This window comes from Adhaeribacter aerolatus, from assembly GCF_007991635.1.
GTDB lineage: Bacteria > Bacteroidota > Bacteroidia > Cytophagales > Hymenobacteraceae > Adhaeribacter > Adhaeribacter aerolatus.
The window spans coordinates 115,343-170,954 of record NZ_BJYS01000015.1 but is presented as its reverse complement, the minus strand read 5'-3'; the positions used below and the strand labels follow the sequence as shown (position 1 = coordinate 170,954).

General features: G+C 44.2%; 30 protein-coding genes and 1 pseudogene. 16 read left to right on the top strand and 15 right to left on the bottom strand.

Features of this window, described 5'->3' with window-relative positions:
* From AAE02nite_RS11260 to AAE02nite_RS11240, 5 genes are all read right to left on the bottom strand, one after another.
* The coding region (locus tag AAE02nite_RS11260) for a hypothetical protein (RefSeq protein WP_146897829.1) at nucleotides 1–704 on the bottom strand (704 nt) is incomplete at its 3' end.
* 210 nt (nucleotides 705–914) lie between these two features.
* Nucleotides 915–2,186 (bottom strand): serine hydrolase domain-containing protein, encoded by a 1,272-nt coding sequence (locus AAE02nite_RS11255; RefSeq protein WP_146897828.1) that lies wholly within the window; start codon nucleotides 2,184–2,186, stop codon nucleotides 915–917.
* 361 nt (nucleotides 2,187–2,547) lie between these two features.
* Complete coding sequence (locus tag AAE02nite_RS11250) at nucleotides 2,548–2,853, bottom strand: type II toxin-antitoxin system RelE/ParE family toxin (RefSeq protein WP_146897827.1); 306 nt, start codon at nucleotides 2,851–2,853, stop codon at nucleotides 2,548–2,550.
* Entirely contained in the window at nucleotides 2,835–3,071 is a 237-nt protein-coding gene (locus tag AAE02nite_RS11245) for a hypothetical protein (RefSeq protein WP_146897826.1), read from the bottom strand. The genes AAE02nite_RS11250 and AAE02nite_RS11245 overlap by 19 nt, the downstream gene beginning before the upstream one ends.
* 74 nt (nucleotides 3,072–3,145) lie before the next feature.
* On the bottom strand, nucleotides 3,146–4,417 hold the full coding sequence (locus AAE02nite_RS11240) for a serine hydrolase domain-containing protein (protein ID WP_146897825.1): 1,272 nt from the start codon (nucleotides 4,415–4,417) through the stop codon (nucleotides 3,146–3,148).
* A 457-nt stretch (nucleotides 4,418–4,874) separates the two neighbouring features.
* Here AAE02nite_RS11240 and AAE02nite_RS11235 point away from each other — a divergent pair, with 457 nt between their 5' ends.
* The 7 genes from AAE02nite_RS11235 (at nucleotide 4,875) to AAE02nite_RS11205 (ending at nucleotide 19,213) form a co-directional block, all read left to right on the top strand.
* Nucleotides 4,875–7,280: an ABC transporter permease gene (locus AAE02nite_RS11235; protein ID WP_146897824.1), complete on the top strand. Its 2,406-nt coding sequence runs from the start codon at nucleotides 4,875–4,877 to the stop codon at nucleotides 7,278–7,280.
* Nucleotides 7,281–7,401: 121 nt separating this feature from the next.
* Nucleotides 7,402–8,181: a toast rack family protein gene (locus AAE02nite_RS11230; protein WP_146897823.1), complete on the top strand. Its 780-nt coding sequence runs from the start codon at nucleotides 7,402–7,404 to the stop codon at nucleotides 8,179–8,181.
* Between the two features lie 289 nt (nucleotides 8,182–8,470).
* A complete protein-coding gene (locus tag AAE02nite_RS11225) occupies nucleotides 8,471–10,903 on the top strand; it encodes an ABC transporter permease (RefSeq protein WP_146897822.1) in 2,433 nt (810 codons plus the stop codon).
* A 46-nt stretch (nucleotides 10,904–10,949) separates the two neighbouring features.
* The gene (locus tag AAE02nite_RS11220; RefSeq protein WP_146897821.1) at nucleotides 10,950–13,343 is read left to right on the top strand and encodes an ABC transporter permease; all 2,394 of its coding nucleotides are present in this window, start codon (nucleotides 10,950–10,952) and stop codon (nucleotides 13,341–13,343) included.
* A gap of 90 nt (nucleotides 13,344–13,433) precedes the next feature.
* Nucleotides 13,434–14,264, top strand: a complete 831-nt coding sequence (locus AAE02nite_RS11215) for a pentapeptide repeat-containing protein (protein ID WP_146897820.1) — start codon at nucleotides 13,434–13,436, stop codon at nucleotides 14,262–14,264.
* A 197-nt stretch (nucleotides 14,265–14,461) separates the two neighbouring features.
* Entirely contained in the window at nucleotides 14,462–16,894 is a 2,433-nt protein-coding gene (locus tag AAE02nite_RS11210) for an ABC transporter permease (protein WP_146897819.1), read from the top strand.
* Nucleotides 16,895–17,230: 336 nt separating this feature from the next.
* On the top strand, nucleotides 17,231–19,213 hold the full coding sequence (locus tag AAE02nite_RS11205) for a tetratricopeptide repeat-containing sensor histidine kinase (RefSeq protein ID WP_170252581.1): 1,983 nt from the start codon (nucleotides 17,231–17,233) through the stop codon (nucleotides 19,211–19,213).
* Between the two features lie 284 nt (nucleotides 19,214–19,497).
* Here the strand turns inward: AAE02nite_RS11205 and AAE02nite_RS11200 are convergent, their stop codons facing one another.
* Together AAE02nite_RS11200 and AAE02nite_RS11195 are read right to left on the bottom strand one after the other, a co-directional pair.
* A complete protein-coding gene (locus AAE02nite_RS11200; RefSeq protein ID WP_218033477.1) occupies nucleotides 19,498–20,514 on the bottom strand; it encodes a UbiA prenyltransferase family protein in 1,017 nt (338 codons plus the stop codon).
* Complete coding sequence (locus AAE02nite_RS11195; protein ID WP_146897817.1) at nucleotides 20,489–21,214, bottom strand: HAD family hydrolase; 726 nt, start codon at nucleotides 21,212–21,214, stop codon at nucleotides 20,489–20,491. The genes AAE02nite_RS11200 and AAE02nite_RS11195 overlap by 26 nt, the downstream gene beginning before the upstream one ends.
* A gap of 689 nt (nucleotides 21,215–21,903) precedes the next feature.
* Between AAE02nite_RS11195 and AAE02nite_RS11190 the strand changes: the two genes are divergently transcribed.
* Nucleotides 21,904–23,589, top strand: a complete 1,686-nt coding sequence (locus AAE02nite_RS11190) for a glycosyltransferase family 39 protein (RefSeq protein WP_146897816.1) — start codon at nucleotides 21,904–21,906, stop codon at nucleotides 23,587–23,589.
* A 215-nt stretch (nucleotides 23,590–23,804) separates the two neighbouring features.
* Here AAE02nite_RS11190 and AAE02nite_RS11185 read toward each other — a convergent pair whose 3' ends face one another.
* From AAE02nite_RS11185 to AAE02nite_RS11170, 4 genes are all read right to left on the bottom strand, one after another.
* Nucleotides 23,805–25,523 (bottom strand): PKD-like domain-containing protein, encoded by a 1,719-nt coding sequence (locus AAE02nite_RS11185; protein ID WP_170252580.1) that lies wholly within the window; start codon nucleotides 25,521–25,523, stop codon nucleotides 23,805–23,807.
* A 615-nt stretch (nucleotides 25,524–26,138) separates the two neighbouring features.
* Nucleotides 26,139–30,512, bottom strand: a complete 4,374-nt coding sequence (locus AAE02nite_RS11180) for a DUF8696 domain-containing protein (protein ID WP_146897814.1) — start codon at nucleotides 30,510–30,512, stop codon at nucleotides 26,139–26,141.
* An 851-nt stretch (nucleotides 30,513–31,363) separates the two neighbouring features.
* Complete coding sequence (locus tag AAE02nite_RS11175) at nucleotides 31,364–37,675, bottom strand: DUF8696 domain-containing protein (protein WP_146897813.1); 6,312 nt, start codon at nucleotides 37,673–37,675, stop codon at nucleotides 31,364–31,366.
* A 1,179-nt stretch (nucleotides 37,676–38,854) separates the two neighbouring features.
* Nucleotides 38,855–39,688 (bottom strand): DUF481 domain-containing protein, encoded by an 834-nt coding sequence (locus AAE02nite_RS11170; RefSeq protein ID WP_146897812.1) that lies wholly within the window; start codon nucleotides 39,686–39,688, stop codon nucleotides 38,855–38,857.
* Between the two features lie 278 nt (nucleotides 39,689–39,966).
* On the opposite strand from AAE02nite_RS11170, the gene AAE02nite_RS11165 reads away from it, so the two are divergent.
* Nucleotides 39,967–41,232, top strand: a complete 1,266-nt coding sequence (locus tag AAE02nite_RS11165; protein ID WP_371863464.1) for a sugar MFS transporter — start codon at nucleotides 39,967–39,969, stop codon at nucleotides 41,230–41,232.
* 54 nt (nucleotides 41,233–41,286) lie between these two features.
* On the opposite strand, the pseudogene AAE02nite_RS11160 reads toward AAE02nite_RS11165, so the two are convergent.
* A pseudogene (locus AAE02nite_RS11160) lies at nucleotides 41,287–42,291 on the bottom strand (IS701 family transposase).
* Between the two features lie 737 nt (nucleotides 42,292–43,028).
* On the opposite strand from AAE02nite_RS11160, the gene AAE02nite_RS11155 reads away from it, so the two are divergent.
* The 4 genes from AAE02nite_RS11155 to AAE02nite_RS11140 all read left to right on the top strand — a co-directional run bounded on the left by AAE02nite_RS11155 (nucleotide 43,029) and on the right by AAE02nite_RS11140 (nucleotide 47,361).
* Nucleotides 43,029–43,955 carry a nucleotidyltransferase family protein gene (locus AAE02nite_RS11155; RefSeq protein WP_246150970.1) on the top strand — a complete coding sequence of 309 codons (927 nt, stop codon included), beginning with the start codon at nucleotides 43,029–43,031 and terminating at the stop codon, nucleotides 43,953–43,955.
* A 1-nt stretch (nucleotide 43,956) separates the two neighbouring features.
* Nucleotides 43,957–45,102, top strand: a complete 1,146-nt coding sequence (locus AAE02nite_RS11150; protein WP_146897810.1) for a phosphotransferase enzyme family protein — start codon at nucleotides 43,957–43,959, stop codon at nucleotides 45,100–45,102.
* Between the two features lie 2 nt (nucleotides 45,103–45,104).
* On the top strand, nucleotides 45,105–45,767 hold the full coding sequence (locus AAE02nite_RS11145) for a carbohydrate-binding family 9-like protein (RefSeq protein ID WP_146897809.1): 663 nt from the start codon (nucleotides 45,105–45,107) through the stop codon (nucleotides 45,765–45,767).
* Nucleotides 45,768–45,939: 172 nt separating this feature from the next.
* Nucleotides 45,940–47,361, top strand: a complete 1,422-nt coding sequence (locus tag AAE02nite_RS11140) for a Gfo/Idh/MocA family protein (RefSeq protein WP_146897808.1) — start codon at nucleotides 45,940–45,942, stop codon at nucleotides 47,359–47,361.
* Nucleotides 47,362–47,501: 140 nt separating this feature from the next.
* Here the strand turns inward: AAE02nite_RS11140 and AAE02nite_RS11135 are convergent, their stop codons facing one another.
* From AAE02nite_RS11135 to proB, 3 genes are all read right to left on the bottom strand, one after another.
* Nucleotides 47,502–47,912: a GtrA family protein gene (locus AAE02nite_RS11135; protein WP_146897807.1), complete on the bottom strand. Its 411-nt coding sequence runs from the start codon at nucleotides 47,910–47,912 to the stop codon at nucleotides 47,502–47,504.
* An 88-nt stretch (nucleotides 47,913–48,000) separates the two neighbouring features.
* Complete coding sequence (locus tag AAE02nite_RS11130) at nucleotides 48,001–49,251, bottom strand: glutamate-5-semialdehyde dehydrogenase (protein WP_146897806.1); 1,251 nt, start codon at nucleotides 49,249–49,251, stop codon at nucleotides 48,001–48,003.
* Nucleotides 49,252–49,253: 2 nt separating this feature from the next.
* Nucleotides 49,254–50,342: a glutamate 5-kinase gene (gene proB, locus AAE02nite_RS11125; RefSeq protein ID WP_146897805.1), complete on the bottom strand. Its 1,089-nt coding sequence runs from the start codon at nucleotides 50,340–50,342 to the stop codon at nucleotides 49,254–49,256.
* Nucleotides 50,343–50,476: 134 nt separating this feature from the next.
* On the opposite strand from proB, the gene AAE02nite_RS11120 reads away from it, so the two are divergent.
* The 3 genes from AAE02nite_RS11120 (at nucleotide 50,477) to ggt (ending at nucleotide 55,284) form a co-directional block, all read left to right on the top strand.
* Entirely contained in the window at nucleotides 50,477–50,929 is a 453-nt protein-coding gene (locus AAE02nite_RS11120) for an MEKHLA domain-containing protein (RefSeq protein WP_146897804.1), read from the top strand.
* A 204-nt stretch (nucleotides 50,930–51,133) separates the two neighbouring features.
* The gene (gene pbpC / locus AAE02nite_RS11115; protein ID WP_146897803.1) at nucleotides 51,134–53,500 is read left to right on the top strand and encodes a penicillin-binding protein 1C; all 2,367 of its coding nucleotides are present in this window, start codon (nucleotides 51,134–51,136) and stop codon (nucleotides 53,498–53,500) included.
* Nucleotides 53,501–53,568: 68 nt separating this feature from the next.
* Nucleotides 53,569–55,284 carry a gamma-glutamyltransferase gene (ggt, locus tag AAE02nite_RS11110; protein WP_371863463.1) on the top strand — a complete coding sequence of 572 codons (1,716 nt, stop codon included), beginning with the start codon at nucleotides 53,569–53,571 and terminating at the stop codon, nucleotides 55,282–55,284.
* The last annotated feature ends 328 nt before the right edge of the window (nucleotides 55,285–55,612 follow it).

The window sequence follows — 55,612 nt, the reverse complement described above, 5'->3', positions numbered from 1 at the left end:
ACAGTTAGATTCCCATTAACATGTACAGCAGTCAATTTGACATCATCATTATAGATGCCGTCATTGAATGTAATTCCATTATTGCACTTTCCCGACCATATTAAAGTGTCTTTTTTAATTTCAACTCCATTAAAAGATATACTATCGACATATAAGTTTTCAATTTTTAATCTACAATTGATTTTAGCATTAGATATATAGATAGGACCATTAATTGAAACAACCTGGGTTAGGCTAAATCTCTTTTCAATTAAAGAATCCTCAATTTTAATGCCAGTGTTTGATATTTCAAGAGATTGGACATCTAAGCCATTAATCTTTGAATCTTTACTGATCTCAATTCCCCTTTCAAGAAAATTATCGCGAAGTATGAATCTTGGAATTTCACAGCTTTCAAAACTTAAGCTATAAAATGTATCATCCTGTCTATTTAAATAACCTTCTGCTTTTGTACCTTTAAGAAGAAAGAAATCTTTAAAGCTACAATTCTGAAATGATATGCCTTTACCTAAATTTATATTTTCAATCAGGAAATTACCTTCAAAATTTACATTTTTAAATATTATAAAATCACAATTATATGTTGTGTCTTTTTTTATTTCAACATGACCATTAACAATTACATCAGTTATTTCTACTATATCTATCTTAGCTAAATTGTGAAGTCTTTGATTTAACTCAAATGGGGTTAGGGTTTGTTGCACTTTTATTCCTTAAGGTTATTTCTGAAAGTTTCCGCCATGTCAGGTGTTATTACCAGGCATTTGCTTAAACGAATGATTTTTTTCTTCTCTTTGACAAGTGTTTTTATTTTGAATAATGCTGTTGACCTAGAACCTTCGGGTAAGATAAAGTTAACAAAATACTGCTATGTCAGATGATAAAACCTGACACATCAGGAACCTGATTTTAATTTACTTGGGAGAATATTCTCCATATACCGCATCACGGAAGCGCTTGTGTAATTGGCCGTAAAAGGGCATTACCTGCACAAACAACACGGCGGTAACTTCATTAACCGGATCTACCCAAAATAAAGTGCTGGCGGCACCATCCCAGAAAAACTCACCCACTACCCCATTGTTTTCTTCTTTGGTAAAGGGCGGGCGAAGCCGCACCGCGAAATCAACGCCAAAGCCAACCTGGCCTTTGCTGGGCAGCCACATGCGCTCGGTAATACTTTCGGCTAAATGGTTGGTAGCCATTAACTTTATTGTTTCTGGTTTTAAAATAGTGGCTTTACCTGACTTGCCTTTATTTACCAGCATGCGGGCAAATTTCATGTAATCATCTAGCGTAGAGGTGAGGCCAAACCCGCCTGTCTTTAATGGCCAGTTTTTAATGTTATAGGTGTTCTCATCATCGGGTACGCGCGTTAACAGCCCGTCAGCACTACGGCGGTACATACCGGCGAACTTCTGCCGGTCTTTTTCCGGAACCACGTACCGGGTGTTGGTCATGCCCAACGGGTTGAAGATGTTTTCCTGCAAATATTGGTCAAATGGTTTGCCGGAGATACGCTCTACCAAATAGGCCTGCACGTCTACCGAAGGTCCGTAAGCCCATTGCTCGCCTGGATGAAACTGGAGTGGCAGGCTGGCTAATTTTTTTGCCATTTCGCTCAGGGTGTTTCCCGGATTCATTACATCGGCCTTCTTTACTAAATCGCTGAGCCCGGGAAGGTCGGTACTCGTAGCAAAGCCTGCGGTATGACGGGTAATATCGCGGATGGTAATAGGGCGTTTGGCCGGTTCCAATATTAAGTTGCCCGTAGCATCAACCCCTTTATACACTTTCATATCGGCAAATTCAGGCAGGTATTTTGCCAGCGGATCATCCAACTGGAAAGCACCTTTCTCATAAAGTTGCATCAGAGCTACTCCAGTCACCGGCTTGGTCATGGAATAAATGCGCACAATCGTATTCCGGTCCATCGCAATTTTTGCTTCGCGGTCGGCATAACCAAAAGCATTATAATAAACCTCTTTGTTTTTCTCAAAGATCAACGCCGATACCCCCACTATTTTGCCGGAATCAACAAAGCTCTTCAGGGTAGCATCAATGCGGGCTTTTACCGGTTTATCAATAATAATGGGAGGCTTCCGGGTTTTATCCTTCATGCCAAGTGGTTGAAAGGAAGTAGCCAAAAAGAATATGGACAATAATGCCAGAAGGGTTTTGTTCATTAGGGTATTTCTGTAAGGTTCAGGTTGGAAGTTATTGTTTTTTGTTTCTAATTAATAAAAATAAAGCTTAGTACAAATTGTTATCAAAACAATTTGTACTAAGCTTTATTTTATAAACCTAACCTGTTTTTGAAAGACCCCTACTTATTACAGGCTGTAATAATTTTCATTCCGTAAAATCAAGAGGAATGGCGTCGGCTGTGTTTGCGCCTGGCGGCTATCGTTGATTTTCGTTTTGGCTATTAATGGTTTTACAGCCTCGAGGTAGAGAATCACCCGTACCTTTCGCATATAGTTTAGCAGGGAACAGGCCAAAGGAAATTAGCGGAAGGAATAAATTCTAATTGTTGTGTAGTTTCTATTAAGTTAAGTATTTTTTTAACTCATCAGGATTTCTTCTAGTGTCCCAAATAACAAGAATTAAGATTTCTTCTTCTTTGATTTCGTAGAAAATAGAGAATGTTCCTTTTACTAACACCCGGATATCAGCATCAGAGGTTTGTCTGCCTAGAAAGAAATTATCTTGAAGTTTTTCTATTATTTGAAAGATCTCATTCGCAAGTTTTCTGCTATAATCACTAGACTCATCTCTTTCATTATAAAACTGGAGAGTTGCTTTAAAATCTAGGCGAGCTTCTTTCGTCCAGACTATGCGCTTTTTAGCCATGCATCAATTTCTTGCTTTATGTCTTCCTGGGAGAAAGTCTCACCATTAGCGTATTGTTGTCGGGCTTTGTTAACTTTTTCCTGCTCAAATTGATTCAGTTGATATTTATCGTTTTCAATTTTAGCATCAGTTAAGACTTTCAAGGCATTCAAAAAAGCTTCATCATTAATGTCATGAATCCGTTGAATCAATATATTTTTTAAGCTATTAACTTCCATTTCTTCAAAATTATTACCTGTTCAAGTTTACTAGATTTCTGCTATTTAAGTTAGAAATTCTAACTTCGGAAAATTTATGATGAATGGCGCCGGCTGTGTTTGCGCCTGGCAGCTACCGATGATTTTTTAGTTCTCTTCGCCTTGGCAATCTTCTTAGATGCTCGTTTGATTTTCTTTTCGGCGACTAATGGTTTAACGGTTTCGGGGTACAGAATAGCCTGCACGTTTTGCATATACACCAAACTGCCGTTGGTTACATTGCTTAGCACAATAATGGCGCTGTGGTCTTTGCGGTTGCGCATGAAATAATTGTTAAACCCGTGCCACAAGCCGCCGTGGTATTCCACTGGTTCGGAATCGGCGAGTTTGCGGAGCCGCCAGCCAAAACCGTAGTCCTCTTTTGTAGTTTCTTTGGCCGCTCCTACAAAAGCTTCTTCCAGGGTTTTCCGCTTTACCAGTTTTTCGGTGTACAAAGCCTGGTCCCATTTATACAAATCTTCTACCGTGGAGTAGATACCTTTATCGCCCTGCACGCCATCTAAAAAATCGATTTCGCGTTTGCGGCGGCGGGCCGTGTGTCCGGGCGGAATTTCAGAATTCTTATCCGTTAGTACCCAACTGTTTTGCATGCCCAAAGGCTGGAATATTTTCTTTTCCATAAAGTGCTCGAAAGGCATACCCGATGCTTTGGCAACAATGGCGGCCAGCAGCATATAGCCCGTATTGCTATAGTTAAAGCGTTTGTCGGGTTGGTAGTAAATGGCAGGCTTGTGTTCGGTCATCAGCCGGATTACTTCATCGTTGCTGATAAAAGCCTGGCGGTCTTTCCAATATTTTTCGGTAAAATAAGTGTAGTTGGGCAAGCCCGAACGGTGCGTAAGTAAGTGCCGGACAGTGATGCACTCGTAGGGAAAATCCGGGAAAAAGCGCTGCACTTCGTCTTCGTATTTCAGCCGACCTTCTTCCTGCAGCATCATAATGGCCATGGCGGTAAATTGCTTACTTACCGAGGCTAACTGAAAAGGCTTTTGCGTGGTTAAGGTGTCTTTTTTCTGAAAATCGGCGTAGCCAAATGCGCCTTTGTATAATATTTGGTTGTATTGCGTTACCAGCACCGTACCGTTAAATCCTCGCTTCTTATGTAAATCCCGGAACAAAGAATCTAACTGGCGCTCTTGTTTTTTGGCCCGCTCGGGGTTTACCAACGCCACTATCTTATCGAACTGCTCTTCCTCTTCTGCCGTTGCCGCACCGTTATTTTTATCGGAGGTTGATTCGGAACAGGAAATTAAGCAGCAGAAGCCCACAACCCACAAAAACCTAAGCGATGAAAAGAGTACTTTCATGAACGCCACAAATTAATTTTAAGCCAAAACCAGATATCTAACATACAGAAAATTACTAAACCCTGCTCATCTTTTTTCAGGTTTTTGGTTACTCTGTTTTCTTTTGCCCGCCGGCAACCTGCCCGGAACGCGGACTTTAAAAACGGCGGCAAGCGATTAATATTTAAATTTATACCAGATAAAATTATAGGTTAAAGACTTATTGGGGCTACTGTCCGGATTAAAGTAGCCGGTTGAGGGTGTTACAAAACCGGACAAAAAAGTGTATCAAAACCGAACGGTTTCTGCCTGGTGTTTTCTGTGTATTTAAATAAATAATTGATTAACAATAATATAACGTTGTGGCATTTTTATTATTGAAAGAATTGAAGAGCTAAATTAAATTACGGTTACTTCTAAATTCCCGGTTAGATTTCCTGATTCTGCTTAAACCACACCAGACCTATTTGCTGCTACTATGCTGAAAAACTATCTGAAAATTGCGTTTAGAAACCTGCTCCGGCACAAAGGCTATACTTTTATTAACATGGCGGGTTTGGCAGTGGGCATTGCCTGCTGCACGTTTATTTTGCTGTATGTGCAGGACGAGCTTTCTTTTGAAAAGCACCACCGTAACGCATCAAATATTTACCGGCTCACCATTACCATCGATAACAACGGCACCGTTGAAAAAGCCGGTATTACCTCGCCGCCCATTGCGCCGCAGCTAATGCAAGATTACCCGGAAGTAAAACAATTTGTGCGGCTTAGCAGCACCGGCGGCCACGAACTGGTAAAGTACGGCGAAAAGGCTTTTTACGAAACCGGCGGCTTTTTTGCCGATTCTACCTTGTTCCAGGTGTTTGATTTTCCGCTGGTAGCTGGCAATGCTGCTACCGCGCTAAACGAGCCTAATTCTATTGTGCTGAGTCAGGATTTAGTTAAAAAGTATTTCGGCAACGAAAACCCAATGGGTAAAATGGTAGAGCTGGAAACCCAAACGCCCCACACTTTAAAAGTAACCGGCGTGTTAGCCGAAGTGCCCCGCACCACCCAGGTACGGCCCGATTTTATTGTGCCTATGAGCCTGGTAGGCAGAGATTTTCTGAGTCAGTGGTTTGCCTACGGGTTTACTTCTTATATTCTGGTAAACAGTAATTTTAATGCGGCGGCATTTGATAAAAAGCTGGCGGCCTTTACCAAAAAATACCAGCCCAACCAGCCCGGCAATCCGCCACCACCCGCCCTGCATATTCAGCCGCTGCTCGATATACATTTAGAACCGGAGTACGGTGGCCAGTTGGCACCCGTAAGCGACAAAAATAATATTTACCTGTTTTCGGCGCTGGCTTTATTCATTATTCTGCTGGCCTGTATTAATTTTATGAATTTGGCCACGGCCCGGTCGCAGAACCGATCCAAAGAAGTAGGTGTGCGCAAAGTAATTGGCGCTACCCGTTCGCAGCTTATCCGTCAGTTTTTATCCGAATCCATGGTGCTTTCAGGTTTTGCCTTGCTATTGGCAATGCTGATGGTGCGTTTGGCTTTGCCATTGTTTAACCAACTTTCGGGTAAATATATTCAGCTAAACTACCTGCAAAATCCGGAAATGTGGCTGGGAATGCTGGGGCTAACTTTGTTTGCCGGTTTAGTAGCGGGTATTTATCCGGCATTTTATTTGTCGGGTTTCCGGCCAGTGCAGGTGCTTAAAGGCCGGCAAACCGGTGCGGTTAGTGGGGTAGCTTTGCGGCAGGGCTTGGTTATTTTGCAGTTCGCCATTTCCATCGGCATGATTGTGGGCACCGCCGTGGTGTATAACCAGATGCAGTACGTGCAAAACAAGCGCCTGGGCTTTAACCAGGAACAAATGCTGATTGTGAATATTCCGGGCAACCAGCCGATACAGAAATCGCGTACCTTCCGCGACCAGGTGCAGGAATTACCGGGTGTAAAAAACGCCACCCTAACTGGTTCTATTCCGGCCGACGAAGGTTGGTGGCGTACGCCCATGCACCCGATGGGCCAGGGCAACTCGCAGGATAATTCAATTATTGGCTTTGTGCTGCCCGCTGATTTCGAGTTTATTAAAACTTTTGACCTGGAACTAGAAGCTGGCCGTTTTCTTGATAAGAAATTTGCCACCGATACCGCCCGCTCTATTATGCTGAACGAAGCCGCGGTAGCCGCCTTTGGCTGGCAATCGCCGAATGAGGCCTTGGGCCAACGCATCAGTTACGGTGGCCGCGACTCCATTGGCAGCGTGGTGGTAGGCGTGCTGAAAGACTTTAATTTTCAATCGTTACACCAGAAAGTAGAGCCCATGGTATTCAGTGCCAGTACCAACCGGGCTTCATTTTTAGTCGTGCGCCTGGCCACCAACGATGTATCCGGCACCCTGGCCCAGCTCGAAAGCAAATGGAACGCCTTCGATCCCAAACACCCCTTCGACTTTACTTTTATGGACGATCGGCTGCAACGCCAATACCAGGCCGAACTGCAACTAGGCAGAATATTTGCCACCTTTGCTGGCTTAGCTATATTTATTGCTTGTTTGGGTTTGTTTGGTCTGGCATCTTTCACCACCGAGCAGCGCACCAAAGAAATTGGTATCCGCAAAGTGCTGGGCGCTTCGGTAAGCGGTATTGTGGGTATGCTCTCGAAAGATTTCCTGAAATTGGTATTGGTAGCCAATGTTATCGCCTGGCCGCTCGCTTGGTACGGCATGAACCAATGGCTACAGAATTTTGAGTTCCGAACGCCTTTTTCTTGGTGGATATTTGGGATAGCGGCGTTGGCGGCCTTCGTTATTGCGCTGTTTACGGTAAGTTTCCACGCGGTAAAAGCGGCGGTATCTAACCCGGTTAAAGCCTTACGCAGCGAGTAATTATTTCTTACAGATATGCCGAAAGCGCCCCTTCTGTTTTAGGAGGAGCGTGGGTGGTAAATTCTAACTAATATTTTATATTATTGCTACCCTTCCATCTTTCCTAACTGAAACTAAAATAATGCTCCTGAAACCAATCAATCTGCTTTTGTTTTATGCAACCAGTTTCTTTTTAGTAAGTTGGTTTTTGGTAACTCCTGCTAAAAGCCAGCTTACTTCCAAGCAGGTTATTGACTTAAAAAATATTAAAACTTTGCAGGCCGAACTGCAGATAAATGCAGGCACCTTTAAGCTTACTACCCAGGACCAGCGGGCGGTAAATGCCAGTTTTAATTACACGCGCAAAAACTGGAAACCCGAAATAAAATTTACGCCCCAGGCTGGTAAGGGAATATTATCCATAAAACAGCCCGAAGAAAAGAATACAAACATGCAGGAGAAGGAACGGAATGAATGGGAAATAAAAATGCCCCGCTCCGTACCCACCGACCTGAAGTTTAGAATGGGAGCCGGCGAGGGCACGGTAAATTTAAGCGGAGCAAAAGTAAACCGGCTGGAAATGGAAGCCGGCGCCGGTGATTTTAAAGTAAACTTGGCTAATACCTCTGTGGCCAATTTAAAAGTAAGTGCCGGGGTAGGTGCTTTAACCCTAAACCTCACGGGCAACCGCACCAATAATTTAAAAGCAGAAATTAATGGCGGCATCGGTGACCTGAACCTGGTACTGCCGCGCCAAACCGGCGTGAGGGTAAAAGTTTCCGGATTGGGTGACATAGAAAGTGGCGGTCTGAAAAAGCAGGGCGGTTATTTCGTAAATGATGCCTACGGCAAAACTTCGCAGCTTTTAGATATTACGGTGAGTGCCGGCCTGGGCTCCATTAAAATACAATTAGAGAAATGAGTTTTTCTAGGTTAAACAATCCGGTCCAGTTATACAAAAAAGACTAATTGTGTTGCTTGCAGCAGCTTTTCTGCCTGGTTAGCCCGTGTGGATCGTTGTCCCCCTTTGGAGGGGGTAGGGGGAGGACAAGCACTGATGAGGACAAAAAAACGGTTGTTGGAAGCGAAAGCAGGATAAATAGTTTCATCAGAATATTTATCTCCTTAGGTGTGTAATCCTCCCCCTACCCCCTCCAAAGTGGGACTTCTCAGGAGATGGCAAAACAAAAGTTTAACAACAGTAACGAATTATGTTAAAAAACTACCTGACGATTGCTATTCGGAATATTTCCCGGAACAAAGCATTTTCGGCGATTAATATTCTGGGGCTGGCTATTGGCATTGCTTCGTGCCTACTCATTATTTTATTTGTGCTCGATGAGGTTAGTTACGACAAGCACTTCAGTAAGGCCGATCGGATTTACAGGGTTGGTTTTAATGGACGATTAAACCAGGAGGTGCTAGAGTTTCCAATGGCCGGGGCGCCGGTAGGTGAACAGCTTAAAACTACTTTCCCGGAAATAGAAGCATATACCCGCATCCGGGTAAATGGCAATCCGTTTGTAACCTACAACGGCCAAACGTTTAAAGAAACCACCTTCGCCTACGTAGATCCTACTTTCTTCCAGGTTTTTGATTTGCCCTTATTACAAGGCAATCCGGCTACGGCTTTGTCGGACCCTAGCGGCATTGTGATTACCGAAGAACTTGCCCGGAAATATTTCGGGAAGGAAAACCCCATGGGCAAGGTTCTGGATTTAAAAGCCTGGAATGCTACTTATAAAGTAACTGGCGTAATCGCCAAAATGCCTGCCAATACGCACTTCCATTTCGATTTATTAGCCTCTATGCACAGCCACGGCTTAGCTAAATCTGATTTTTGGTTAGCCTTTAATTTTTACACCTACGTGCTGGTTAAGCCGGGTACAAATATTAACCAACTCGAAACTAAATTCCAGGCCGAAGCCGAGCGCTTTATTGCCAAGGAGGTAAAAAAAGACGTGGGCGTCAGTATGGCCGAATTCCGGAAAGCCGGCAACGATTTCCGGTTGTTCGTGCAGCCCCTCACCAATATTCATTTGCGGTCGCAGTATAAATTTGAACTGGAGCCAAACGGCAATATTCAGTATGTGTATATTTTTCTGGCAATTGCGGGTTTTATGCTCCTGATTGCCTGCATTAATTTCATGAACTTATCTACGGCCGGGGCATCCAAGCGGGCCAAAGAAGTGGGCATCCGGAAAGTATTGGGTTCGGTGCGTCAGCAATTAATATTTCAGTTTATATCCGAATCGGTGCTGATTAGCTTTTGTGCGCTGGCCATGGCTATATTTTTGGTAAGTCTGGCTTTGCCGGTTTTCAACGACTTAACGGGCAAAGCTTTTACCCTGGAGCTCTTGATGCAACCGGAATATTTAATAGGGCTGCCTTTATTTGGTTTACTGGTGGGTGTGTTGGCTGGCAGTTACCCGGCTTTTTACTTATCGGGTTTCCGGCCGGTAGCGGTTCTAAAAGGCAGCAGCCTGGGCAGTAAATTATTTAGCGGTAATCAGTGGTGGGGCAGTTTCCGGTTACGGAGTGTGCTAGTGGTGTTTCAGTTTTTTATTTCGATTTCGTTGCTGGTGGGTACCGTAGTGGTTTACCGGCAGCTTACTTATATGCAGCAAAAAGCCGTGGGCTACAGCAAAGAGCAGGTGCTGGTGGTGCAGGATAGTTACGCCCTTAAAAAGAACGAAAAAATATTCCGGGAGAAAATAGCGCAATTGCCGCAAGTGTTGCAAGCCAGTATTTCGGGCAACGTACCGGTTGGCTATTCGGAAGAGAGCAACAACGGCTTTTTTCCGCAGGACCGGAAGGACCAGCCCATTGTAATGCGCCAGTATAATATCGATGAAAATTACCTGCCTGCCTTGGGCATTAAACTGGTAGCCGGTCGTAATTTTTCGAAAGATTTTAAAACCGATTCTTTGGGGGTGTTGCTAAACGAAGCCGCCGTAATGGCCCTGAATTGGCAAGAGAAACCGCTGGGCCGGAAAATACAGGACGGCAGTGCCCGGGTGCTGCACGTAGTGGGCGTAATGAAGGATTTTCATTTTGAGTCGATGCACCAGAAAATAGGGCCCATGGCCATGACTTACGGCGGAAATTCGGGCAGCGTGCTGGTAAAAGTTAAAACCGATGATATTCCGGCTTTGCTGGCTGCGCTGGAAAATACTTGGAATGACCTGACCGCCGAAGCACCGTTTGCTTATTCTTTCCTCGACGACCGCTTTGCCGAGGTTTACCAGGCCGAGCAGAAATTAGGCGAAATATTAGGCATTTTCGCCGGGCTTACCATTTTTATTGCTTGTCTGGGTTTGTTTGGGTTGGCCACGTTTACCGCCCAGCAACGGCGCAAAGAAATCGGCATCCGCAAAGTACTCGGCGCTTCGGTAAGCGCCATTGTAGCCATGCTCTCCAAAGATTTTCTGAAACTGGTGCTGTTCGCGAATATAATTGCCTGGCCCCTGGCCTGGTACGGCATGCACCAGTGGCTGCAGGATTTTGCGTATCGGACTGCTATTTCCTGGTGGATTTTTGCCTTAGCTGGTGGCTTGGCTATTTTCATTGCGTTGGTCACGATTAGTTTTCAGGCCGTAAAAGCCGCCGTTTCTAACCCGGTAAAGTCGTTGCGGAATGAATAAATAGTAACCACTATGGTACCCGGACCATAGGCAACCCGTTAAAGTTATGCTTAAAAATTACTTTAATATTGCCTGGCGCAATCTAAGAAAGCACAATGCTTTTGCGGTCATTAATATAAGTGGCCTGGCCCTGGGTCTTACCGCTTTTTGGCTGATTACGTTGTACGTGGCCGATGAAATGAGTTACGATCGGTTTCATGCCAACGCCGACCAGATTTACCGGGTGGTGCATTACGCCCACTGGGGCGATAACCAGATGCAACTGGCGCCCACTTCCGCGCCTTTTGGTCCGGCCCTGCAAGCCGAGTTTCCGGAAGTAAAAGCGTTTGTGCGGCTGGTGCCCGAAGGCGGTGGGGTTATCACCTATCAGAATAAAAGGTTAAAAGCCGATGATGTTTTCCTGGCGGATAAAAATATATTCCGGGTTTTCAGCTATCCTTTTTTATACGGCAACCCCGCTACCGCATTAGCCAAACCCGATGCCATTGTTTTAACCGAAAGCCTAGCTGTAAAAATATTTGGCAGTGCCGCTACCGCCCTGAATAAAACGGTTAAACTAAACGACCAATTTACCAACCTGGTAACCGGGGTGATAAAAGATGTGCCAGAAAATTCGCACGTGCAGTTTAGTGCCCTGCAATCGCTCCCCGCCAATTTTACCGAAGGCTGGCAATATTTTCATTTGTATACCTACCTGCTACTCGCGCCGGAGGCCAACGCTAAATCTTTAGAAGCCAAACTTCCGGCCTTTGCCGCCAAAAACATCCAGAAAGAGATGGGCGTGCCGGATTACCGCCTAGCGTTGCAACCTATAAAATCTATTCACCTGCATTCTGATTTAGATTACGAAATAGGCGCGAACGGTAATATTAACACGGTGTATATTTTTATGGCGGCCGCCTTACTCATTTTATTAATTGCCATTATTAATTACATGAATTTAACTACGGCCCGTTCTTTTGTGCGGGTACGCGAAGTGGGTGTGCGCAAAGTACTGGGCGCGAATCAAAGCCAGCTTATTGGGTTGTTTCTGACCGAATCTTTTTTGCTTACTTTTTTGGCTACCGTTATAGCAATTTTTAGTATTGAATTGGCCCTGCCGTATTTTAACAAGTTCGCCGGCAAAGAACTATCGGTCTGGCAATTTGGCGTGGGCAATACGCTGTTTATCTTAGTAGCTTTTTCTTTCCTGATTAGCATTTGCAGTGGTAGTTACCCGGCGCTTTTTCTTTCCTGCTTCCGAGCCATACCGGCTTTAAAAGGGCAGTTGGGCAACTTATCGGCCAGTCTTTTATTCCGCAAATCGCTCGTTGTTTTCCAGTTTATCATTGCCGTAACCATGATTTTTGGGTCGCTGGTTATTTACAAGCAACTGAGTTATGCCCAAACAAAAGACCTAGGTTTTAACAAAGAACAAGTGCTTACCTTTCATTTAGAATCCGGGAAAGTACGGGAGCAGGTAGCGGTGCTAAAAGCTCAATTATTACAAAGCCCTTTTATTGAAGGTGCAGCGGTGGCCGGCAACCCCATTGGCAACAACAATATTGGTGGCCTGGGTTATTGGTTCGATCCCGAAAACACTGGTAATTTTAATGCCCACAACGTAAGTGTCCAGGAGCTCATGGTAGATGCCGATTTCCTGCAAACCCTGGAAATAAAATTACTTGCCGGCCGCAATTTCTCCCGGACTACCGACCAGTTCCAGAGTATGCTCATCAACGAAACCCTGATGAAGAAATTAGGGCTAAAAAATCCGATTGGCATAAAAGCGCAGTTTAACACCGACGACAAAGGCACCCGGGGCGAAAGAGCCATTATTGGGGTAGTAAAAGATTTTCATACCTATTCGCTGCAGCACAAAGTAGAACCCATGGTTTTGGTTATGCCGCCGGTAGCTTCTATGCAGGATAATGTATACGTTAAAATCCAACCCCATCACACCGCCGAGGCCCTGGCTTACCTAACGCGGGTGTTCAAGCAATTCGACCCCAACAACGCTTTGGAAATTAACTTTCTGGACCAAAATTTTGCCCGGCAGTACGAAGCAGAACAAAAACAAGGGAAAATATTGCTTTTATTTACCATCCTGGCCGTTTTTATTTCCGGGTTAGGCTTGTACGGTTTGGCCACCTTCACCGCTGCGCAACGCACCAAAGAAATTGGTATTCGCAAAGTACTGGGGGCTACCGTAGCCAATATTGTAGCGATACTCTCAAAAGACTTCCTGAAACTGGTTTTGTTGGCCAATGTGATTGCCTGGCCAATTGCCTGGTGGGCCATGCATAACTGGCTGCAGAATTTTGCTTTCAAGGCCGACCTGGGATTATGGATATTTGTTTTGACCGGCGTAGCCACGCTGCTCATCGCTATGCTAACGGTAAGTTTCCAGGCGGTGCGCAGTGCCGTTGCTAACCCGGTAGAGTCGCTCAGGAGCGAGTAAAATTAATTTGGTAAACCTGTTACTTTTTAACGAATCGGCAGTTGCTGTTAGGGGGCTGCCTCATTTTTAACCCTCTTAAAATATTGCCTGATGAAAAAATATTGCCTAATTCTGTTTTTGCTCCTGCTCTTACCGGCGCTCTCTTTTGCCCAAACCAATGTAGCCGCCCAAGATATAATCGCCAAAATAAACCGGGGCGAAGCAGTAAACTATAAAAATGCGCGCATTGAAGGAAACCTGGATTTTACCCAGTTACTGAACAAAAAATTAAAGAAAGAAACCGACCATGAAGACCGGAGCAAATTCTATATCAGCACGGTTACTGCACCTGTTTCTTTCAACAATTGTACCTTCAGCGGCCACGTGCTGGGGTATTTTAACCCGGATAATTTTGATCTTTCGAATGGCTCTACGGTACGCGATTTAAAGAAAAGCTGGGTGGGCGAAGCGAAGAACGAAGTGTATAATGCCAATTTCGAAAAAGAAGTTAAGTTCCTGAACTGCACCTTTGAGCAGAGCAGTAATTTTAAATATTCGGAATTTAAAGAAGGCGTATCTTTTGCCGGCAGCCGGTTTTCGAAGGAAGCATTTTTTAAATACAGCAAATTTGAAAAAGCCGCTGATTTTAATAAGGCGCAGTTCGAAAACGGCGCGGTGTTTAAATACGTGAAATTTCCGCAGCACCCCAATTTCAGTGGGGCTACCTTCGCCGGCGAAACCGATTTTAAATACGCCCACTTTCCGGAAGGCGTTAATTTTCAGAAAGCCCAGTTTAAAGATTTTGCCAACTTTAAATATACCCAATTTGCCCAACCCCTGAACCTGAAAGGCGCTGCTTTTAAAAAGGAAGGCGACTTTAAATATACCCAGCTAAACGGACAGAAAATATCTAGCGCTTACTTCCTGGATAAAACAGAGTGATTGTTCTTCCCTCGCTCGCGCCAGTTTAGCGAACCGTAACTGGTGTGTAATTAATGAAGGGAAGTCTCCGACTTCCGGAAGTTGAAAAACTTCCTTTTATAATTAGACACCAGTTACGCTCCGCTAAACTGGCGCCAGCATACGCCTAGTAATTTGTAGGTTAGTTTATAAACATTTCACCTTTAAAGCCCAGTAGCATGTTTAGGAATTACCTCAAAATCGCTTTCCGGAATATGCTGCGGCATAAAGTATATTCTTTTATTAACCTGTTTGGCTTAACGGTGGGGTTAACCTGTTGCTTGCTGATTACCCTATACATTACCAACGAGCTGAGTTACGATAAATACCACGCCAAAGCTGACCGCATTTACCGGGTTACCCGCAACTTTGTAAACCAAGACGGTACCGTAAACCTGCATTTGGGCAATATTGCTCCTCCTTTCGGGCCCTTACTCAAAAGTTATTTCCCGGATTTAAAAGAAGTTGTACGCGTCCTGCAGAATAATGCAGTAGTGGCCGTAAACCCCGAGCGCACTTTTAACGAAGAGGATATCTTTTTTGCGGAGCCCGCTTTCTTTAAAATATTTACCGTACCCTTGCTCAGCGGCAACCCGGCTAAAGCCCTGAACGAGCCGAACACGGTTATGATGACTGAGAAAATGGCCGAGAAATATTTCCCGAACCAGAACCCGTTGGGCCAGGTGCTGCGCCTGGATAGCCAGCTAAACCTGAAAGTAACCGGCGTGTATGAGTCGTTTCCGGCTAATTCGCATTTTCACCCAAACTTCCTGGTTTCGTTTGTAACCTTAGAAGATAGCGCTGTTTTTGGGCGAGAAAACTTACGGACCAACTACGGCAGCAATAATTTTGCAACTTATTTATTATTCCCGAAAGATTACCCGGTAAAAAATGTAGCGGCACAGTTTCCGGCCTTCCTGGATAAAAGTATGCCGGCCGAGGGTGCCAATGCAGTTAAAGCCTCGTCCTGGACCAACTTGTTTCTGCAGAAATTAACCGATATTCACCTGTACTCGCACTTGGATACCGAACTGGAAGAAAACGGCGACATTAATACGGTTTACCTGTTTACGGCCATTGCCTTATTTATCTTGCTGATTGCCTGCATCAACTTCATGAATTTGTCCACGGCCCGGTCTTCGATACGGGCCAAAGAAATAGGCGTACGTAAGGTAATGGGTGCTACGCAGCCCCACCTGGTGGTGCAGTTCCTCGCCGAATCGATGCTGTTTGCCCTGCTGGCAGTATTTATTGCTTTGCTGTTAACCAAGCTCATGCTGCCGGTAATGAATAGTTTTACGGGTCGGGAGTTAAGCTTTACCATCCAAAACAGCTGGTTGCTGGCACTAGCTATGGTGGGCCTGGCCGCTTTAGTTGGATTATTGGCTGGTTCTTATCCGGCTTTGTTTCTAGCCTCGTTTCAGCCGGTAAAAGTACTCAAGGGTAAGTTAACCACCGGTAAAAACAGTATTTCGTTGCGTAAGGTATTGGTTATTTTGCAGTTTGCTATTTCGGTGGTATTGCTGGTAAGTACCGCGGTGGTTTATAAGCAATTAAGCTACCTCCGAAACCGCGCGCTGGGTTTAGACAAAGACCATATTGTGAACCTGAATTATAACAGCACCCAGTTAGGCCCTAAATACGAAGCTTTCCGACAGGAATTATTGAGCAATGCTGCTATAAAAGAAGTAGGCCGTTCTATCGGCGTTCCTTCCGATAGGCTGCTAAATTCTATGGGCAACGCAAGACTACAAACCGCTGATTCGATGGCAGCATCGCCGGTTGCTTTCCAGTACTTGGGCATCGACCAGGATTTTATTCAGACTTACAAAATTAAGTTATTGGCTGGCCGTAACTTCTCCGAAACGTACCCCACCGACGATTCCATGGCTTTTCTGCTGAACGAATCGGGTGCCAAATTATTAGGTTTAAATAATCCCCAGGAAGGCATTGGGCGCTCACTCGAATACGGTAATCGCAAAGGCCGTCTGGTGGGGGTGCTGCAGGATTTTCATTTCGAATCGATGCACGAAAAAATCAAGCCTATTATTTTTATTATTCCGGATGGTCGCCAATATTCCGATATCTCCGTTAAGCTGCAAGGAAATAATATTGCTGCCGGGCTGGCGCACCTTGAAAAAACCTGGAAGAAATTTCTGCCCGAAAACCCTTTTGACTATAATTTCCTCGACGAAAGCTTTGGCCGCTTATACGAAGCCGAGCAAAAGCAAGGCCTCCTGTTTACCATCTTTGCCGGCATTGCCATTTTAATTGCGTGTTTAGGTTTGTTTGGCCTGGCTTCCTTTGCTACGGAGCAACGCACCAAAGAAATTGGCATTCGCAAGGTACTGGGCGCCTCGGTAAGCGGTATTGTAACCATGCTATCAAAAGATTTCCTGAAACTGGTGTTGCTGGCTAATATTATTGCCTGGCCGCTGGCCTGGTACGGCATGCACCGCTGGCTCCAGGATTTTGCTTATCGCACTACTATTTCGTGGTGGATATTTGGGGTAGCTGCTGTGCTGGCCTTGGTGGTAGCATTGCTTACCGTCAGTTCCCACGCCACCAAAGCCGCCGTAGCCAACCCGGTTAAGGCGCTGAAAACGGAGTAGGATATACCCGGTAGGAAAGTTAATGACATCAGGCATAAATATAATTAAACGGGTATGGTTATTCTGTGTCTTGTTAAGTTTGTAACTACGGGTTTGTAGGATTAAACCTGCTTGGAGATTCGGGTGTTTCGCGTGTATACTACGTTGTGTACAATTAATTATAATTTGGTAAATATAAGAAAAATATATTTTATTATTTTGACTACAATTGTGCGGCTAAAATAAAACTATTGTATAAATTGCTGTTATATAAGGCTTTTGTACTTTTGGTATTGTCTGATGTTTACAATTTTACGCCGTTGTTGTTTTTCTGGTATAAGAAAAAGTTTATTTCTGTTGCTATTATTAGGGAGTGCTACGGCACAGGCGCAGCATAAATATATTGATAGTTTAACGGTAGTGCTAACCGAAGCCCAAACCGATTCGACGAAAGCGGAACTCTATTGTGCCTTAAGCAAAGAATATTATTTATCTGATACCCAAAAAGGATTAGAACACGCCCAAACAGCGGCCAATCTGGCGGCTAAAGCTAATTTGCCACTCAGTAAAGCCAAAGCGTTAAACCTAATTGGGTACGCGTATTTGGTGTGGGGTGAATTTGATAAAGCCATGTCCTATCATTACCAGGCGTTGAGTATTGGCGAGCAGAAGTCCGATACGGCATTACTTATTTCTACCTATAATAGCCTGGGTAGCATGTACTATAAAATTAAAGATCAGGTGCGGGCGGCTGCCAATTATAACAAAGCGCTGCGACTTGCCCAAAAAACAAACAACCAGTTAGCTATTAGCAAAGTTTATAACAACCTGGGTAATATTTACGAAGAGGAAAAACAGTACGACAAAGCTTTAGCTTATTTTAAAAAAGCGGCCAGCTTGCAGCAGGAACTGGGAAATAAACCCAGCCTGGTTATTAGCCTGCTGAACGTGGGTAATGTGCACTTATACCTGTCGCGCCCCGAACAAGGCCTGCCTTATTTGTTTGAGGCATTACAAATAGCTGATGAGATTGAAAATACAGTCTGTAAACCCGGCATTCTGAAGAGTATTGCCCAGATATACCAGGTTAACGGTCAGGAGACCAAAGCGTTGCAATATGCCCAGCAAAGCTACGATTGGGCTGTTCACACCAAATCGAGTAAGAAAATTGCGGCCTCGGCCGAATTACTGCATCAGCTTTATGTGGCGAACAAAGATTACCGGCAAGCTTATAAATATTTATCGTTTTTTGTAGAACACGATGCGCAATTGGATCTAGAGAGCCAGAAAAAAACAGCCGCTGAACTGGCTACCCGCTACGAAACTGAAAAAAAGGAACTCGAAAACAAAAACCTGAAAGTCGAAAAAGCACGGCAGGCAAAGGAAATAAAGCAGCAACAGAGAATCCTGATTTTTGGCGGGGTAATCGTAGGGTTAATGCTGGCTTTGCTATTGCTGCTCTACCGAAGCCGGAAAGGTTTAAAAGCGGCTTCCTTAAAGCTGCAGGAGGCCAATCTTTTGTTACAGCGCCAGCATACCGAGATTAGCCGCCAGCGAAACGAACTGGCCGGACAGGCGCTAAAGTTACAAGAGCAAAACACGGAATTGGAGAAACACCACCATTTCAAAAACAAAATATTCTCTATTATATCGCACGATTTAAGAGCTCCTTTTAACGCTATTAAAGGCGTGCTTGATTTGGTGCAAACCCATCCCATGTCGGCCGAAGAAGTGCAGCCGGTGTTTAAGTTACTGGGTAAAGATGTAGATGTGTCGATGAATATGCTGCATAATTTACTGGTGTGGTCTAAGTCGCAGCTAAACGAAGCAACTATAGATTTGCAGCCGGTGAATCTACAGCAATTGGCCCAGGAAAATACGCGCCTGGCTTTTTTGCAAGCCGACCAGAAAGGTATTAAAATAATAAATGCGGTAGATGCGCACGTTGAGGTATTAGCCGATAAAGAACGGTTGAATTTTGTTTTACGCAACCTGCTGATGAACGCCATCAAATTCTCTTACGCAGGCGGCGAAATACGAATACACACGGTACAAAGCACCGACAATAGAATAGCCTTGGCGGTAAGCGACAACGGAAAAGGAATTTCAGCCACTAATCTTTCTAAATTATTTACCGAAGAGCGCTTTACCACCCTGGGTACTGCCCGCGAAAAAGGAACCGGCCTGGGCCTGATGCTGTGCAAGGAGTTTGTGGAGAGCTTGCAGGGTAGTATAAAGGTTGCCAGCCAGGAGGGAATGGGTAGCACTTTTTTTGTTCAACTGCCTAAAGCTTTTCGGAGTTCGGTACCGGAACAACCGGTTTCATTAAAAATTGCTTAATAGCTTTTACGCTAGTTTTTCCGGCAGAAAAGGTTAGGGAAGAAAGGTATTCTAATATTTTTATAACTCTCTTTAGGCGTATTCTGACAAACCGGTTGCAGGTAAACGCACGCCGAAACGGCAATTAGCGGCTGAAGAAGCTATTATTTTTTAACTATGCGCTCAACGTGCTAAATTACTAACGTTAATATTTTCACCAGTTGTTAGTAACGGCTGAAAACAGCGGCGCCTCCTCAGGTTTAGACCTGAAGAGGCGCCATTGCAATTGTGTCGGTATTAAAGGCTTAGAAAGATTGTTTCAGGAACCAGTTAAGGCTAGGAATATCTACGTACATCAAGGCCATCAGGAGTAAGGTAAACAGCACCACGTAAACCATAAACCATTTTTCCTTATGCAATTTCTCCGGCCCCTGCACTACCGAATCTTTCCGTAAGCCAATGGCCAGGTACCAGGCAAAAAGCAGCGCAAAGAAAGGAAAACTAAGCAGGAGCTCAATTCTGTTTTTAATCAGGAAAATTCCCAGGAAAAAGGCAGAAGTTAAGGCATAAAAGAACATCGAAATCAAAAGGCTGTTTTCGGTGTAGTATTTAAACGACTTGCGGTACAAGCCAGCCAGTTCCGGGTTATTAATAAAGCGATATTCCGCAAAACGTTTGGTAGCCATTAAAAAAGCGCCACCCATCCAATAAGCCAGAATAATACTCGATGGCGGAATAATAACCCAAGAAGGGTCCAGTAAGCTTTCGGGCAAGAGGTGCGTAGGTACAAAAATAAACCAGCCCAGCGCCAGCCGAATTGGGTTGTTTACCGATTCAGACAACACATCGAGGTAAACCCGTTCTTTTGTCCGGAAGGGCCGCACGTTATACATAATGCCCATAAACAGCAGGAATACCTCTAAAGCCAGGAACTCCAATGAAATAAAATAAGAAAGTGTTAAGCCAATGGCTACCAAAAAGAAATATTCGGAGTAAACATACAAGGGGTTCAGTATGCTAACTACGGCAGTCCGCTTCCGTTTCTCGGGGTGATAGCGGTCAAATTCGGCATCCAGGTACTCGTTAATTACGTAATTGGCCGATGCTATCAGGCAGGTACTTACTACGCCCACCACAATCCGCAGAACCAGTGTCAGGTCGATGGTTGTGTCGTATACCAGAAACGCAAACAGCATACCCGGTAACATAAAAATGTTTTTAAACCAATGATCGGGCCGGGCAATGGTAACGTATTCCTTAAAGGTTGCCGGTTTTAAAATAAGCGCTGCATCCATATCAGGAAGTGAGGAGGCTTGTTTCATAAGTGAAAGAATTAAAAGATAAATTTACTTGGTTAAGCAGGTTTGTATAAAAATCGAATTGGGCAAATGGCTTTTTCTCTACTATCAGGTAAGGCATATTCGCTTTTTGGGCGCATTCGCCGTCTAATTCCGGGCGGTCGCCAATAAACAGGCATTCAGCCGGCTGCACCTGTAGCTGCTGCGCAATATACAGTAAGCCTTTTGGGTCGGGTTTAAGCCGGTCTACTGCCGGATCGGTAGAACTTACAATTAAGTCTGCCTGTAATCCCATGGCGGCCAGTTTGTCGTGTGCCGGATAATCAGAATAAATGGCAATCCGGATGTTTTTCTTCTGCAACGCCCGGAAAAAAGCTTGCGTACCCGGGTAAGTACAAGCGGCCAGATAACGGTTAGGATATTGCAGCATCCAGTAATCTACTACTTTCTTTACTTTTTCTACCGGATAGTTACCTTTCTGGGCGCACCATCTGTACTGAGCATTTGCCAGATCACCGCCGCAGTCGCCGGCTCTTTTTTCCCGCTCGACCCTAAAATGCTGCAGCATCCGCATCTCGCCCAGTCGCCAGGGCCGCAGACCATAGTACCAGAGCAAAGATTTTAGCATTTGCTTCCGTAGTTTCGATTGGGTATAAAGCGTGCCATCTACATCAAAAATCACCACTTTAATCTTAGTCCAATCTAATTCTGATTCCTTAGGCATTTACTATTTGTTCAAATATTAAATAAATTTATGAATATACCTGAATTAAACGTGCTGTTACTTTGATAATTATTTTAATTTTAGGTCGATTACTTATAAAATTAGAATTCACTACTAACGTGTAAAAGTTAATAATGTTGCCAAATATAGGTTATATTTAATATAAGAAGTAAATTGTTTTACTTCTTAAAAGATGATTTATATAGCCGCTACTAATCCTGAACAGTTTTAATATTGGTTTGTCTTTAACTATTATTTACAGATAAAATAATTAAAGATTAATCAATTTCTACCCAAAAGAGTTTCATTGGTGCGGCTGCTTCAGGATTATTGTCGCTATCATTTTAGATTGGCGTATTCCGGTTCACAGCGCCAGGTTGGAACCAACGTATTTTTAAAATCATATTGTAGCTTCGTCCGGGTAAATGGTGGCCTATATTTAAGTAGTGCGGCTACATGGGCTAGTTTTCTATAATAGCTTTTCAAGCAATTTGCTTTCGGCTGAATTATTTAGCGTCGACCGGGGTGCTGAGCCGAACATCTGTAGTCCGGAGCCGTTTAGTTCTTTTCGGAAGCTGGTATGGCCTTAAAATGGTGTTAATTCCGCTTATATTTGTTTTGCCGAATGCTAGTTGGTTTTAATATTGATTTTTTATAATATATTTAATCCTTAATTACTTCTTTTGCTCTTGAAAAGCCTTACCCTGCGTACGAAAAAAACAAATTCGGATTTTCAACAAATAACAGGTGCTACCCGAAATACCAAGGCCAACGGGTTATTATCCCTCTCTATCAGTGCTTTGCTGGCAATCGGTATTTTTCTGCGGGTGTTTCATTTTGTAGATAACCGCTCTTTATGGATCGATGAGATTTACCTGGCTACCAGCTTAATAAAAATGAATTTTGGCGAGCTACTGGCGCCTTATTTAGATTACGAACAAAAAGCGCCGGTTGGGTTTTTGTGGCTGGTACGGGCATGTGTGATGCTCTTTGGCACCAACGAAATGGCCTTGCGGCTGATGCCGTTGTTGACTGGTATTGCTTCTTTGTTTTTGTTTTTGCCGGTTGCCCGCTATTTTTTAAAACCAATGGGTGTTGCGGTAGCATTGGGTATATTGGCGCTGGCGCCCCCGCTGGTGTACCATGCCGTAGAAATAAAACAATATGGGTTCGAGCTTTTCGCCGCCATATTAGTGCTGTACCTTTATATCCGTTATCAGCAAAAAACAGATTATGGTTCGTTGCTGTTCTGGGGCGTGGCAGGGGCCATCATTATCTGGTTTTCGTATACTTCTATTTTTCTGTTGGCCGGTATGGGCATTGGCCTGGGCCTGTATTATTTACTTAAAAGAAACTGGCCGGCTTTTTTTCGTACGGTTATACCAGCCACACTGTGGCTTCTTAGCTTTGCGGTAAATTACTTTTTGTTTACGTATAAACATGCCGGTTCCGAGTGGCTGACTATCTGGTTTAGAACCTACGACGGTTTTATGCCTTTCCCGCCCACCTCGGCAGCTGATTTGGGTTGGTTTGTACAAAAAATATTTTCTACGCTGCATTATCCACTGGGCTTATCGTGGTATAGCCTGCATTTTGAGTATAATGCGTTACTGCGTATTCTGGCGCGGATGGCCTGGTTACCACTAATATTTTTGGTGGTAGGGCTGTACGGCTTTTTTAAACACGATAAAAAAGTTTTTCTGGTAATGGTGCTGCCTTTCGGGTTGCATTTATTTGCTTCCGGCCTGGAATTATATCCTTTCTTCGACCGGCTTACCGTATATCTGGCGCCCATCCTGATTTTGTTTATCGCGCGCGGGTGTCAGCAATTGGTAGAAATATTGCCGGTGCGGCAGCGATTCTGGCAATATGCCTTGCCGATATTATTATTAACTGGCCCGCTGGTAAATTCGTTGCGGCAGGTAATTAACCCAGCCTTGTTTGGTGATTATAAGAAGTCGTATCAGCGCGAGGCTTTGCTTTATATTAATGAGCATTACAAGCCCGGCGATACTGTTTATGTTTATTGGAATACCTGGCCGGCTTATAATTTTTATAAAAATGCTTACGGTTTAAAGTTTGATGCGATAATAGGTAAGGATGTCCGGAATATTTCCGGTAGCTACGAAGAATATTTTGCCAACCTTCGTCCGGATTTTGAAGCATTGGCGGGTAAAAAGCGGGTATGGGTAGTTTATAATAAGTTTGCCATGAACAAAATAGGCGATATCGAAGGACACCCAGCCTGGTATTACAACGACAAACGGAGAACCCTGGATATGATTCAGGCTACATTCGACGCTAAGGGCCGAAAATTGGACAGCTACGAAGCCATAGACATGCAGGTAAACCTGTACGATATGTTGGATAAGTAAGCTTGGAAACAATTTAACCTTTCAGGGTTGTAAAATATTCTCTGCTCCTATCCTTTAGACTTCACCTATTGTTGTCAGGTTGCGCTTCTTCAGGGCTTGTCCGGAAATTCTAATTTGCTTTTTAGTGAGCTGTAAATATTATGGGTTTACATTTGCGCTAAATAGAAAAGGGGCAGGTATTTTACCTGCCCCTTCAGCTTTAACCCTAATAAAGCTTACTGTTGTTTCAGGAGTTTAAAGTGCTGCACTTTTCCATTCATCCGGGTAGTAATATGATACATCCCTTGCGGCAGGTTGCTGTTGAACTTCAGGTTTTGTTTGCTGCTGCCCCTTTCTACTTGCAAAGTACGCTCTAATACTTTGGCGCCAATAGCATTGGTCACCATTACATGCATAGTCCCCGCTTCTTCGGCATTCAGTTCCAGGTTTACCTCGCTGGTGAAGGGGTTCGGGTAAACACTTAAACTCTCTGTCGCTTCACCAATTTGTACCGCTTTCGGTCCGAAATATTCCGAGTCGCCGTTCATGTCGCGCTGCATTAAACGGTAGTAGCGGGTGCCGTACTTGCCATTCTCTTTATCGTGGAAGGTGTAAACCTGTTTCTGGTTGGTGTTGCCGCCGGCTTTAGAGTTTACAAAAGCCAGGGTACGGTAGTTCTGGGCATCTTGCGATACCTGTACTTCAAAGCCTTCGCTGTTCTTTTCCATAGCCGTTGCCCATTCTACTTCTACTACGTTGTTATCTTGCTTCGTCGCTTTCAGATACAATAGTTCTACTGGTAGCGGAGTTCGGTCAAGGATAATCACGTTATTTATAGCATTCACGCACGGGATGCCTGGTGGCGGCAATTGCGCTACAGTTATTCCGACCATATCTGCCCGCACACCGGGTATGGTTAAAGTAGGAATGTTTCCTGTGTACTTAACTTCCGTAGTTGCAGGATTGGTATTGTAAAGAATAGTCCAGGTGTACTCCCATTTCAGGCTCTTGTTAGCCGGTATTACGGAGTAAGTAGCGGGTTGACCAACCAAAAGTTCCACTGGCTCTTGTATATTGGCTATGGTATTGGTATAAGCTGTGTTTACTTTTATTTCCGAATTAGAAGACGGGATACCAGCCGTGTTGCAAGTATTACTTACAACTACATAATAAAATCCGGCATCAGCGTCAACAGCACTGCTTATTCTTAAGGTAGCACTTTTAGAACCCGATATTGTACCGCCATCAGTTAAAAGAAATCCGTTGCTGGCAGCACTCCCTCTTCGTTTAAACCACTGGTAATTCAGGTTTGCTCCCCTTGCATCTACTGTTATAGTAACCTCTCCGTTAGGACAGACGGGTACACCGCTGGAAATTCTATCGATAACAGGCGGATTGTTTACTGTTATCTCTAATGTAGATTCTGTACCAGGGTCGCCGCAACCGTTGATAGCGGTAACAGAGATTTCACCAGAAGTAGCATTATTAAAATTTACGGTAATCTGGTTACCATCCAGATTGCTGTTTACAATGGTTGCGCCAGTCGGAATTTTCCAAACATAGGAAGCATCTGCTACGAGCGGCACTGAATAAATAACCCCGGTTGCACCAGGACAAACAGAGGTGTTGCCTGTGATAGATCCTGTGGTTATGGGTGCGTATACGGTAAATAGTTTTGAATTTGATATTCCTCCCTGAACCGCAGGTGCTGGATTAACAACCTGGATGGTATAAGGGCCCGGAAAAAAAAGGAAGAACTGGAGCCACCCGGCTGGTACAACGGTTTCCATTGTCTTGCCGTCGGCACTAACAGAACTGGGATCAAAGTTGCCAATAGGTATGCCGGCTCTGGAAATCCGCACTTTAGCACCAGGTATAAAGTTTGTCCCGGTTAAGGTAACATAAAGGTCCTGGTTATAGCCTTGGGTTAAACAATCTTTAGATAAAGAAATCAAAACCGGCAGGGGATTATCAGCAACCACTGAGGTGCCTGCAGTGGCAGATACACGGCTTTCGAATGTTCCCGAACCCTTTGTTTCGGTTTTATCTGAAACAATTCTGGTAAAGCGGGACTCTGGCCTATTAGCTGAAGCATTTGTGGCAAAGGTGGTTACTAGAGCTAAAAATAAACCAATAATTAAATTTTTTATAGACGTTTTTAGGAAGTATACCAGCCGTAAATGAAAACGCCATGTAGATATATTTTGCATAGGCTTGTGGGTAAAGGGTCGTGCATGTTCTAGCGTTTTTATAGTTTAATAATTAGGAGGATTTTTTCGAGAGAATTGCGCTAATAACCTCATTTCTGATTTACGGGCAGAAGATCGTTCCGTTGTCCTTTTATAGCGTTTAAGTTATTCTATATCTAATATTTAAGAGCATTTACGTTCCTTCAGATAATGCGTCTACATTAAACTGTAATGCCTGTATCAGCAGATATTAGTGTATGATTAAGACTTTATCATGGTTCTGGAGGATAATTGTTAAAGTGAAATGAGGTACTTTCTGGAGGTGCACAAAAAAGGGGCAGGTAAAATACCAACCCCTTTGAGCTTTAACCCTAATAAAGCTTAGTGTTGTTTCAGGAGCTTGAAGTGCTGCACTTTTCCATTCATCTGAGTTGTTATATGATACATCCCTTGTGGCAAGCTTCTGTTGAACTTCAGGTTTTGTTTGCTGCTGCCCCTTTCTACTTGCAAAGTACGCTCTAATACTTTGGCGCCAATGGCGTTAGTCACCATTACATGCATAGTCCCCGCTTCTTCAGCATTCAGTTCCAGGTTTACCTCGCTGGTGAAGGGGTTCGGGTAAACACTTAAACTCTCTGTCGCTTCGCCAATTTTCACTGCTTTTGGTCCGAAATATTCCGCGTCGCCGTTCATGTCGCGCTGCATTAAACGGTAGTAGCGGGTGCCGTACTTGCCATTCTCTTTGTCGTGGAAAGTGTATACCTGTTTCTGGTTGGTGTTGCCACCCGCTTTAGAGTTTACAAAAGCCAGCGTACGGTAGTTTTTAGCATCTTGCGATACCTGTACTTCAAAGCCTTCGCTGTTCTGCTCCATGGCCGTTGCCCATTCTACTTCTACTACGTTGTTGTCCTGCTTGGTGGCTTTCAGGTAGAGCAACTCTACTGGCAACGGAGTAACAGGAACAGTAGTAGCTGATGCTGTCTGGTTTGCAGGGGTAACGCACATATCGCTGAGTGCATCAACTTCAACTCTAACCTGTATCTGCCCTTGAGGTACAGGATCAATCGTAAGAGTTGGGCCTTTGTCGTTTATTTGCAACTTAAAAGTTGGGTCAGGGGCGCTTAGATTAGCAACATACCACCTGTAAGTTGGGTTGTAAGCTGCAATTGAAGAGATTGCTTCATAAGTAGCAGAACCTCCAATTTCTAAATCATCATCTGGTACTTTAATCGTAACTGTGTTGGTGATAAATGGTTTCACAGTTAAGGTTACTTTAGGAGAAACTGCTTCTTCTCCACACGTGCCAGTTACCTTTAACTGATAAGTTCCATTGTCACTTAAGGCAGGGCTATTAAAACTTAAAGTATTGGTATTTTGGTTAGGGATCAACACATCATTTTTAAACCAACTGTAACCTAGATTATGACCTGTTGCTATCACACTAAAACTGGTTGGAATTCCTTCACAAACTGTTTTATCTTGTAGAAGTGTTATCGTGGTTAGATCATAGACGGTCATGGTAATAGGGTTACTGCCTGGTCTGGCACCACAATTAGTTTCTGAAGAATTAAAGTTTACGCTTACAACGTCCCCATCCATTAATGGTCTGGGTAATGCAGTAGATGATAATGTTAAAGATGGGCCAAAAGGAGAGGTATAAACAGTACCTCCATTCTTGGCCCTAACTACCCATTGTATGCTTAGGTTAGCATAAGCAGCATTTGGAACTGCTGTAAAAGTTACAGGGGTGCCATAGCAAATTGGGTTTTTATCAGCTGTTATCTTTACATCATAGTTTTCCGGAATGCCAAGGTATATTCTGTTAGAAAACAAAACATTACCATTTCTAGATGCATTTAAAGGGGAAGTTAATTCAGGCATTGAATCAAAGTTGTACTCTGCACAACTGAGCGTTCCAAAAGGCTTTGCCCGCACTGTGTAATAGTCCATCGATTGAAGTCCGGCCTGTCTTATTTCGTCATCAGTATCCCCGTTTATTCTATCATTGGTATCGTTTTTCCACCAGTCAAAAACAAATTGATCTGTAACATCTTCTCCTCCTGTCCAGGTTACTTGTTGGAAACGAGGATTAGCCGGATAAACAACATCTGTAACATTTTTTAAAACAATAGCCTTGTATCTCGTCTGATTACAAACTGGAAAATCCGCAGGGTGCACCGTTAATATTAACGTATAGGTATTTCTGGTAACTGTTATTTGTTCCGCATTACTCTTACTAGAACACCCACCTGAAGTAACTACCCGCCGGAACCAGGTAGTTTGGGTAAGCTTTCCTGGAGTATAGTTTACGGTTGTTCCCCCAGTAGTTGCTGGTACATCTGTAAAACTATTATCATCTGTTGCTGATATAGTACTTTGCTGCCATTGGTAAGAATAAGAATTTGATCCTGCACCACCACCAACAGTACCGGCAGTAATTTGGGCCGGAGTAGCATTATAACAAATTGACTGTGTTGCAGAAGTAATTTGATTATTTGTTATGGTTGGGGTAACTGTTATTTCAACAGGCGCACTGGTGGAGGTACAACCTGTGGTTACAACGCGGCGAAATTTAATTTTTCCGGTAAAACCACCAGAATTAACGTAAGTGTGATTCTGGCCGGTTCCAACAACAGTAATATAGGTAGCAAAATTATCTATACTACTTTGCCATTCGTATTGAGTTGTTTCATCTCCGCTCGATACTGGCGGAGCTAATAGTGCGATGTTGCTACCTTGGCAAATAGTTGTATTTTGGGTAGTAATTTCATTACCAACTATAGGGTCTTCCGGTGTAATATTAACAGGGTTTGAAGTTATAGGGGCACAACCATTAATACCTGTAGTTAATATTACTCGGTATAAGCCGGGGGTAGTTACAGTGAACTTATCAGTAAAACCAACTGGAGAATAAGTATTACCATTATCTGCACTGCTTTGCCATACATAACCATAGCCAACACCAGTTAATGCCGTAAGAGTTATGCTGTTGTTAGGACAAAGAGAAGCATCCGCTGCATTAGTAATAATATTTGAGCTATTTAAAACTGTTAGGATAACATCATCCGAGGTTGCAGAGCAGTTATTTACAGTTACTTGCACCTTATACCTGCCGGTGCTCCCTGCTGGGTAAGATTCAGCCGTAGCATTTGGAATAGTACTGTAAGTTAATCCATTATCGGTGCTTCTGAACCATTGATAAGCTGCCCCAGAAGGGGTGGCGCTTAAATTAACAGTATTGCCGTCGCAAGTATTGATGCTAGTCGGTCCAGCAATACTTGCTAATGGTAATGGGTTAACTTGAATAGTAATCGTCTCTGCATCTCCAATTACTCCGCATTGGTATTCTTCTTCAACTGATAGTACAACAACCGCTGGGCTAGTAGTAGAGCCGAAGTTTAATTTTACAGAATTAGTGGCGCTTGGCGTTTGAATAGATGCAGGCCCCGAAACAACCTTCCAGTTATAAGACTGAGCACCCGTTACTGTATTAATAGTATAAGTTTCGCCAATAGTATTCGCGCAAACTGTGGTTGAGCCTGTAATTGCATCTGCCGAAGGATAAACGGTAAAAGTTTGTGGTGCTGAAGTTGGAGTAGCCACAACAGGTCCGGGGTTAGTTACCTGTACCGAATACGTGCCAGCAATAGGTGAAGCCAGGAAAGTACCGTTAAGCGAAACACTGATCTGCGTTTTATTTACAAATGCTGTTTGTAATATTCCGGTATTCTGATTATTACCCGAAATTTGTACAGTAGCTCCTGGGCCGAAGTCAGTTCCGTTTATTATAAGAGCGCTATAATTATTGCCTTCAGCAATACAAGCCGGATTAAATGAGGAGATAATTGGCTGTTTATTAATTACAGAAAATGTATTGCTTTGTACTGTAGAAACAGGTTGTCCGGTTATAAGTTGACTAGAAGCTGTAAGACTGTAATTATTACCTGCCAGGTTTATACTAACTCCGGTAAAGGTTGCTATTCCATCTTCAGCGCTAACCGAGGTAGAAGATAGCGTAGCTCCCGAGGTACCAGTTCCAGCAGTAATTGATAAAGTAACCGTATTATTGCCTGTAGGTCGGTTCCAATTGTCTAATAACCTTACAACTGGTGGGTTCTTAAGTTCATCTCCAGCTAAATTGGGCCCAACTGCACCAGGTTGAGTTCCAAACTCTATTTTGCGGGGTGCACCAACAGTCTGCGATAGACTGGCCACTGTGGTAGGTAAACCGATTTGTTTATTTATGTTAGTACTTAAAATTAAAGGAGCGTTGTTGTTAGAGGTAATATCAGCACCGTTATCAGCCTGAACACCTACACCTTTTATTACTAAACGGTCTATACCGCTACGGTTAGGATTTTGAACTGTAAAAGTAATAACTATAGAGGTGGCACTAATAGAAGTAACCTCAGCACTTGAGATATTTAGGTTACGATCTATCTCAATATTACTGGTTGGATTAAATTTCCAGCCAGTGGGTGCAGTTAGCGTAAATGTACCGCTCACAAAGTCCTGCTGATTGCCTTCAGCTATCACAATATCTGGTATTATAGTATATCCTTTTTCCGGTAATGGCGAGTTCGCGGCTTTATCAGCTGAAATTAATACCACTGCAGGAGTAATAGGCACAATAGCGGCCCACAGGTATAAAGAAACTGAAATAATTGAAAGAAAGGTTGCTGCGATAATTAGCTTCCGTATATTTTCGCCAGATGCTAATCGTGGCTTAAATGGTTGGGTAAAATTCTTTTGCATAAAATTAGGGTTAAATGGTTAAGCGTATTCTATTAGGGATTTATTCTGGTAGTCAGGGTGCAACTGTACGTTAAATGGGGCTTTATTAAGATATATTAAAGAAGTTTGCTAGCAGCTATTCTCTGAATATTGATGTTTAAGAATCTGCTCTGGCGTAGAATATGATAAACTAAAACTTTGTTTACTCACTAAAAAAGGTACCTCTACTTCTCCATTAGAATGGGGCAAATAAATTCGCTTACAAATATTATTTATTGTATTCATTGGGTGAAAAATTAAACCACTTCTGAGTTTAATCTTTAAAGTAAAATAAAAGCAGTTAAAATAAAAATAAATTTGTTTAAATAAATTATTAGAAATGTTTTATTGTATACATCAGAATTAGAAAAATATTAATTGTTAGTATTGAATATTCTAGAGGCTTTATACCTTAAAATATGAATAGTCATGTTTTAGCAAGTTGCTTTTTGAATTACTAGCTTGTGTATTTTTTTTGATGTAAGAATTGTACAATTTTTGAATTTAAATAATTTTTAAGATGAAGGCTTTTGATATTAGTTAACAGATAAATTCAATGGCGAGGAGTTTGGACTTGTAGTAAAGGTATTTAATCGAAAGTTTTGCTAAGCCTCTAATCTAATAGGGAGCCTAGATGACACGGGGCTAGTATTGTTAAATTTGGATTTTACTAGTTATTCTTCTGTTGTGTTCTTAAGCAGGAAGAAGAACAATGGTTGTATTCTGTTCCCGGCTGGTCAAGAATACTGGTTGTCAGATTAGCCTGGTTTTAAAATAAAAAAAGGGACAGGTAAAATACCTGCCCCTTTTAGCTTTAACCCTAATAAAGCTTACTATTGTTTCATGAGCTTGAAGTGGCTAGTTTTGCCATTCAGGCGCGTGGTAATAATGTACATGCCTTGTGGCAAACTGCTGCTAAAGCGGAGTGTTTCGCGGTTGCTGCCTTTTTCTGCGGCAAAAGTACGTTCTAGTATTTTGGCACCGGCGGCATTGGTTACCACTACGTGCAGACTACCAGATGCTTCGGCTTGTATTTCCAGGTTCACTTCGCTGGTGAAGGGGTTCGGGTAAGCGCTTAAGCTTTCTACCGATTCACCAATTTTCACCGCCTTAGGTCCGAAATATTCTGCGTCACCGTTCATGTCGCGCTGCATTAAGCGGTAGTAGCGGGTGCCATATTTGCCATTCTCTTTATCGTGGAAGGTGTATACCTGTTTTTGGTTGGTGTTGCCACCCGCTTTAGAGGCGACAAAGGCCAGGGTACGGAAGTTTTTAGCATCCTGCGATACCTGCACTTCAAACCCTTCGCTGTTCTGCTCCATGGCGGTAGCCCATTCCAGTTCTACTACGTTGTTATTCTGCTTCGTAGCTTTAAGGTACAGCAACTCTACTGGCAATATGGTAAGATCACTTGTTTCAGCTAATGAAGAGAATTTGGTATTATAGCAGATTCCTTCAGGTGCCACCTGAACTACTTGTACTCCAATAAAATCTGTCGTCATCTTTTCTGCAGGAACTGTGAGGGTTGTACCAGTTTGGTCTTTTTGCTCAATTGGTAAGCCAGTGCTGTAAATAATAAACCATCTGTAAGTCCAGTTTACATTAGAATTAGTAGATTCTACAGTAAAGGTAGCAGGTTGAAAATAACTTAAGTTATTGGGTTCATTAATTTCAGGCTCCTCGTTCAGAACTTTATTTACAACTAAATCTACTTCATCGGAAACTGTACCGCAACCAAAACTTGAGATTGTAGTCAGTTTCAGGGTAATTGTACCACTACCTGTAATAGTCACCTTAGAGTTAAGTTGGTTAGGATTAGCTATTGCAACAGGAAGATTGTTTGGATTGCTGGCAACAGACCAGGTAAAGTTTCCAAAGGCTGCGGTACCTGCCAAGTCAAAAGTTGTAGTCAGGCCAGGAGTACAATTTTCTTGATTTACGCCGGCATTAGCTGTAGGTAATGGATTAATGGTTAAAGTTACTTTTGTCCGTGGACCAATGCATAATGTAGTCTGGCTTTGGGCAGCGGCCCAGTAATTGGCTGTTCCTACCCCAGTTTGCGTTGGTGTTGAGGTTGCACCAAAATCTGTTTCGGAGGTATACCAGATTATATTGAAACCAGGAGGTATTGTAGCCGAAGCAGTTAGCGTCTGTGAAGCAGAACCATCTGAACATATAGTTTTATTTGCGGCTATTGGGGCAGCTGGTTGTGCATTTATGGTTAAGGTTATAGCAGTACGCGGACCTATACAAGAAGTAGTTAGGTTTTGGAGTGCCGCATAATAAGTTTTGCTGCCTACTCCAACTTGTGTAGGCGAAGCAGTGGTTCCAGTACCAGATAGCGAAGTATACCAAATCAAACTAAAACCGCTTGGTACGGTAGCCGAGGCTGTTAACGTCTGCGTACTTGTGCCATTAGAACATACTGTCTGGTTACCACCTGATGGAGCTTCTGGTAACGGATTTTCTGTTAAAGCTACTGGCCCGTACGTTAAGCAAGTACTTCCGGAAGCAATGGCTTGTACGGTGTAGCTGCCAGCAGTAAGGTTGTTAAAATTCATACCTGTACCAGTGCCAGCCACTGGATTACCTACCGGTGAGCCATTAAGGAGCAACTGGTAAGAAATACCAACCTGAGAGCCGTTCATTCTAACTGTTCCGGTATTTCCTGCGCAGTAAGAACCACCAGTAAGAGTTTGGTTTATGGCTACTATCATGGTTATAGCATTGGTAGGCAGTATTTCTGCAAAACATTTACTGCCAACATAAGCTCCATTAATATCAGAAGTAAATTCAATCGAAATTTTATCACCATTTTGCAAAGCAGTTGTTGTGTACTGCAAGCTTGCCGGGGTGCCATCATAACCATTAGTCCGCAATACACTTCTTTGTCCATTAGCAGTTACTAGAATCCAGTTTAGACGTAAGTTTATACTAGTCCAAGCAATTGGGAAAGTTTCATCTAAGGTGGCAGTGAAGGTTACTGCATCGCTTGGGCAGATAGGGTTTTTATTTGCTGCTAAAGTAATGGCATAGCCAGAAATTTGTCCGGTATAAGTACGGCTGGATACTAAATTACTTAAAACTGGGCAGCTGGAATTAGTCGTAACATAGGCAGAGTAATAATCCAGAGAGGATAAGCCGGCGTTTGAAAAAACCTGAGCGTCAGCGCCTTGGCCACCTAATTCGCCATTGCCTTTTTCTTTCTGGTTTTTATTCCACTGATAAGTAAGGCCACTGGTAATTTCTGTTCCACTAACTACTACTGGATTAAAGAAACGCCAGGCCAGTAATTTAGCAGCTTCAGTGGTACCCGCTGGAAAAGGATAAGCAGGATTACTTACTGGAAATTCCTGCGGACCAACAAGTGTACCATTTAATCTTATTGGCTCTCCTGCGGCGTTAGTTAAGTAAGGGTAAATAATCACTGCTTCCCGGTAAAGTCGTACCGTATGAGCAACATTGTCACCCCGGCAAAATGGTTTTAAGCTGGAAGTTACTACTGCCTGGTAAACTGATTTGTTTATTGTAACGTTCTTGGTAATAGAATTGGAGCATTGGTTATCATTACTTACTCTATAAGTGATAGCCACATTTACCGTAGTTGCATCTGGTGTTCCAGCGGCGGCTATGGCCTCACTAAAGGCAGCACAAGGATTGAAAGTACCACTACCAGTTCCAGTGCTGCTAACGCCAAAGCCGGAGAATGTACCGCTGGTAGCGCCAACTAATGTGCCAGACAAGGTTTTGTTTCCTTCGCCAGAAAAGATGGTAGCGCCATCGGTAACACCGGTAAAGGTAGGTGCTACAGGGCTTGTTTTCACAGAAAGAGTTTTAGTGGCAGAATTAGCACATTGACCATTGGCAGTAACCGTATAAGTGATGGACCATTGTCCCGCACCGGCTTTACTAGGGTCGAAAAACCAGTTTACAGCACCGTTAGCAGCAGTAACGCTATATACACCTCCACTAGGACCATTATAGGAATAAGTACCGGCATTGGTTGCGCCTGTTGTACCATTAAAGGAGCCGCCAGTTAAAGGAAAGATGCCGGTGGTAGTGCATAATTCAACCGGAAAGTCTGCTAACGCAACTTGTGGTGTTTGATTCAGCGATAAGATAACATCAGAAGTAGCAGGCTCGCCACATCCTACTTCGCTGGTAGTAGTCAGGCGGAGGGTTACCGTGCCTACACCCGTTACTGTTACGATAGGGTTAATCGTGTTTTCAGCACCAGATTCAAAAGAGGCAGTAGCTCCGGTGCTGCCTACTTGGGTCCAAACAAAATTACCGTTACTTTGACCATTTAGCTGAAAAGTGGTACTGCTTGTACCTAGCGGCACACATTTCGCAGTCTGTTCATTTGCGGCAACCGCAGCCGTAGCCGTTGGTAAGGGATTAACGGTTAATGTAACCTCAGCGGAGCCCGCTTGACAGAAATCAGTTTTTGCAACTAATTGTAAAGTTACGGAACCGGTACCAGTTACAGTAACACTTGATTGCAAGGTAGTAGGAATACTGGCTGTAGCATTCCCAGTAGTTCTTACGATAATCCACGCATAATCATTCGTATTTGTAATTTCCCCATTAACTTCGAAGTTAGTAGTATTACTGCCAACTGCAATACATTTGGTTGGCTCAGGCGAACTAGCTGTAGCTGTAGGTAATGGATTAGCGGTCAGTGTCACCTGGTCAGAAACTTGAGTGCCGCAAGTAGTGCTGGTGGTGGTCAGTTGCAGGATTACTGTACCAAAGCCAATCACGTTTACGGTCGGGCGAAGCTGATTTGGATTAAGGATTTGGGCTGTCGCTGTTCCACCCGGTACTACACTCCATTCAAAAGTTCCAAAATCACCATTCGCATTATTAAGCGTAAATTCAGTAATCTCTTCCCCTGCCACTTGTCCGGGTTTAGGGCAAGCACTCAGGTCAGGACCAGCATTGGCAGTTGGTTGTGGGATTACGGTAATTTTAACCACCTCATTACTAATATTTGTGCAAGGTCCTGATAAGACTACGCGACGGAACCAGGTAGTTTGAGCTAAGCTACCAGGATTGTAGGTTTGGGTATTGTTGGTGCCAGTGGCTGCGCTAAAATCCTCGGTAGCGCTGGTGGTACTGCTTTCCCAACGGAAGGTATATAGTACGGTTCCATCACCAATAACAGGGACATTACCATCAATAATTGGAGAAGATATGCCGGCGCAAATTGTAGTTACTGCTGGGGCTGTAATGGTATTACTCTGAATAGCCGGATTTACTGTTATCTGGACACTATTACTAGGCTCAGAACATAATGAGGTTGCCACCCGGCGGAACCAGGTAGTCTGAGTTAAATTCCCAGGGGAGTAATTTATACCTCTGGCATCGGCATCCTCAATGAAAGTGAAATTCTCGCCATCAAAACTTATTTGCCACTGGTAAGTAAATGCTGTTCCAACCCCACCATTTGGCGCAATGCCGGTTATGGTACCTGGAGCCGTACCTTCGCATATTGTAGTGGTAGGTGAGGTAATAGTGTTATTAGTAATAGCAGGAGCTTGAGTTACTTCAGTAAGGGCAGATTCGGTAGTACAGCTATTGGCAATAGCTATTACTACATAATAAAATCCTGGCTGGTCGACAGAAATAGTACGTGCATCACCTACAACTAACTGAGTATTATTTTGTATATCCTTTTTATACCACGTATAGGTATAATTATCTCCTTGAGCAGCAGTTAAAAGTATTGGGTTAGCAGTTGTTAAGCCACCTTCGCAGAAGTAAACCTGAGGTCGATAATTATTGATAGCCGTAGTAGGCGATAAAATGGTAGCGGTTATCAAATTATCAGAAAATTTAGCACATTGAGTCGTTGGTGTAGTAACTTGAACCCGATATCTGCCGGTAGTACTGGCTAAATAATCCCTGCTGTTTGCATCTGGGATAAGAGTATTATCACCATTTGCATCCACTTTGTACCAGGTATAAATGGCTGTAGCAGGATCATAGGTATTGTTTACCGGATTTGCGCTTAAGAGGACGGTGCCACCGGTACCATTTGGTGTGGCAGGGCAGGCACTGGTGCCATTAGGTGCCGAGATATTGGTTACCGGAAGGGGAATAACATTTACGGTAACACTAGGTTGGTTACTAGGGCAAGTTATTGTACCATCAACATTAGTTATTATTACAGAATAGTTGCCCGAGGTTCTAGCGGTATAAGTTGGAAGTGTTTCATCTGGAATAAGCTGTGAATTTCTATACCAGGCATATCTAAGGTTACCAACTGCGGGAGCATTGGTGGGATCAGCAAAAGTTGCTCCTGCCGTTAATACTACCTCCTGGTTCTCACAAAAAGTTAATGATCGGTTGGCTGTGATAGAGGCCGTAGGGGTTTGAATAACTCTGACCGTTACAGGATTGGAGATAGAGGTGCAGCTATTATTGCCCACAATAACCCGATAATTGCCTGAAGTACTTGCTGGTAATAAATATGGTGTTGTGTTAACATTCGGGTTCGTAATATTAGAATAACTACCGTCCTGATTTTGCTTTTGCCATTGGTAAGTAAAGGAACTACTACCAGTACCGGCATCTAGATTTACAGAACCGCCAGAACAAAATGTTAAAGTGGAGGGAGCATTATTGATTGAAGCCGTTGGAAAAGCGTTAACAGTTAAAGTTGCAGGAGCAGTTCTTGCAAGAGTTGTAGTTGTTGTATTATTGCCATTAGTTACAACTCTAACGTAAACAGCTCTATACTGCCCACTATAACCTACCGGCACATTAGTTAGGGTTAAAGTAGTATTTGCAACATTGCCACTAAAAGAAGATGTTGTAACACCGTTTACAGTTCCTCCGCTTGGATTAACAGTAGACCAGCTATTGTTAGCACCTGTAGGGCTATATTCCCAGTGTAGTGTGGTTGCTCTGTCATTATTTCCATTGCTGGCAGTATAGGATGAATTAAAAGTAACGCTGTTAGGGCTACCAACTCTAAATTCACACAAAGTTGAATTAGTTTGAGTTGGAGCCGGAAGAGAAGCTTGAGCCGAAGCAGTATTTGCCTGCAACAGCAGTATAAAAAGCAAAGTAGCAATTGCAGCCGAGTAGTTTCGGGCTCGGGCAACCGCTTGGATTAAATGTGTAAAATTCTTTTGCATAAAATTAGGGTTAAAGGGTTAAGCGTTTTTACTGGGGTTTAATTATTGTATGGTTTTTTAGGATTCAATACTTTCCTATGGATTTGATCGGTAATTCAGAAGCGTGTGGTAAGAACCTGCTTTAATTGAGTTATCGCGTAGATAAATAATTCAGCTTTTTCTTTTTTTAGTTAAGTTGCCACGATGGCCGAAAGCGATTATTATGGTGTTTCCAATTAAATAACCTAGGGTACTGATCATTGGCTTGTGAACCAAGGCGGGTGACCGCGTTTTAGTAAATAATAGGACATAGGCAGCATTTTTTGTTATTATTTGTTCTGAGAGTCGAAACTAAAGCGAATATTTTAAAATAAAAAATTTATATATTTAAATTATTTAATATAAAATTTAATAATGATTGTCTTTCCTGTCCAGTTTAGGTATTCTGGTTAACTGCTTAGGCTTTTGTTTATTCTCGGTATTTTTATATACACCGGCATTTGCATCGACAGCACATATAATCTTACCTCTGATTGAAAGTTCTTATTTTCAGCATCAGAAATTATAGGCTTTTCGGTGTTGGTAGTGATAATAGTCTGCTGCTGGGTGTTCATTTAAGTAATTTTTTATAGGATTCTCTCTTTTATAAATCTAAATATATGCCAGAAAGTGAATATATATTAAAATATATGTTCTGGAGAGGCTATAGGCTTTTTTAGTTTTTTTCTTGACTTGTAAAAGGGTGGCCTTTTTCCAGGTTTCGGATTAATCTTTCCATTATCCGGAAAAAACGTAATTAATTTCAAGTCTGTATTAGGATTGTATTGTTACAGCGAGCGTTATAGTATTTTTCGACTTATTTATTAAATATTAGCTTTTAGAAGAGTTTAGGCGTATTAACAACACCAGCAGGACTTGCTATAATGAAGTAACTTTATATTAGTTAAATTATATATTATAATTGCTAAATTAAGCTTAAATAATATCCTTGGGTGGCTTGGTAAGAAGGCTCCAGATGTATAAAAAAATATTGGATAGAAAATAAAATTTTTTATCAGTTTAAGTTAGGTGGGGAGCCGAAGCTTAGATAAAAGAGAAAACAGACTAAAAAGCAGTAGCCTTTCGCCACCCAAAAAGAATCTGCTTCCCAGTCGCGCTTAACTATAGTTTTATACAGGCTTTAGGCTATAAATATAATCGTTACGGCCGGTTACCTACGGCAATGCCGGCGGTTAGGCGGGTATCGTTCTTCTTGCGGTTAGGATCTACCACGCTCTCGTACGTGTTTTCAAAAGCTGTCCGGATGGTTACCCATTTGGTTAAAGGCAACTCCAGCGAAACTACGGTGTTCCAACGCAGGTTAGAGAAATCGCTCAGCGCGGGCTGCACAAAGGTAATGTGGTTAAAACGGATTTTATTTTGCAGAAAAGTATGGCTGCCTTTTAAGCGGGCCGAGTTACGCTGGATGGTAATGGTAGGCCGGCTCCGGAAATTAGTAGACTCATGAATAACTGCGTTGGTAAAAGATAAGGTGTGGTTTGATTTCCGGAGCAGTCGCAACCCTACCCCGATACCGGCTAATTGTCGCAGGTTTATACCCCTTAAGTTGCTGTTTTCCAGGGTAGCCAGGCTAAAACCGTATACCCGCTTTTGCTTATAAATATCAATAAATAAATCTATGTAGGCATCGCGCTCAGCCAGTACGTGGTTTTGTTTACCGTAAGCAAACCGCGGATTGGTAGATAAAGAAACAACTGGTCCATTTACAATTATTTCGGCCCGGGTAACTACCAACGTACGGTTAATGTTGCCGCGGGTAAGATTGCCATCGCCGATAAACCGGTAATTCAGGCTATCGAACAGCACAAAAGACTGGCGGGCCAGGTTATATACCTCTGCTTGGCGGAGCGAATCTGTGGTAGATACAGGTAAACCGGGCGGTGGAGTGGGTTGCTGGGCAAAGGCAAACGGGTTAAAAAAGCTGAAGAAAAAGCAAAATAGTGCGGCAAAAGCAATTGGTTTAAGCGAAATCATAAGACCAAATTAGAAAGAACAGGCGCGAAAGCAAAATTTGAGGTGGATAAACTGGTTTGGCCAGGCCTTGGTTGCAGGTTAGTTTAAGAGCCAAGGTGGTTAATATTCCGGCGCTTACGGAGATAGAAAGGTAATTTTACGTTTGTTTAGCAAGACACCGTTTACGAAGAATAAGGAAGTGCCAAGAGAGAAATCTGAATAATTTAACCAGGCAAAGGAGTAAGTTTTAGATTTTTTGCCTATTTATACGGCAAATTTGCTTACCCACTTTCATTATGATGTCACCCAGTACTTCGTCTGAAGCCAGAATGCCTGCGCAGCCGGCAGCTTTTACCGAAAAAAAGTATCTCACTACCTTCGTTTTTGTTACCTCCTTGTTTATGCTGTGGGGCATTGCCATTACCATGGGCGATGTCCTGAACAAACATTTTCAGACCGTATTACATGTATCGAAAGCCCAATCGGGATTGGTACAGTTTTCGGTGTTTGGCGCCTACTTTATTATGGGCGTACCGGCTGGCTTGTTTATGAAACGCTTTGGTTATAAAATGGGTGTGCTGCTGGGGTTGTTCTTGTATGCGGCAGGGGCCTTTTTATTTGTACCGGCCGCCGATTCGGAGTCGTTTGGGTTTTTCCGGTTAGCCTTGTTTATTCTGGGTTGCGGATTGGCTACTTTAGAAGCCGTAGCGCACCCGTTTATTGCCTCTTTAGGCGACCAGCGCACCAGCGATCAGCGCTTAAACTTTGCCCAGGCTTTTAATGGGTTAGGGGCAGTAATAGGCCCGGTAATTGGTGGTTATTTTTTACTGCGTACCGGCACTTCCGGCGAGCTCGATTCGGTAAAAATATTATATACTATTATAGGAGTGGTTATTACGGCGCTGGCGGTTGCCTTTGCCTTTGTAAAAGTCCCTACCCTTACCGACCCGCACGTGGTTAGTACCGATACCTACGAGGTGGGCATAGCGCCGGAAGATTTAAAGGCCCCGAAAAAACTGTTTCAGCACCGGCATTTTATCTGGGCTTGTATTGCGCAGTTTTTTAACGTGGCAGCGCAATCCGGTACCTGGGCTTTCTTTATTTTTTACGGCGAAGAAAAAATGGGTTTAACCCCCGAAATAGCAGCCTATTATTTTGGGTTAATATTTATGGTAATGATGATGGTGGGTCGTTTTGTGGGTACCTTCCTGATGAAATTTATCGCCCCGAACAAACTTCTGGCCGGTTATGCATTAGCTAATATATTAATGTGTATTGTTATTGCGCAAAGTTGGGGTATGATTTCGTTTGTCGCCCTGCTGCTGCTCAACTTCTTTTTCAGCATCATGTTCCCGACTATCTTTAGTTTAGGTCTGAAAAACTTAGGCAAACACACCCAACAGGCCTCTTCTTTTATTGTAATGGGGGTAGTAGGCGGAGCTGTATTCCCGCCCATTATGGGCATTGTAGCCAATAAAGATGTAGCCAGTGCTTATTATTTGCCAATTATCTGCTACGTGGTTATTTTTCTGTTCGGCGCTATATTTTATAAAGTCCGGAAGTAAAAAGCTGATTGCGCATAAGCTTACCCAGCTTAATAATTATAGGACTTTCGCAAATTAAGCATAAGGCATATCGGGCCTTTTTAATTGTTGTGACAGGTAATGGTCGAGCAAACCTATCTTGAGTTGATAAATGGTTTGCTCAGAAGCATAAGCCAGTTGCTTGAGCCTGGTCCAAACGAGCGTAGCAGCCAGAATGTGATTGCGTTGCGCTCTGGCCAGCCGACACTGCGACTCTTGTATTCCCGTCAATTGTTTTTCCTCTCGGTGCAGCTGCTCGACACACCATCTCAAGCTGCATATCTGTTTGACAGCCTCAGCGTTGTCTTGCCCTACATCATTGGTCACGATGTAGTCCGTGCGGTGGGTAGACACCTCAACCCGGAATAGCTTTACCTTTACATCCAGCGGAAATCCATGCAACTTGATGAGCTTGCCTTGTGCTAATTATTTTTCACTCCACTGCAATTCATCTACCGGCTTATAGGGCTCTTTACCAGATGAATCATCTACTTTGCGGTTGCTCTTAATGGGGCAGCAGAAGGTTTTACCTTCCTTTATCAGGTACTTGAACAGCATAGTAGTTGCATACCAACTGTCCATAAGCACCGTTTGGAAAAGCACACCTCTATACTTGAGATGCTGCAGCATATCCGCTACATGGTCCAGCTTGCTTTTATTATCGGTCTGTGGGTCAAAGATGCGGTAGTCAATAAGCCAGAACTGCTGGTTTATGGGGTCTAAGTAGAGGCAGTTAACCACGCCTATACCTTTGATGATGCCGTGCGCATTGCCTGAATACTGCCTTCTGACCAGTTCCATCGCCCGAGAATGCCGCTTGTCCAGCACTGTGTCATCAAAGATGATATAAGCATAAGAAGATTGCACTATAAGCGGCTTGACCTTCTCCCACAACAATCTAGGCGTAAGCTTCTCATCCCGCAAAAACCGGTGAACCGAGTCATGGCTTAAACCTGCTACATGGTCGGCAAAGTAGGTGCAGGTGTAGTTGATTTGCGTGCTCAACAAGTATTGGCAGTAATGCTCTATTACAGTTTTCATCTTACTCTTCCCTCCAGCTGCTATACTCCCTTTTATCTCTTTTTGGTTATTTTGCGAAAGTCCTAAATTAATATTTACCGGCATAGTTAGTTGCCGGCCTCTCATTCCCAGATTATAAATTAACTTAAACCGCCTGCATTATTAATGCAGGCGGTTGTTTTTACAGGCTATTGCAACCCAATTTCCTGCTTTTTCAAGAGGCTCCGGCTGCTGGGCTTCGCATTTAACTGTTCAATTCAAAGCCACGTTAAACCAATAATACAAAACAGTTAGTAAGACAATGCTGGGTTATAGCCAGTAGTGGCCGTTTATAGCTGTTATGAGCGTAACGGCGCAAAAGCCAAACCGCTATTGTACCTCCATATTGGGTGTTCGTGCACAACTTGTAAATTCTGTTGTGTGTACGAGCACATTTTTTTATAACTTTGTTTGATCTTTAGAAACTATTACTTATGTTTAATGACTTGAAATTTAAAGCTGGGAATACAAAGCTGGTTTACGCTAATTAAACAAGCCTGGGTTCTGGCAATTTTTAGAAGCAAAAGAATATTAATTGTGCTTAGGTAAGCGCAATACTCTATTCATTAGAACTAAAAAGATTTCTTTAGCCGCTGCGCTTAAAACTGCAGACCATGCCTGAATATTCAGGTAAAAGCCGGCTGTAAATAAAATATATAAAAATCAGGAAGGCTGATAAAGGAAAGTTTATCGGCGGGGTAATCCAGAAAGTAAAAAAAATGGCGATAAAACCGGCATTGATGGTGATGGCAGCGGGTATGGGAACCCGCTATGGCAGTTTAAAGCAGTTAGAAAAATTTGGCCCGAACGACGAAACCATTATTGATTATTCTATTTACGATGCCATAAAGGCGGGCTTTGGGCAGGTAGTTTTTGTAATCCGCGAGGCCATAGCAGCAGAATTTAAGGAAACGCTGCTGCCCCGGTTTGCCGGCAAAATAGACGTAGATTATGTATTGCAGGAACTGGATATTTTGCCCGAAGGCTATAGTGTGCCGGAGAATCGGGTTAAGCCCTGGGGAACCGGGCACGCTGTTTGGGTGGCGGCTGCCAAGGTAACCACTCCGTTTGCTGTTATTAACGGCGATGATTTTTACGGCTATACTTCTTTTAAAGCAATGGCCGATTATTTAAAACAGGATACTTCTGGCCAACTGGCGATGGTAGGCTTTAAATTATCGAATACTTTATCGGAACACGGTGCGGTGGCGCGGGGAATCTGCGAGGTAGATGCCGCAGGTAACCTGGTTCGCATAACCGAACAAACCCATATTGAACAAACGCCCGGTGGTATTATCTCTAAAACCCCCGATAATCAGGAAATAAAGCTTACCGGCGACGAAGTGGTTTCGATGAACCTGATGGGTTTTCCGCCCACGGTTTTCCGATATTTGGAGACGTATTTCCGGGAGTTTTTAGAAACCCAAACGCATAACCCCAAGGCCGAATTTTTTCTGCCGGCAGCAGTAGATAAACTGGTGCAGAACGGAATAGCCCGCGTAAAGGTGTTGCCTACCAACGAAAAATGGTTTGGGGTAACTTATCCGGCCGATAAACCAATAGCCGAACAAACCTTGCGTAAGCTGATTGCCCAGGGCGTTTACCCCGAAAATTTGTGGAATGAGTCTTTAGAATTGCGGAAATAAAATGAAAGAGAGCAGTAAGGCCGGCGATAACTTAGCCGCAGTAGTAAGGGAGTTTAGCATCCGGGGCCAGGTAGCAGACATTCACCCCCACGGTTCAGGCCATATTCACGATACATACCGGGTAAAAAACGGGCAGCCCGGCTGTCCTGATTATTTGCTGCAGCGCGTGAATCACCACGTTTTTAAAAACGTGCCGGCCCTCATGGAAAATATTCAGGTAGTAACGAAACACCTGCGGGATAAACTAAGCACTTTACCCGAAGCGAACCCGGAAAAAGAAGTACTTACGCTAGTACCAACCCAAGCGGGCCACTGGTACTTTACCGATGCCGACGGAAATTATTGGCGGGTGTATCTTTTCCTGGACAATACCCGCTCTTACGATATTGTAGAAACACCGCAGCAAGCGTACGAGGGCGGTAAAGCTTTTGGTAAATTTCAGCAATTGCTGGCCGATTTGCCCGTAAACCTGTTGCACGAAACCATCCCGAATTTTCACAATATTGAAAGCCGTCTGCGCCTATTTCGGGAGGCCATAACCAAAGATCCGGTGGGCCGGGTAAAAGAAGTGCAGCCGGAAATCGAGGCCGTCGAAAATCGGATAGCCACCATGAGTACGGTCCTAAACCTGGGACAGGCCGGCCAGATACCGTTGCGCATTACCCATAACGATACCAAGTTTAACAATGTCCTGCTCGATGCGCAGAACAAAGCCCAGTGCGTAATTGACCTGGATACCGTAATGCCCGGCTACGTGGCTTATGATTTTGGCGATGCTATTCGCACTACCGTAAATACCGCCGCCGAAGACGAAAAAGACCTGAGCAAAATTAAAGTGGATCTGGCTTTGTTCCGGGGCTTTACCGAAGGCTTTCTGGCCGAAACGGGTGCCTTCCTCTCCCGAACCGAGTTAACTTCGCTGGCCTACGGCGTGTTGTTGTTGCCTTACATTATGGGCTTACGCTTCCTGACCGATTACATAGACGGCGATAATTATTATAAAATCCATTTTCCGGAACATAACCTGCAGCGGGCCCGCGCGCAGTTGCAACTGGTTAGCGTGCTCGAAGATAACTTTAAAGAAATGATGGCTATTATTCTGGAGGTCGCACAAGCACGAAACCAGGTGGCCGTGGAGGGAAACTAACTATGCAGACAAACCTGAAGCAACTGCACGTCCCGTATCTGCCTACCCTGGACCGGGAAATGCCTATCGAGGATATTTCTGCCACTCTGGACCAGCAGGATAAACTCAGCATCGATAAAGCGCCCTGGCCGGCTTATAGCTACGTGCCGGCGGTTAAATTCTCGCTGGCGCATAGCCTCAACTGCCTGTTTATAAAATTTTATGTCAGCGAAAATGCCATCCGGGCCCGTTACCGCCAAACCAACGATCCGGTCTTTAAAGATAGCTGCGTCGAGTTTTTTATAGCCTTTAACGACGACGACGAATATTATAACTTTGAATTTAACTGCATGGGTACGTGCCTGAGCGGGTTTGGCGGGGGCAGAGAAAACCGTACCCTGTTGCCCGAGCACGTAATCGGGAAAATAAACCGATGGGCAGTGATGCAGAAAACCACGGCGCCTAACGGCGAGTTACTAACCAACTGGCAACTGACCCTGGTATTGCCGGTTGAAGTATTCTGCCGGCACCACTTAACTTCTTTCCAGGGGGTGCGGGGCAAAGTAAACTTTTATAAGTGCGGCGATGAACTGCCCCAACCACATTTTTTAGCCTGGAATAATATTTTAGCCGAAGAGCCAAATTTTCATTTGCCGGAATACTTCGGGGAAGTACAATTTGCTTAAATTTATAACACAGCGCAGCCGGAGACTAACTTAAACAGGGTTTTTGGAGGGAGACGGGGAGGATAAATATATTACAACCTGTTTTGCGAAAGTCCTGATTAAAAGGAAGAGGCCGGTTAAATTATTGCATCTGAAAACAAATTAAATATCATAACCACAGATTTTTAAAACCATGACTAATAACCGCAGAGAATTCTTAAAGCTGGCCGGACTGGCCGGGGTGGGGCTGGCCGGAACAGGCCTGTTAAACGCCTGTGCTTCTACCGGAGCCAGTGCGGGCGATGTGCAGAAACAGGCCGGTAAAAGTCACCGCCAGGTATTTAACATGAGTGGTTATGCCGCTCCTAAAATCGAAACCGTGCGCATTGGTTTTATTGGGTTAGGGCAGCGGGGGCCTGGCGCCGTAAACCGCATCAACCGGATAGACGGAGTAGATATAAAAGGGTTATGCGACCTGCGACCCGATAAAGTAGCGGCCGTCCAGAAAAAACTGGCCGATTCCAGCCATAAACCAACCGCTTATTCCGGCAAAGAGGACGCCTGGAAAGAGATGGTAGACCGGGACGATATTGATTTAATATACATTGCTACGCCCTGGCATCTGCATACGCCCATGGCCGTTTACGCCATGGAGCACGGCAAGCATGTGGCCGTGGAGGTACCGGCTGCAACCACTTTAGAAGAATGCTGGCAACTGGTAGAAACATCGGAGCGCACGCGCAAACACTGCATGATGCTGGAAAACTGCTGCTACGACTTTTTCGAAATGCTGACCCTGAACATGGCCCGGCAAGGCTTCTTCGGCGAGATTGTCCACGGCGAGGGTGCTTACATTCACAACCTGGTAGATTTAAACTTCAGTAAAACCGGCTACCAGAATATGTGGCGGCTAAAAGAAAATTACCGGAATGGCAGTTTGTACCCCACGCACGGCTTAGGGCCTATTTGCCAGGTAATGAATATCAACCGCGGCGACCAGATGGATTATTTGGTATCGGTTTCGAGTAACGATTTTACCATGGGCGAAACCGCGAAAAAGCTGGCGGCCCAGGATAGCTTCTACAAAGAATTTGCCGATAAAAAGTACCGGGGCAATATGAATACCACCACTATCCGTACCAAAAAAGGACGGACCATTATGGTGCAGCACGATGTATCGTCTAACGCGCCGTACTCCCGCATTCATTTAATTACCGGTACCAACGGTTCTGCCCGCAAATGGCCGCTGCCGGCCAAAATAGCTACCTCGCACGAGAAGTGGCTATCAGAAACTGAGTTTAAAGCCATTGAAGAAAAATACCAGCCCGAACTGATCCGGCGCTTAGGCGAAATGGCCAAGCAGGTAGGTGGTCACGGCGGTATGGACTTTTTAATGGATTGGCGGCTAATAGATTTATTACGCAACGGCTTGCCTCTGGATCAGGATGTGTACGATGCGGCTCTGTGGAGCGCCATTGCACCTTTAAGCGAGTGGTCGGTGGCCAACCGCTCTAACTCCATTGATGTGCCAGATTTTACCGGCGGTTCCTGGCAAAAAAATACCCCGGTAGATATTACCTTCCGGGGTGGTGGCACCACTAACGTAAAAATTTAATTTTTCCGGGCTGGAAGAAAGGTTCCGTTCAGGTAATCCATCTTTGTTGTTCGGGAGGAAACTATTTAACATGTAGTGATAAAGTTTCCTCCTGAACAACGGGGATAGATTGCAATGGCTATAATCTAATATAGATTAAATCAGCCTTTAAACACGAACATCTTTTTGGTAATAAAGTTGAACACCGCTACTATACCAATGGCCAAAACCTTACTGGGCGTAGGTTCGAGCAGCATGTGTTCTACAAACAACCAAATCAGGATAGAGTTAAGCACTACGCCGATGCCGGAGAATATCATAAAAGCAATAAACTCCATCCGCGACGAATATTTTCCACTACTGAAAACCCATCTTTTAGAAATATAATAATTTAATAAGATGGCAAACAACGTAGATATAAAGCTTGCTATAAGATAATTAACTTTAAAATAATCGTTTAGTAAAACGAATAGGAGCAGATCAAAAATAGCGCTGACCACACCTACTATCAGAAAACGAATAATCTGCACAACTTCTTTCTGCTTACTCAAAGCGGAATAAGTATTTTTCATCCGGCAAAACTATAAATATTTTATTAGCCACTTTATACTGCTGTTTCGCTAAAGCAGTTCTCCACTTTTTATTCACTGATTAAATTTTCTAAGCGGGCCTTACCTGGCCGTTACCCTGCACTACCCATTTATAACTCGTTAGCTCTTCCAATCCCATTGGTCCTCGAGCATGCAGTTTTTGCGTACTGATGCCAATTTCAGCGCCTAAACCAAACTGAGCGCCATCGGTAAAAGCGGTAGAAGCATTGGCGTAAACGGCGGCCGCATCCACACTGTTCAGAAACCTTTGAATGTTTTCAGCATTTTCCGAAATAATGGCTTCGCTGTGTTTCGAACTATAATTGGCAATGTGTTCCAATGCCGCCGCCAAACTTTCTACCGTCTTAATAGCCATTTTCATCGATAAAAACTCGGTGCCAAAATGTTCTTCCTGGGCAGGTTTTAATAATTCCTTCGGGTAAGTGCCTTGCAGGGCCGCAAAAGCCGCGGCATCAGCAAATATTTCTACCTCTTTTTCGGCTAACGGAGCGGCTAGTTTCGGCAAATCAACCAGGCGGTTCTGATGCACCAAGAGGCAATCGAGGGCATTGCAAACGCTTACGCGGCGGGTTTTAGCATTGGTCACAATGGCCTGGCCTTTGGCTAAGTCAGCGGTTTCGTCGAAATAAGTATGCACAATGCCGGCGCCGGTTTCAATAACGGGAATCTTAGCGTTCTGCCGGACGAAATCAATTAGAGTCTGGCTGCCGCGTGGTATTAGCACATCTACGTACCCGATGGCCTGGAGCAAAGCTTCGGTTGCTTGCCGGTCGGGTGGGAGTAGGGTTGCAATATTAGCGTCTAAATTATGTTGGGCCAGTACCCCGTGAATAACCGAAATAATGGCCGCATTAGAAGAAGCCGCGTCGCTGCCACCTTTTAAAATGCAGGCATTACCGGTTTTAAAGCAAAGCGCAAAAACATCGAACGTAACATTGGGCCGGGCCTCGTAAATTATACCCACCACGCCCAGCGGCACGCTCACTTTAGATAGCTGCAGGCCGTTGGGCAATTCTTTCTCCAGCAATATTTTACCCAATGGCGAGGTTAAGTTCGCTACATTCCGGATATCCTGCGCAATATCGGCGAGGCGGCCGGCCGTTAATTTCAGGCGGTCGTATTTTGGGTCGGCTGGGTCCATGCGGGCCAGGTCTTTTTCGTTTTCGGCGAGTAAAAAGGCGGTTTGAGCCACGGCTGCGTCCGCTAAGTCTTGCAAAACCGCATTCACCTTTTCGGGTGCTAACAGGCCAAGTCCCCGGCTGGCTATTTGGGTATTTTTAAATATTTGCTGTAAATCCATGTTTAACTAATTTCGGCGTTCAGGAATAAATAATCGTAGTGCACCAAGGGCTTTTGGTTTTTCTGGCCAATGCGCTCCCGGGCTTTATCGGAACCGTATTCGGCAATACCCTGGCCTACGAGTTTATCCTGTTCGTCTACTAATTTAATAATATCGCCTTTCTGAAATTCGCCTTTAATAGTAATAACCCCCACCGGTAACAAACTGGTAGCTTTAGGGGCAGTAAGGGCAGCTTTGGCGCCTTCGTTTATCTGGACCACGCCTTTAGCGGCACTCTCGGAATGGGCAATCCATTTCTTTTTACCCGAGGCCGTTTTGTTCGGTACAAAGCGGGTATTTATTTCAGTTTCGTTTAAAACCTTAGCAAGAATATTTTCGGTTTTGCCGTTGGCAATGTGCACTGCTATACCCAATTGGGCCACTTTATGCGCCATGTGGCATTTGGTAATCATGCCGCCCCGGCCAAACTGCGACCGCTGGGTGGTTACAAAAGAAGAAAAACCAGTGGTATCCTGACCAATTTCCCGGATAACTTCGGAAGTAGGGTCTTTCGGGTCGCCGTTGTAAATTCCGTTTACATTACTTAAAATCAGCAGGGCATCGGCATCCAGCATCGAGGCGATCAGCCCGGCCAGTTCGTCGTTATCCGTAAACATCAGTTCGGTTACCGAAATAACGTCGTTCTCGTTTACAATAGGAATAATGTTGTTCTGCAGCAGGGCGCCAAAGCAGTTTTTCATGTTCAGGTAATGTACCCGGTCACGGAAATCTTCTTTCGTTACGAGCACCTGCGCGCAAATTAAATCGTGCTGGCTTAACAGTTCGGAGTAAGTATTAATGAGCTTTACCTGGCCAACCGAAGCCAGTAACTGGCGGCTGGTAACCGCATCGGCTTTTTCCGAAACCCGGATCAGGCTGCGGCCCGAAGCCACTGCTCCCGACGATACCACAATTACTTCTTTACCCGCTTTTTTTAAAGCCGCAATTTGCGCTACCAGGTGCTGGATGCGCGCCAAATCGGGCATACCATTGTCCTGGGTAAGCACATTTGAGCCAATTTTAACAACTATTCTTTTGTAGGCCAGCGCCATTGCTCCGTTACTAGTTTTGAAAAGGCAATTTTAAGGCTTTATTAGGAATATTTCACCAGTGGTTTGTCAATTTGCAACCGAAGTGCTTACTTTTAACCGTTTAACTCCTGTAACAGCGCTTTTGCAAAAAGAAAATGCTCTCTTCCGAAATAATCCGCCACAGTAAATTACTCTACGATTCTTTTGCAGCTGTAACAGGAGGAACGTTACTCGAAGGTAATTTTAACCCGGAAGAACTAGCCGGGCAACTGTACGCCGCCCCGTTTGTGCTGCTCTCGCACGGCACCCAGCCCGACCCAATATTTAATTACGCGAACCAAACGGCCCAACGCTTGTGGGAAATGGATTGGCCGCAGTTTACCCAATTGCCTTCCCGCCTCTCGGCCGAACCCGTGGCAGTGGCCGAGCGGGAAGCCATGCTGGCCAAAGCCAAACAGAAAGGATATATCTCGGATTACAATGGCGTAAGAATATCCAGTACCGGCCAACGGTTTATTATTAAAGACGCGATTCTCTGGAATATTTACGATAACACCGGTACTTACCAGGGGCAGGCGGCTACTTTTAAAGCGTGGGAGTTTTTGTAACATTCTTATCCGCTCGCGCCAGTTTAGCGAAGCGTAACTGGTGTGTGAAAATAGAAGGAAGTCTTCGACTTCCGGAAGTTGAAAACTTCCTATGATCAATAGACACAAGTTACACTTCGCTAAACTGGCGCCATCTGCAATTACTGATAAGAATTAAATAAGCCTGGAAATATTAAATTGCAGTACAGCCGTTATATAAAGAGTATGAAGTGGTTGAATATTGCTGCGCTGAAAAATGGTTTTATCCGCTTTCGAAAGCCTAAAAATACTGGCCTGCGAATATTGCGTTACGGGTCGGGTTTGTTCCTGTTCTGCTGCTTAAGTTTAGCCATTCTGAATTATTTATTTCCCCTTCAGCTCACTATTTCTTACTCGCCGGTAATTACGGCGGCCGATGGCAGCGTAATTAATGCTTTTCTGAGCCGCGACGATAAATGGCGGATGAAACTGGAACCCGACGAAATAAACCCGGTGCTGGAAAAGGCCATTCTGCTGAAAGAAGATAAATATTTTTACTATCATCCCGGCGTAAACCCGGTGGCTTTTGTACGGGCCTTCTATAGAAATAGCATTACCCGTAAAACTACTTCCGGCGCTTCTACCATTACCATGCAGGTGGCGAGGCTTCTGTATCCGAGAGAAAGAACGTATTGGCATAAACTGCTGGAAATATTCCGGGCGCTGCAACTGGAGTGGTATTACAGCAAAGCCGAAATCCTGCACCTATACCTGAACCTGGTACCTTTTGGCGGCAACATCGAAGGGGTAAGGGCTGCCTCCGTTTTGTATTTTCAGCAATCTCCGAAGCAACTGAGTTTAGCCCAGGCCGTAACCTTGTCGGTTATTCCGAATAAACCTTCGTCGTTGCGCATCGGGCTGCGGAATGAACAAATTGTAGCTTTCCGGAATAAGTGGCTGCAATATTTTCAGCCGCAAAATGCTTTTCCGGCCAAAGAAATAGCCGATGCCCTAGCGGAACCGCTGGAAGCGAAGCGGGTTGAAGCCCCGCAAGTGGCACCGCATTTTGCTTATCGGCTGTATCGGCAGAACCGGAATCAGGCCAATATTAAAACCACCCTCAACCGGCCCATTCAGGAAAAAGTAGAGCAGCTCACGTATAATTACATGCAGCAACTGCGCTACAAAAATATTCAAAACGCATCTGTAATTATTATTAATAACCAGACGCACGCCGTAGAAGCGTATTTGGGCTCTGCCGATTTTTCGGATGTGGCACACAGCGGGCAGGTAGACGGCGTACGGGCCATTCGCTCGCCGGGCAGCACGTTAAAACCACTTTTGTACGCCACCGCGTTCGACCGCGGTCTGTTAACACCCAAAACCATTATTACCGATGTGCCTGTGGATTATGCCGGATATCGCCCGGAAAATTATTATGGCAACTACAGCGGCAATATTACCATTGAGCAGGCGCTGGCTACTTCGCTTAATATTCCGGCCGTAAAAATATTAGACCAACTGGGCGTACCTACGTTTGTGCAGAAATTGCAACAAGCCGAATTTTCGCAGGTAAAGAAAACCGGCAACCAATTAGGTTTATCCTTGATTCTGGGCGGCTGCGATGTTACGCTGGAAGAACTGACAACTTTGTTTTCGGTTTTTGCCAATAACGGTAAATATTCCTCATTGCGGTGGCGGCAGGAGGATACGCTAGCGGTGCAGAAACAATTGATTTCGCCGGCGGCGGCTTACATGGTAAACCAAATTTTAACCCAGTTGCAGCGCCCCGATTTGCCGCACAATGCCCAGAACAGCATGCACCTGCCCAAAATTGCCTGGAAAACCGGTACGTCTTATGGTCGTCGGGATGCCTGGAGTATTGGTTATAATAAAAAATATACGGTTGGGGTTTGGGTCGGTAATTTTTCCGGTGAGGGCGTGCCGGAACTGAACGGCACCGATTCGGCCACGCCGCTGCTCTTTTCAATTTTTAACGCCATCGATTATAACAGTCCTGAAAGTTGGTTTCAGAAGCCTCCAGGTTTAAGTTTTCGTCAGGTTTGTGCCGCCAGCGGTTTACCCCGGAATACCTTCTGTCCGGATGGTATAACGGATGCGTTTATCCCGGGAATTTCTTCTGCCAAAAAATGTGAGCACCTGAAATTAATACCGGTTTCGTTGGATGAGCAGTTTGCCTACTGTACTTCCTGCCTGCCCGACCAAAATTATCAACAAAAATATTACCCGAATCTGGCGCCAGAACTACTCACTTTTTATCAAAATGAGCATATTCCTTACCAAAAAATACCGGCGCATAACCCGGCCTGTAATCGCATATTTCAGGACTTTGCGCCAATAATTACCTCACCTTCTGCCGAAATGGAATATTTACTCGAACGGTCCGAAAACCAGAAACTAATGCTGCACTGCAATGCCCACAACGAAGTAAAGCAAGTCTACTGGTACATCAACGATAAATTTTTGCGAGCTACTGACGCAAACGCAAAAATATTCTTCGAACCCACGCAAGCCGGCAAATACAAAATCTCCTGCACCGACGACCAGGGCCGCAACAGCAACAGTTTTATTTGGGTGAAGTTTATAGATTAAGCCTTTGAATATTTAGCGTAAAGGTTAATGACTTGTTCAGTATATTAACCGGATAATTAATGATTACCATGATTTTAAGCGGCTACTCCAGAAAGATAAAAAACGCCGGGATTTACTTTAGTGCCCTAATTTTATTGCTGCAGGCTTGCGCCCGACCACAAGTTAACAGTCGGGGCACAATAGCCGAAAATGGCATGGTAGTAAGTGCGCACCCGGAAGCCTCGCGGGTTGGGGTAGAAATATTAAAAGCTGGCGGCAACGCCATTGATGCGGCTATTGCGGTGCAGTTTGCCCTGGCCGTAGTTTTGCCGGCCGCTGGCAATATTGGTGGTGGTGGTTTTCTGGTGCTGCGCCAAAGTAACGGCGCAGTAGCTTCCCTCGACTTCCGCGAAACAGCGCCGGCCCGCGCCACCCGCGATATGTACCTCGACCCGCAAGGCAACGTAATTCCGAATCTGAGTATCCAAGGTCACTTAGCGGCCGGCGTGCCCGGCACGGTAGACGGGATGGTGAAAGCGCATCAGAAATACGGCTCACTGCCATGGGAAAAGCTGGTGCAGCCGGCCGTAGATTTAGCTATTAAAGGCGTTGTTCTTACTGAGAAAGAAGCCAATGGTTTAAACTACAGTCAATCGCTTTTTCGTCAGTTTAACGACTCTACCAGTGCTTTTATCCGGCATACTGCCTGGAAGGCAGGTGATTTATGGGTGCAGCCGGATTTAGGCCAAACGCTGATGCGGATTCGTGACCAGGGCCGGGCTGGCTTTTACGAAGGTGAAACTGCCCGCTTGATCTTAGCTGAAATGGCAGAAGGCAAAGGCTTTATTTCGGCCGAAGACCTGCGCAGTTACGAGGCGAAATGGCGCGAACCGGTTAAGGGCTCCTACAAAGGCTATCGCGTTATCTCCATGGGCCCGCCGTCCAGCGGCGGTATTGCCTTGTTACAATTGTTGCACATGGTTGAGCCTTTTCCACTACATAAATACGGCTGGAACAAAACCAAAACCGTTCATCTACTTACCGAAGCCGAACGCAGGGTTTACGCGGATCGCTCGGAATATTTAGGTGATCCTGATTTTTACAAAGTACCAGCGGCAAAGTTATTGAACCCGCAATATTTAGCTGTGCGCATGCAGAATTTCAATCCTAAAAAGGCTACGCCCAGTGCCAGCATCAAACATGGCAACTTAACGGCCCGCGAGCACGAAGAAACCACGCACTTTTCGGTAGTAGATAAAGCGGGTAATGCCGTTGCGGTTACCACTACCTTAAATGGCGGCTACGGTAACTTTGTGGTAGTAGATGGGGCGGGTTTTCTGCTGAATAATGAAATGGACGATTTCAGTGCCAAGCCGGGTGTACCCAATATGTTCGGTTTGGTGGGTTCGGCTGCCAATGCCATTGCCCCGGGTAAACGTATGCTTAGTTCCATGACGCCTACTATCCTGGAAAAGGACGGCAAACTGTTTATGGTAGTGGGTACACCCGGTGGCTCCACTATTATTACTTCTGTTTTCCAAACTATTCTGAACGTACTAGAACACAACATGGGTATGCAGGAGGCCGTCAGCGCCAAACGCGTACACTCCCAATGGCTCCCTGACGAAATCCGCTACGAAAAAGATGCTTTGTCCGGAAAAGTATTGAAGCGCCTCCACCAGCTAGGTCATAAAACCACCGAAACCAATTCTATCGGTCGGGTAGATGCCATTCTGGTGCTGCCCAACGGTAAACTTGAAGGCGGTGCCGATCCGCGCGGTAATGATACAGCGATGGGATATTAATATTTAAAAGTAATGGCTTTTTAATTTTGAAGATAAACTACCGAACTAAATAATCAGAGCTAAAGCCAAAAGGCTTTATTTTGCTTTCATTTTAACAATTCTGTTTGTTATTCAGATAATGCAAAATGGCTTGGCCTGGGCGAAGAATATTTTGTTTTCACAGGCTAGTAGTTAAAGTCCTGGTAAGTTTTCTTGCACTCGTTCCTCTCTTCTGGTAAGCAGCTATTTAACAAATCAACTTAAATTAACCTGCTATTTAAGTCATTCATCCCCCTCTTTTCGCCCTTCGCTTAGTATTATTTTTAAACGCCTCCGTTGCGTTGCAACT

Excerpts from the sequence above, each read along its gene's own strand:
- AAE02nite_RS11180 (WP_146897814.1), bottom strand. The coding sequence starts at position 30,512 with ATGCAAAAGAATTTTACCCAACCATTTAAGCCACGATTAGCATCTGGC.
- AAE02nite_RS11165 (WP_371863464.1), top strand. The coding sequence starts at position 39,967 with ATGTCACCCAGTACTTCGTCTGAAGCCAGAATGCCTGCGCAGCCGGCA.
- AAE02nite_RS11130 (WP_146897806.1), bottom strand. The coding sequence starts at position 49,251 with ATGGATTTACAGCAAATATTTAAAAATACCCAAATAGCCAGCCGGGGA.
- AAE02nite_RS11235 (WP_146897824.1), top strand. The coding sequence starts at position 4,875 with ATGCTGAAAAACTATCTGAAAATTGCGTTTAGAAACCTGCTCCGGCAC.
- AAE02nite_RS11140 (WP_146897808.1), top strand. The coding sequence starts at position 45,940 with ATGACTAATAACCGCAGAGAATTCTTAAAGCTGGCCGGACTGGCCGGG.
- AAE02nite_RS11245 (WP_146897826.1), bottom strand. The coding sequence starts at position 3,071 with ATGGAAGTTAATAGCTTAAAAAATATATTGATTCAACGGATTCATGAC.
- AAE02nite_RS11240 (WP_146897825.1), bottom strand. The coding sequence starts at position 4,417 with ATGAAAGTACTCTTTTCATCGCTTAGGTTTTTGTGGGTTGTGGGCTTC.
- pbpC (WP_146897803.1), top strand. The coding sequence starts at position 51,134 with ATGAAGTGGTTGAATATTGCTGCGCTGAAAAATGGTTTTATCCGCTTT.
- AAE02nite_RS11210 (WP_146897819.1), top strand. The coding sequence starts at position 14,462 with ATGTTTAGGAATTACCTCAAAATCGCTTTCCGGAATATGCTGCGGCAT.
- AAE02nite_RS11120 (WP_146897804.1), top strand. The coding sequence starts at position 50,477 with ATGCTCTCTTCCGAAATAATCCGCCACAGTAAATTACTCTACGATTCT.
- AAE02nite_RS11145 (WP_146897809.1), top strand. The coding sequence starts at position 45,105 with ATGCAGACAAACCTGAAGCAACTGCACGTCCCGTATCTGCCTACCCTG.
- proB (WP_146897805.1), bottom strand. The coding sequence starts at position 50,342 with ATGGCGCTGGCCTACAAAAGAATAGTTGTTAAAATTGGCTCAAATGTG.
- AAE02nite_RS11225 (WP_146897822.1), top strand. The coding sequence starts at position 8,471 with ATGTTAAAAAACTACCTGACGATTGCTATTCGGAATATTTCCCGGAAC.
- AAE02nite_RS11230 (WP_146897823.1), top strand. The coding sequence starts at position 7,402 with ATGCTCCTGAAACCAATCAATCTGCTTTTGTTTTATGCAACCAGTTTC.
- ggt (WP_371863463.1), top strand. The coding sequence starts at position 53,569 with ATGATTTTAAGCGGCTACTCCAGAAAGATAAAAAACGCCGGGATTTAC.
- AAE02nite_RS11150 (WP_146897810.1), top strand. The coding sequence starts at position 43,957 with ATGAAAGAGAGCAGTAAGGCCGGCGATAACTTAGCCGCAGTAGTAAGG.
- AAE02nite_RS11215 (WP_146897820.1), top strand. The coding sequence starts at position 13,434 with ATGAAAAAATATTGCCTAATTCTGTTTTTGCTCCTGCTCTTACCGGCG.
- AAE02nite_RS11250 (WP_146897827.1), bottom strand. The coding sequence starts at position 2,853 with ATGGCTAAAAAGCGCATAGTCTGGACGAAAGAAGCTCGCCTAGATTTT.
- AAE02nite_RS11255 (WP_146897828.1), bottom strand. The coding sequence starts at position 2,186 with ATGAACAAAACCCTTCTGGCATTATTGTCCATATTCTTTTTGGCTACT.
- AAE02nite_RS11220 (WP_146897821.1), top strand. The coding sequence starts at position 10,950 with ATGCTTAAAAATTACTTTAATATTGCCTGGCGCAATCTAAGAAAGCAC.
- AAE02nite_RS11135 (WP_146897807.1), bottom strand. The coding sequence starts at position 47,912 with ATGAAAAATACTTATTCCGCTTTGAGTAAGCAGAAAGAAGTTGTGCAG.
- AAE02nite_RS11170 (WP_146897812.1), bottom strand. The coding sequence starts at position 39,688 with ATGATTTCGCTTAAACCAATTGCTTTTGCCGCACTATTTTGCTTTTTC.
- AAE02nite_RS11195 (WP_146897817.1), bottom strand. The coding sequence starts at position 21,214 with ATGCCTAAGGAATCAGAATTAGATTGGACTAAGATTAAAGTGGTGATT.
- AAE02nite_RS11200 (WP_218033477.1), bottom strand. The coding sequence starts at position 20,514 with ATGAAACAAGCCTCCTCACTTCCTGATATGGATGCAGCGCTTATTTTA.
- AAE02nite_RS11155 (WP_246150970.1), top strand. The coding sequence starts at position 43,029 with ATGGCGATAAAACCGGCATTGATGGTGATGGCAGCGGGTATGGGAACC.
- AAE02nite_RS11175 (WP_146897813.1), bottom strand. The coding sequence starts at position 37,675 with ATGCAAAAGAATTTTACACATTTAATCCAAGCGGTTGCCCGAGCCCGA.